The sequence below is a fragment of the Roseateles agri genome (genome assembly GCF_034043675.1).
Lineage (GTDB): Bacteria > Pseudomonadota > Gammaproteobacteria > Burkholderiales > Burkholderiaceae_C > KK5.
The window spans coordinates 511,502-553,188 of sequence record NZ_JAXCLA010000006.1; the positions used below are offsets into that span (position 1 = coordinate 511,502).

The 41,687-nt window shown below is 69.0% G+C and carries 39 protein-coding genes and 1 pseudogene (1 of these 40 cut by a window edge); 21 read left to right on the forward strand and 19 right to left on the reverse strand.

Annotation, left to right across the window (positions count from 1 at the left end; all coding sequences use genetic code 11):
* Positions 1-305: the 5' portion of a tetratricopeptide repeat protein gene (locus SNE35_RS20240; protein ID WP_320424814.1), read on the reverse strand. 886 nt of this gene lie to the left of the window's left edge; only the first 305 of its 1,191 coding nucleotides appear in the window; its start codon is at positions 303-305; its stop codon lies off the left edge, out of view.
* A 218-nt stretch (positions 306-523) separates the two neighbouring features.
* Here SNE35_RS20240 and SNE35_RS20245 point away from each other — a divergent pair, with 218 nt between their 5' ends.
* Positions 524-1,087, forward strand: coding sequence for a GGDEF domain-containing protein (locus SNE35_RS20245; RefSeq protein WP_320424815.1), 564 nt, complete (start codon positions 524-526; stop codon positions 1,085-1,087).
* Positions 1,088-1,109: 22 nt separating this feature from the next.
* On the opposite strand, the gene SNE35_RS20250 is transcribed toward SNE35_RS20245, so the two are convergent.
* Genes SNE35_RS20250 through SNE35_RS20290 form a run of 9 tightly spaced genes read right to left on the reverse strand, consistent with a single transcriptional unit; the run spans position 1,110 to position 10,211 of the window.
* Complete coding sequence (locus SNE35_RS20250) at positions 1,110-2,285, reverse strand: acyl-CoA dehydrogenase (protein WP_320424816.1); 1,176 nt, start codon at positions 2,283-2,285, stop codon at positions 1,110-1,112.
* A 9-nt stretch (positions 2,286-2,294) separates the two neighbouring features.
* Positions 2,295-2,708: a RidA family protein gene (locus tag SNE35_RS20255; protein WP_320424817.1), complete on the reverse strand. Its 414-nt coding sequence runs from the start codon at positions 2,706-2,708 to the stop codon at positions 2,295-2,297.
* Complete coding sequence (locus SNE35_RS20260; protein ID WP_320424818.1) at positions 2,695-3,117, reverse strand: acyl-CoA thioesterase; 423 nt, start codon at positions 3,115-3,117, stop codon at positions 2,695-2,697. Before SNE35_RS20260 ends, SNE35_RS20255 begins: the two co-directional genes overlap by 14 nt.
* Positions 3,114-4,742 carry an AMP-binding protein gene (locus SNE35_RS20265; protein WP_320424819.1) on the reverse strand — a complete coding sequence of 543 codons (1,629 nt, stop codon included), beginning with the start codon at positions 4,740-4,742 and terminating at the stop codon, positions 3,114-3,116. The genes SNE35_RS20260 and SNE35_RS20265 overlap by 4 nt, the downstream gene beginning before the upstream one ends.
* Entirely contained in the window at positions 4,739-5,869 is a 1,131-nt protein-coding gene (locus SNE35_RS20270; protein WP_320424820.1) for an acyl-CoA dehydrogenase family protein, read from the reverse strand. The genes SNE35_RS20265 and SNE35_RS20270 overlap by 4 nt, the downstream gene beginning before the upstream one ends.
* Position 5,870: 1 nt before the next feature.
* Positions 5,871-6,710 carry an enoyl-CoA hydratase family protein gene (locus SNE35_RS20275; protein ID WP_320424821.1) on the reverse strand — a complete coding sequence of 280 codons (840 nt, stop codon included), beginning with the start codon at positions 6,708-6,710 and terminating at the stop codon, positions 5,871-5,873.
* On the reverse strand, positions 6,710-7,183 hold the full coding sequence (locus SNE35_RS20280; protein WP_320424822.1) for a MarR family winged helix-turn-helix transcriptional regulator: 474 nt from the start codon (positions 7,181-7,183) through the stop codon (positions 6,710-6,712). The genes SNE35_RS20275 and SNE35_RS20280 overlap by 1 nt, the downstream gene beginning before the upstream one ends.
* Entirely contained in the window at positions 7,180-7,902 is a 723-nt protein-coding gene (locus SNE35_RS20285; RefSeq protein WP_320424823.1) for an SDR family NAD(P)-dependent oxidoreductase, read from the reverse strand. The genes SNE35_RS20280 and SNE35_RS20285 overlap by 4 nt, the downstream gene beginning before the upstream one ends.
* A complete protein-coding gene (locus SNE35_RS20290) occupies positions 7,899-10,211 on the reverse strand; it encodes a bifunctional salicylyl-CoA 5-hydroxylase/oxidoreductase (protein WP_320424824.1) in 2,313 nt (770 codons plus the stop codon). The genes SNE35_RS20285 and SNE35_RS20290 overlap by 4 nt, the downstream gene beginning before the upstream one ends.
* 163 nt (positions 10,212-10,374) lie before the next feature.
* On the opposite strand from SNE35_RS20290, the gene kynB reads away from it, so the two are divergent.
* The 3 genes from kynB to kynA are packed head-to-tail and all read left to right on the forward strand — an operon-like array spanning position 10,375 to position 13,120.
* Positions 10,375-10,998, forward strand: coding sequence for an arylformamidase (kynB, locus tag SNE35_RS20295; protein WP_320424825.1), 624 nt, complete (start codon positions 10,375-10,377; stop codon positions 10,996-10,998).
* A complete protein-coding gene (gene kynU / locus SNE35_RS20300; protein ID WP_320424826.1) occupies positions 10,998-12,284 on the forward strand; it encodes a kynureninase in 1,287 nt (428 codons plus the stop codon). Before kynB ends, kynU begins: the two co-directional genes overlap by 1 nt.
* Positions 12,281-13,120, forward strand: a complete 840-nt coding sequence (gene kynA / locus SNE35_RS20305) for a tryptophan 2,3-dioxygenase (protein WP_320424827.1) — start codon at positions 12,281-12,283, stop codon at positions 13,118-13,120. Before kynU ends, kynA begins: the two co-directional genes overlap by 4 nt.
* 4 nt (positions 13,121-13,124) lie before the next feature.
* Here the strand turns inward: kynA and SNE35_RS20310 are convergent, their stop codons facing one another.
* Together SNE35_RS20310 and SNE35_RS20315 are read right to left on the reverse strand one after the other, a co-directional pair.
* Positions 13,125-14,438, reverse strand: coding sequence for an MFS transporter (locus SNE35_RS20310; protein ID WP_320424828.1), 1,314 nt, complete (start codon positions 14,436-14,438; stop codon positions 13,125-13,127).
* Between the two features lie 10 nt (positions 14,439-14,448).
* Positions 14,449-15,651: a M20 aminoacylase family protein gene (locus tag SNE35_RS20315; RefSeq protein ID WP_320424829.1), complete on the reverse strand. Its 1,203-nt coding sequence runs from the start codon at positions 15,649-15,651 to the stop codon at positions 14,449-14,451.
* 107 nt (positions 15,652-15,758) lie between these two features.
* On the opposite strand from SNE35_RS20315, the gene SNE35_RS20320 reads away from it, so the two are divergent.
* Complete coding sequence (locus tag SNE35_RS20320) at positions 15,759-16,655, forward strand: LysR family transcriptional regulator (protein WP_320424865.1); 897 nt, start codon at positions 15,759-15,761, stop codon at positions 16,653-16,655.
* A 9-nt stretch (positions 16,656-16,664) separates the two neighbouring features.
* On the opposite strand, the gene SNE35_RS20325 is transcribed toward SNE35_RS20320, so the two are convergent.
* Positions 16,665-17,084 carry a hypothetical protein gene (locus SNE35_RS20325; RefSeq protein ID WP_320424830.1) on the reverse strand — a complete coding sequence of 140 codons (420 nt, stop codon included), beginning with the start codon at positions 17,082-17,084 and terminating at the stop codon, positions 16,665-16,667.
* Between the two features lie 134 nt (positions 17,085-17,218).
* Here SNE35_RS20325 and SNE35_RS20330 point away from each other — a divergent pair, with 134 nt between their 5' ends.
* Complete coding sequence (locus SNE35_RS20330; protein WP_320424831.1) at positions 17,219-18,052, forward strand: helix-turn-helix domain-containing protein; 834 nt, start codon at positions 17,219-17,221, stop codon at positions 18,050-18,052.
* On the opposite strand, the gene SNE35_RS20335 is transcribed toward SNE35_RS20330, so the two are convergent.
* Positions 18,036-19,382 carry an epoxide hydrolase family protein gene (locus tag SNE35_RS20335; RefSeq protein ID WP_320424832.1) on the reverse strand — a complete coding sequence of 449 codons (1,347 nt, stop codon included), beginning with the start codon at positions 19,380-19,382 and terminating at the stop codon, positions 18,036-18,038. The two genes, SNE35_RS20330 and SNE35_RS20335, sit on opposite strands and share 17 nt — an antisense overlap.
* 221 nt (positions 19,383-19,603) lie before the next feature.
* Here SNE35_RS20335 and SNE35_RS20340 point away from each other — a divergent pair, with 221 nt between their 5' ends.
* The 5 genes from SNE35_RS20340 to SNE35_RS20360 all read left to right on the forward strand — a co-directional run bounded on the left by SNE35_RS20340 (position 19,604) and on the right by SNE35_RS20360 (position 27,039).
* The gene (locus tag SNE35_RS20340) at positions 19,604-24,670 is read left to right on the forward strand and encodes a trifunctional serine/threonine-protein kinase/ATP-binding protein/sensor histidine kinase (RefSeq protein ID WP_320424833.1); all 5,067 of its coding nucleotides are present in this window, start codon (positions 19,604-19,606) and stop codon (positions 24,668-24,670) included.
* A 222-nt stretch (positions 24,671-24,892) separates the two neighbouring features.
* The gene (locus SNE35_RS20345; protein WP_320424834.1) at positions 24,893-25,567 is read left to right on the forward strand and encodes a DUF4148 domain-containing protein; all 675 of its coding nucleotides are present in this window, start codon (positions 24,893-24,895) and stop codon (positions 25,565-25,567) included.
* Positions 25,568-25,588: 21 nt separating this feature from the next.
* Complete coding sequence (locus SNE35_RS20350) at positions 25,589-26,008, forward strand: hypothetical protein (protein ID WP_320424835.1); 420 nt, start codon at positions 25,589-25,591, stop codon at positions 26,006-26,008.
* The gene (locus SNE35_RS20355) at positions 25,941-26,627 is read left to right on the forward strand and encodes a response regulator transcription factor (protein ID WP_320424836.1); all 687 of its coding nucleotides are present in this window, start codon (positions 25,941-25,943) and stop codon (positions 26,625-26,627) included. Before SNE35_RS20350 ends, SNE35_RS20355 begins: the two co-directional genes overlap by 68 nt.
* Positions 26,628-26,637: 10 nt before the next feature.
* Complete coding sequence (locus SNE35_RS20360; RefSeq protein ID WP_320424837.1) at positions 26,638-27,039, forward strand: response regulator transcription factor; 402 nt, start codon at positions 26,638-26,640, stop codon at positions 27,037-27,039.
* A 1-nt stretch (position 27,040) separates the two neighbouring features.
* On the opposite strand, the pseudogene SNE35_RS20370 reads toward SNE35_RS20360, so the two are convergent.
* The 5 genes and pseudogenes from SNE35_RS20370 to SNE35_RS20390 form a co-directional block, all read right to left on the reverse strand.
* Positions 27,041-28,536: pseudogene (locus SNE35_RS20370) on the reverse strand (sodium:solute symporter family protein).
* Entirely contained in the window at positions 28,533-28,730 is a 198-nt protein-coding gene (locus SNE35_RS20375) for a DUF3311 domain-containing protein (RefSeq protein WP_320424840.1), read from the reverse strand. Before SNE35_RS20375 ends, SNE35_RS20370 begins: the two are co-directional and overlap by 4 nt.
* A 3-nt stretch (positions 28,731-28,733) precedes the next feature.
* The gene (locus SNE35_RS20380; RefSeq protein WP_320424841.1) at positions 28,734-31,481 is read right to left on the reverse strand and encodes a molybdopterin-dependent oxidoreductase; all 2,748 of its coding nucleotides are present in this window, start codon (positions 31,479-31,481) and stop codon (positions 28,734-28,736) included.
* A gap of 8 nt (positions 31,482-31,489) precedes the next feature.
* Positions 31,490-32,323, reverse strand: coding sequence for an FAD binding domain-containing protein (locus SNE35_RS20385; RefSeq protein WP_320424842.1), 834 nt, complete (start codon positions 32,321-32,323; stop codon positions 31,490-31,492).
* A complete protein-coding gene (locus SNE35_RS20390; protein WP_320424843.1) occupies positions 32,320-32,982 on the reverse strand; it encodes a TetR/AcrR family transcriptional regulator in 663 nt (220 codons plus the stop codon). Before SNE35_RS20390 ends, SNE35_RS20385 begins: the two co-directional genes overlap by 4 nt.
* 160 nt (positions 32,983-33,142) lie before the next feature.
* Between SNE35_RS20390 and SNE35_RS20395 the strand changes: the two genes are divergently transcribed.
* From SNE35_RS20395 to SNE35_RS20440, 10 genes are read left to right on the forward strand one after another with little or no spacing between them, the layout of a single operon-like run.
* Entirely contained in the window at positions 33,143-33,940 is a 798-nt protein-coding gene (locus tag SNE35_RS20395; RefSeq protein ID WP_320424844.1) for an alpha/beta fold hydrolase, read from the forward strand.
* Positions 33,941-33,973: 33 nt separating this feature from the next.
* Complete coding sequence (locus SNE35_RS20400; protein ID WP_320424845.1) at positions 33,974-34,993, forward strand: alpha/beta fold hydrolase; 1,020 nt, start codon at positions 33,974-33,976, stop codon at positions 34,991-34,993.
* Between the two features lie 40 nt (positions 34,994-35,033).
* A complete protein-coding gene (locus tag SNE35_RS20405; protein WP_320424846.1) occupies positions 35,034-35,456 on the forward strand; it encodes an organic hydroperoxide resistance protein in 423 nt (140 codons plus the stop codon).
* A gap of 36 nt (positions 35,457-35,492) precedes the next feature.
* The gene (locus SNE35_RS20410; RefSeq protein ID WP_320424847.1) at positions 35,493-36,437 is read left to right on the forward strand and encodes an alpha/beta hydrolase; all 945 of its coding nucleotides are present in this window, start codon (positions 35,493-35,495) and stop codon (positions 36,435-36,437) included.
* Positions 36,424-37,863: an aldehyde dehydrogenase family protein gene (locus SNE35_RS20415; RefSeq protein WP_320424848.1), complete on the forward strand. Its 1,440-nt coding sequence runs from the start codon at positions 36,424-36,426 to the stop codon at positions 37,861-37,863. Before SNE35_RS20410 ends, SNE35_RS20415 begins: the two co-directional genes overlap by 14 nt.
* Positions 37,844-38,416: a cytochrome P460 family protein gene (locus SNE35_RS20420; RefSeq protein WP_431312769.1), complete on the forward strand. Its 573-nt coding sequence runs from the start codon at positions 37,844-37,846 to the stop codon at positions 38,414-38,416. The genes SNE35_RS20415 and SNE35_RS20420 overlap by 20 nt, the downstream gene beginning before the upstream one ends.
* Positions 38,417-38,450: 34 nt before the next feature.
* Complete coding sequence (locus tag SNE35_RS20425; RefSeq protein ID WP_320424849.1) at positions 38,451-39,272, forward strand: alpha/beta fold hydrolase; 822 nt, start codon at positions 38,451-38,453, stop codon at positions 39,270-39,272.
* A 3-nt stretch (positions 39,273-39,275) separates the two neighbouring features.
* Entirely contained in the window at positions 39,276-40,709 is a 1,434-nt protein-coding gene (locus SNE35_RS20430) for a catalase (RefSeq protein WP_320424850.1), read from the forward strand.
* A gap of 54 nt (positions 40,710-40,763) precedes the next feature.
* Entirely contained in the window at positions 40,764-41,051 is a 288-nt protein-coding gene (locus tag SNE35_RS20435) for a hypothetical protein (RefSeq protein ID WP_320424851.1), read from the forward strand.
* A 33-nt stretch (positions 41,052-41,084) separates the two neighbouring features.
* Entirely contained in the window at positions 41,085-41,459 is a 375-nt protein-coding gene (locus SNE35_RS20440; RefSeq protein ID WP_320424852.1) for a hypothetical protein, read from the forward strand.
* The last annotated feature ends 228 nt before the right edge of the window (positions 41,460-41,687 follow it).

The window sequence follows — 41,687 nt, forward strand, 5'->3', positions numbered from 1 at the left end:
GTCCGCGTTGTTGAGGAGTCGTATTCGATCTTCAGCTTCGATTTACGCTCCAGCGCATCAACAAGCGCCTCACGCCGGTCCTTGCGAAAGCTTTGGTGCGACATGTCCTTGTCGATGAACTCGCGCATGGCAGGGCTCACGGCGAACACATCGGAAACATCGATGCCCTGCGTGGCCGGCGCGAACCATTGGTCCTGGAACATCTGCGGCGGCACCGTGGATACCGTCGGGCTCGATGCACAGCCGCCCAGCGCGGCGCTGCAGATGATTCCGAGAGGCAGCAGCTTTCTCAGCAAAGCGTTCATGGCGACGACTCCGAGCTGGCGCGGGAAATAGGCGGGACCGCAAAGCCGATGCTAGTCCCGATCAGGCCGCCCTGTCGCTCGTCATCCCCCGCGAATCCATTGCTGCCCTGCAGCATGAAATTCAGGCCTATCCTGTCGCCGAGGGTTCAGGAGCATGCCGACGCTTCAAGCGCCTGCATACGATGGCCCGACCGTTCGCAGCCCGACAGGAGTACCCGATGAACATGCACCCTCCCGATCTGCCCGGCACGCTTGCGCGCCAAGCCGGCATGCAAGCGCTGGAACAGGCGGCACGCACGGCGGCCGACGCCAAGAAGGCGCTGGCCGTGCTGACCTTGGATGTCGATCACTTCAAGCCCTGGCACGACGAAGTCGGCGAGGCACAGTCAGCCGCCGCGCTGGCGCGCCTGGTCGAGGTGCTGAAGCAGGCCTTGCCGGCCGGCACGCCCGTCGTCCATCTCGGCAGCGACGAATTCTTCGTGATGCTCGCGGGTCATGAGCTCGCGAGCGCCCAGGCGCTGGCCGAGCAGGTTCGCGCCGCGATTGCGCAGGGGCTCGCCTCCTTCGACGCCAGCCCGCCACTGAGCGTCACGGTCGGCGTCGCGGCCAGCCCGGCGCAAGGCGCGTGGAGCGGCCAGGCACTGCTCGCCCTGGCCGACATGCGCATGACCTTCGCCAAGCGGCGCCTCGTGCCGCACCACAACCTCGTCTGGGCCGGCACCTTGCCGTCCGACTGGTACGCGCGGCTGGACATCGATCCCGCCCGCTGGCCCGCGCTGTAGCAGCGCGGCTGCTTCCGCCGCTTCAGAAAGCGGCAATTCCCGTCATTGCGCGGCCCAGGATCAGCGCATGGATGTCGTGCGTGCCCTCGTAGGTATTCACGACCTCCAGGTTCACCAGGTGCCGCGCGACGCCGAATTCGTCGCTGATGCCGTTGCCGCCCAGCATGTCGCGCGCCGTGCGGGCGATGTCCAGCGCCTTGCCGCATGAGTTGCGCTTCATGATCGAGGTGATCTCGACCGAGGCCGTGCCTTCGTCCTTCATGCGGCCCAGGCGCAGGCAGCCCTGCAGACCCAAGGTGATCTCGGTCTGCATGTCGGCCAGCTTCTTCTGCACCAGCTGATTCGCGGCCAGCGGTTTGCCGAACTGCTTGCGGTCCAGCGTGTACTGGCGCGCCGTGTGCCAGCAGTCTTCCGCCGCGCCGAGCGCGCCCCAGGCGATGCCGTAGCGGGCGCTGTTGAGGCAGGTGAACGGGCCCTTCAAGCCGCGCACCTCGGGAAAGGCGTTCTCCTCGGGGCAAAACACCTCGTCCAGCACGATCTCGCCGGTGATCGAAGCGCGCAGGCCCACCTTGCCGTGGATCGCCGGCGCCGACAGGCCCTTCCAGCCCTTCTCCAGCACGAAGCCGCGGATCGAGCCCTCGTCGTCCTTGGCCCAGACGACGAACACGTCGGCGATCGGCGAGTTGGTGATCCACATCTTGGCGCCGCTGATCGAGTAACCCCCGTCGACCTTGCGGGCCCGCGTGATCATCGAAGCCGGATCGGAGCCGTGGTTCGGTTCGGTCAAGCCGAAGCAGCCGATGGCCTCGCCGCTGGCCAGGCGCGGCAGGTACTTGCGCTTGGTGGCTTCATTGCCGAACTCGTTGATCGGCACCATCACCAGCGAGCTCTGCACGCTCATCATCGAGCGGTAGCCGGAGTCGACCCGCTCCACCTCGCGCGCCACCAGGCCGTAGCAGACGTAGTTGAGGCCGGCGCCGCCGTACTCTTCGGGAATGGTCGCGCCGAGCAGGCCCAGCGAGCCCATCTCGCGAAAGATCGCCGCGTCGGTCCTCTCATGGCGGAAGGCCTCGGTGACGCGCGGGCGCAGTTGCTCCTGGCAATAGGCGCGGGCAGCGTCGCGCACGGCGCGCTCGTCGTCGGTGAGCTGCTGGTCCAGCAGCAGCGGGTCGTCCCAGTGGAATTGCGGCTTGCTCATGATGAATCTCTAGTTGGGAATGATGGCGGTGACCTCGATCTCGACCTTGGCGCGGTCCTCGATCAGCCCGGCCACCTGGACCGCGGTCATCGCGATACCGTATTCGCGGCCCAGCACTTCACGGTACACCGCGCCGATCTCGCGGCCGCGGGCGACATATTCGCGCTTGTCGAGCAGATACCAGGTCATCCGCGCGACATGTTCGGGCCCCGCGTCGGCCTCGGCAAGCACGGCCTTGATGTTCGCCAGCGTCTGGCGCACCTGCTCGACCAGATCGTCGCTCTCGAATTCGCACTGCGCGTTCCAGCCGATCTGGCCGGCCACGAAAACTTGTCGACCGCTGGCCGCCACGCCGTTGGCATAGCCCCGCGGCGCGGCCCAGCCGGCGGGCTGCAGGATCTGCTTGTTCTCAGGATTCGTCATTGATGCATAACTCCAAGGCTGCGCGGAGGTCGTCGGGGAACGGCGTGGGCTGGTGCGTGTCCAGCGAAGTGCAGACCAGCACCTGGTCGAAGGCGGCACGCACACCGTCGTCGCCGTGAAATTCGGTGCGCAAGCCCAGCGAAGTCCGCCCCAGCTTCGTCACGATGAGTTGCTGGCGCAGCACGTCGCCCATCCGGCTGATCCGCCTGAAATCGCTGTGCAGCTGGATCGTCGGCATGCCGAAGCGGCGCTGCCCCAGGAACTCCGCGTAGTTCACCTTCAGTCCTTCGTTGAACCAGTCTTCCATCACGCCGTGCAGCATCTCGAAATAGCGCGGGTAATAGACGATGCCGGCCGGATCGCAATGACCGAAGCGGACCCGTTCCCGGCGCTCGAACGCAACTTTCACGTGGACGACTCCTGGCGCAGGCGAAAGCGTTGGAGCTTACCCGTCTCGGTACGCGGCAGCGCGGCGCGGAACTCGATCGCCCGCGGGTATTTGTAGGGCGCGATCGTCGCCTTCACGTAGTCCTGCAGCGCCTTGGCCATCTCGGACCCGGGCACGCGCCCCTCGCGCAGCACGACGAAGGCCTTGACGATCTGGCCGCGCTCCTCGTCGGCCACGCCGATCACGCCGCACTCCGCCACCGCCGGATGGGCCAGCAGCGCCGACTCCACCTCGGGCCCGGCGATGTTGTAGCCGCCGGAAATGATCATGTCGTCGGTGCGGGCCTGGTAGACGAAGTAGCCGTCCGCATCGAGCAGATAGGCGTCGCCGGTCAGGTTCCAGCCCTGGGCCACATAGTTCGCCTGGCGTTCGTCGTCGAGATAGCGGCAGCCTGTCGGACCCATGACGGCCAGCCGCCCGACCTGCCCCGCCGGCAAGACCTGGCCCTCATCCCCGAGGACGCAGGCGCGGTAACCGGGCACGGCCTTGCCGGTGGCGCCGGGCTTCGCGTTCGATTCGTCGTGCGAGATGAAGATGTGCAGCATCTCGGTGGAGCCGATGCCGTCGATCATCTCGATACCGGTCGCGTCCTTCCACAGCTTGCGCGTCGCCGCCGGCAAGGCCTCGCCGGCACTGACGCACTTGCGCAGGCTGCTCAGATCGTGCTGCGCCGCCTGGGCCGCCATCGCCCGGTAGGACGTGGGCGCGGTGAAACAGACGGTGGCGCGGTACTTGGCAATGGCCGGCAGCAGCACGTCCGGCGCCGCCTGCTCCAGCAACACCGTCGACGCCCCGACGCTCAGCGGGAACAACAGCAGCCCGCCGAGGCCGAAGGTGAAGGCCAGCGGCGGGCTGCCGATGAAGACGTCGTCCGCCACCGCGCGCAGGCAGTGCGGCGGCCAGCAGCGGCAGGCGGCCACCACGTCGCGGTGGTTGTGCATCGTGCCCTTGGGCTGGCCTGTCGTGCCGGAGGTGAAGGCGATGATGCAGCAGTCCTCGGCCGCGGTATCCACGTTCGTGAAGCTCGGCGACTTCGCCGCGGACAGCGCCTCCAGCCCGTCCGCCGCTGTGCTGCGGTAGTGGACGACGCTGCGCAGCGTGGGGCACTGCTCGCGCGCCTTCGCCAGTTCCTCGGCCAGCCGTTCGTCGCACAGCGCGTGGCTGATGCGCGCCTTCTGGATCACCTGCGTCAATTCCTTGGCGCGCAGCAGCGGCATCGTGCCGACCGCGATCGCACCGGCCTTGACGATGGCGAACCAGCAGGCCGCCATCTGCGGCGTGTTCGCGCCGCGCAGCAGCACGCGGTTACCGGGCACGACGCCGAGATCCTCGACCAGTACGTGGGCGATGCGATTGGCCTCGGCCTGCAGTTCGGCATAGCTCCAGCTCTCGCCCGAGGCACCGGCGACCACACAGGGCTTGCCGCCCTGCCCGGCCGCGATCCAGCGGTCGAGCAGTTCGTGCGCACAGTTCATCCGCTCCGGGAACTGCAGCTCCGGCAACTCGAAGATCAGCTCCGGCCACTGCTCGCGCGGCGGCAGATGGTCGTTGGCGAATGTGTCGATGTGGGCGGACTTGGAACTCATCTCAAGAGGTCTTTCCCGATGATCAGTTGCTGCACTTCGCTGGCACCTTCGTAGATGCGCAGCGCGCGGATCTCGCGATAGAGCGACTCGACCACTTCGCCCGATCGAACACCACGGCCGCCATGCATCTGCACGGCCGCGTCGATGACCTGCTGCGCGCCTTCGGTGGCCATCAGCTTGGCCATCGCCGCCTCGCGGGTCACGTTCCTGCCCTGGTCGCGCTGCCAGGCCGCGCGATAGACCAGCAGCGCCGCGCTGTCCACCGTGCAGGCCATGTCGGCCAGCTTCGCCTGCGTCAGCGGCAGGTCGGCCAGGGTGCCGCCGAACATCCGGCGTTCCTTGGCCTGCTTCAACCCTTCGTCCAGCGCACGACGGGCAAAGCCCAGCGCCGCGGCGGCGACCGAGGTACGGAAGATATCCAGCGTGCGCATGGCCAGCTTGAAGCCCTGGCCCGGCACACCCAGCATCTGGCTCGCCGGAACCCGGCAGTTGCTGAACCTCAGGCGCGCCAGCGGATGCGGCGCGATCACCTCGATCCGCTCGGCGATCTCGAAGCCCGGCGTGCCGGCATCGATGATGAAGGCGCTGATGCCGCGCGAGCCGGGCGCCTCGCCGGTGCGCGCGAAGACGATGTAGAAGTCCGCGATGCCACCGTTGGAGATCCAGGTCTTCTCGCCGTTCAGCACGTAGCTGTCACCTTCAGCGGTGGCGCTGCACCGCATCGCCGCCACATCGGAGCCCGCCTCGGGTTCAGACAACGCGAACGCCGCTAGCGCCTCGCCTCGCGCCACGCGGGGCAGATAGCGCTCACGCTGCTCCGGCGTCCCATCCAGCGAGATCGCGCCGGAGCCCAAGCCCTGCATCGCGAAGGCGAAATCCGCCAGCCCGTTGTGCCGCGCCAGCGTCTCGCGCAGCAGGCAGATCGCGCGGGTGTCGATCGCCCGGCCCTCGCCGCCGATCGCGTGGTTCAGCCAGCCCGCCTGGCCCAATTGGCGAACAAGCGAGATGCATTCGGCGTCGACATCGTCGGCATGGCCGAAGTGCAGGTGCTCAGCGCACCAAGCTTCGAGATGCGCTGCGAGCTCGCGATGCTTGTCGTCGAAGAAGGGCCAGTCGGTATGCATCATGTCAGTCGCCCTCGAACACCGGCTTCTGCTTCGCCACGAAGGCGTGATACGCCCGGTGGAAGTCCTGCGTCATCATGCAGATCGCCTGGGCCTGCGCTTCGGATTCGATCGCCTCGTCCACGCCCATCGCCCATTCCTGGTGGAGCATCTTCTTGGTCATCGCGTGGCCGAAGCTCGGGCCGTTGGCGAGGTCGGTGGCCAGGGCCACGCCCGTGTCCAACACCTGCTCGGGCTCGACGAGGCGGTTCAGGAAGCCCCACGAATACGCCTCTTCGCCGCCCAGCGAGCGGCCTGTGTAGAGCAGGTCCGACGCCCGCCCCTGGCCGACGATTCGCGGCAGGATCGCGCAGGCGCCCATGTCGCAGCCGGCCAGGCCCACGCGGGTGAACAGGAAGGCCGTCTTCGAGCGCGCGGTGCCCACGCGCAGGTCCGAGGCCATCGCGATGATCGCGCCGGCGCCGGCGCAGACGCCGTCGATGGCGGCGATCACGGGCTGCGGGCAGGCGCGCATGGCCTTGACCAGGTCACCGGTCATCCGCGTGAAAGCCAGCAGGTCCGGCATCGTCATCTTCGTCAGCGGGCCGATGATCTCGTGCACGTCGCCGCCGGAGCAGAAATTGCCGCCGGCGCCCTGCACGACGATGGCCTTCACATCGGGCACGTAGCAGAGCTTGCGGAACAGGTCGCGCAGTTCGGCGTAGGAGTCGAAGGTCAGCGGGTTCTTTCGCTCGGGGCGGTTCAAGGTGATGACGCCGACGGCGCCGCGCTGTTCCCAGCCGAAGTGCTGCGGCACATAACTGGAAAGATCGACGGTATTGCCCGCCACGAGATGTTGATCCATCACTGCGATTCCTTTGATGCGTGGTGATCCTTCAGCACGGCCAGCAGTTCGTAGACCTGCGTCTTCTGCTCCGCGCTCCAGCCGGCCAGCAGTTCGACGATCCATTGCTCGTGCGTGCTGGCCATCTTCTTGAACTGGCGCCGGCCCGCGGCGGTGAGCTTGACGGCGAACGAGCGGCGGTCGCTCGGGTGCGCCTCGCGTGCCACCAGGCCCTCGGCCTCCAACTGGTCGGTGATGCCGGTGACGTTGCCGCCTGTGACCATCAAGCGCTGCGACAGCTCGCGCATCGTCAGCCCGTCTGGGTGGCGCTCCAGCTGGGCCAACAGGTCGAAGCGCGGCAGCGTCGTGTCGAACTCCGTGCGCAGCCGGCTGCGGATCTGGTTCTCCACACGGGTCGTGCAGGCCAGCAGGCGCAGCCAGAGCTTTAAGGCCTGGTGGTGGTCGTCGACGACGCGGGTTTCGAAATCGGTCATGCTGTCTCTCCACCGCAGACGGCGATCGCCTGGCCGTTGACGGACGCGCTGCCTGCCAGCCACAGCACCGTCGCCGCCACTTCGTCCGGCTGCACCAGCCGCCCCTGCGGATTGCTTTTCGCGAACTCCGCCTTCGCCTCTTCGGCGCTGCGGCCGCTCTTCTCGACCAGGGTACGCACCGAGCGCTCGATGATCTCCGTCTCGGTGTAGCCGGGGCAGACGGCGTTGACCGTCACGCCCTTCTTCGCATACTCCAGCGCCATCGCCCGCGTGAGACCCAGCACGCCGTGCTTGGCCGCGCAGTAGGCGGCCACGTAGGCATAGCCCTTCAGCGCTGCGGTGCTGGCCACGTTGACGATGCGGCCGAAGCCGCGCTGCGCCATGCCGTCCACCACCTCGCGCGAGCAGAGGAAGGTGCCGGTCAGGTTGACGTTCAGCATGCGCTGCCAGGCATCGAGCGAGGTGGCGGCGAACTTGCCGGTCTCGACCTGGCCGGCGTTGTTGACGAGGATATCGACCGGTCCGATGGCGGCGAAGGCCGCGCGGACAGCCGCTTCGTCGGCCACATCCGCGACCTGGTACGGCAGGCCCTGCGCGCGCAGTCGCTCGGCGCTGCGGCCAATGATCGTCACCTGTGCGCCGGCCTCGGCAAATGCTTGGGCGACAGCGGCACCGATGCCACTCCCCCCGCCGGTGATGACAACGTTCTTGCCTTTCATACGCCCAGCGCCTTGTTCGCCTGCTCTTGCGCAGCCACACCTTGCGCGCGTTGCCGCTCGAACTCGCGCTCCAGTTGCTGCTTGCCGCTGAGGTACTGCCGCGGCCACTCGACACCGGTGAAGCCGATGCGCGCGGCCTCGGTCAAGGTCCAGGCCGGATTGGCCAGGTGCGGGCGGGCGACGGCGCAAAGGTCCGCCCGGCCTGCCGCGATGATGCTGTTCACATGGTCGGCCTCGGAGATCGCGCCGACGGCGATCGTCGCGATGCCGACGCGGTTGCGGATGTTCTCGGAGAACGGCGTCTGCCACATGCGGCCGTAGGTCGGCTTCTCGGCCTTGCTGACCTGGCCCGAGGACACGTCGATTAGGTCCGCGCCCGCCGCCTTGAAGGCTCGGGCGATCGCCACGCTGTCCTCCGGCGTGATGCCACCAGCCACCCAGTCGTGCGCGGAGATGCGCACCGACAGCGGACCGGGCCACACCGCGCGCATCGCCGCGAACACCTCCAGCGGGTAGCGCAGCCGGTTCTCCAAGCTGCCGCCGTATTCGTCGCTGCGCTGGTTGGTCAGCGGGGAGATGAAGCTCGAAAGCAAGTAACCATGTGCGCAGTGCAGTTCCAGCCAGTCGAAGCCGGCCTGCGCGGCACGCCGCGTGGCGGCGACGAAGTCCGCCTTCACGCGGTCCATGTCGGCGCGGTCCATCGCGCGGGACCAGTCGCTGACCGCTTCCAGGTACTGCTGCGGCGAGGCCGAGATCAGCGGCCAGCCGCCCTCGGCCAGCGGCTGGTCGATGCCCTCCCAGGCCACGCGCGTCGAGCCCTTGGCGCCGGCGTGACCCAGCTGCATCGCGATCTTGGCCGTGGTGTTCACATGGACGTAATCGACGATGCGCTTCCACGCCGCGCCCTGCTTGTCGTTCCACAGGCCGGGGCAGCCGGGGGTGATGCGCGCATCGGGCGAGGTGCAGGTCATCTCGGCGAAGACCAGGCCCGCGCCGCCCATCGCCCGCGCGCCGAGGTGGACGAGGTGATGCTCGGCCGGCACCCCATCCACGCACGAGTACTGCGCCATCGGCGAGACGACGACGCGGTTCTTCAGCGTGAGGCCGCGCAAAGTGAACGGCGTGAACATCGGCGGCACGGCGGGGCCGTCGGCCAGCCAGCGCTCGAAGCCTTCGACGTAGGCCTGGTCGCGCAGCCGCAGGTTCTCGTGCGAGATCCGCTGCGAGCGGGTCAGCAGCGAGTAGGCGAACTGCTCGGGATCGAGCCGCGCATGGCGCTCGACGTTCTCGAACCATTCGGTCGAATTGCGGGCGGCGTTCTGGATGCGCAGCACGTCGATCGAGCGGCTGGCCACATAACGCTGCAGCGCAGCGGACAAGTCCACCGGCGATTCAGCAATGTCCCGGGCCAGCGCGATCGAGTCCTCCAGCGCCAGCTTGGTGCCGGAGCCGATCGAGAAATGCGCCGTGTGCGCGGCGTCGCCCATCAGCACGATGGGCGTGCCGTCGCCCTCGCGGCGATGCACCCAGTTCTTGCAGACGACACGCGGAAAGCGGATCCACTGCGCCGAGCCGCGCAGGTGCGAGGCGTTGGACACCAGCGAGTGCTCGTCCAGCACCTTCGCGAACAGCCGCTCGCAGAAGGCGATGCCCTCCTCCTTGCTCATGTCCGCGATGCCAGCCGCCTGCCAGACCGATTCCGGCGCCTCGACGATGAAGGTCGAGGTGTGCTCGTCGAATCGGTAGGCATGGGCCTGGAACCAGCCCCACTCGGTCTGCTGGAAATCGAAGGTGAAGGCCTCAAACAGCCGGCTCGTGCCGAGCCAGACGAAGCGGCAGTTGCGCAGGTCGACGTCGGGCTGGTAGCTGGCGGCGTACTTCTGGCGGACGCGGCTGTTCAGGCCGTCGGCGGCGATGATCAGGTCGGCATCGATCCCGGCGTCGTCCTGCACGTCGGCCTCGTAGACCAGCTTCACGCCCAGCTGCTCGCAGCGCGCCTGCAGGATGTTCAGCAGCTTCTTGCGGCCGATGCCGCAGAAGCCGTGGCCGCCCGAGCGCACCGTGCGGCCGTTGATGTGGACCTCGATGTCGTCCCAATGGTTGAACGATTGCAGGATCTCGTCCGCCGTCTGCGGATCGGCCTCGCGCAGCGCACCGAGCGTCTGGTCGGAGAACACCACACCCCAGCCGAAGGTGTCGCCGGCGCGGTTGCGCTCCAGCACCGTCACCTCGTGACGCGGGTCCTGCTTCTTCATCAGCAGCGCGAAATACAGGCCGGCCGGTCCGCCGCCGATGCAGGTGATGCGCATGGCTCAAAACTCCTCGTTGCGGCGTACTTTAGGAATTGATTGTTTAGATGTCAACTAAATAGAATCGGTGCCAGAATTCGTCCTGCACGTTGGAAATAACCGACACCGCGCGATTCCGAACGACTCTAGAGTCCGGCCGCTGTCAAACGAGGTGCCTCATCACATGAAACGGCTCTGGGACATATCCCCCACCGTCTCCCCGGCCTCGCCGATCTTTCCCGGCGACGAGCCCTATTCCCTGCGCTGGACCGCGCAGCTCGGCCCCGGCTGCCCGGTCAACCTGAGCGCGCTGACGATGTCGCCGCACGTCGGCGCGCACGCCGATGCGCCGCTGCACTACGCGAACGACGCGGCCAGCGCGGCCGAGGTGGACCTGGACGCCTACATCGGCCCCTGCCGCGTGATCCATGCGATAGCCTGCGGACCGCTGATCCGCATCGAACACCTGATGCATGCGGCTAACGCGTTACCTGAGCGGGTGCTGGTGCGCTGCAACGAGCGGGCCGACGAGACCTGGAACCCCGCCTTCACCGCCTACGCGCCCGAGACGGTGGAGTGGCTGGCGGCGCAAGGCGTCAAGCTGATCGGCCTGGACACGCCTTCCGTCGACCCCGCCGACAGCAAGACGCTGGACAGCCACCAGCGCCTGCTGCGCCTGAACCTGCGCGTGCTGGAGAACCTGGTGCTCGACGAGGTGCCCGAGGGCGACTACGAACTGATCGCGCTGCCGCTGAAGCTGGCCGGCGCCTGCGCATCGCCGGTGCGCGCCATCCTGAGGAAAGCATGATGAAGACAAGACAAGATTTCGAAGCCCTGGACACGGCCGACAAACTGCGCGCCCTGAAGAAGCAGTTCGTCCTGCCGCCCGGCGTGATCTACCTGGATGGCAACTCGCTCGGCGCGATGCCGGCAGCCACAGCCGAGCGCACGCGCCAAGTCGTCGAGGACGAATGGGGCGTGGGCCTGATCCGCAGTTGGAACGATGCGAACTGGATCGACCTGCCCGCCCGCATCGGCGACAAGATCGCGCGCCTCGTCGGCGCCGGCAAGGGCGAGGTGATCGTTGCCGATTCGACTTCGCTGAACCTCTACAAGGTGATGTCGGCGGCGCTGGAGCAGGTCAAGGCCCAATCGCCTGATTCACAGCGGCGCCTGATCGTCTCCGAGCGCGAGAACTTCCCGACCGACCTCTACATCGCGCAGAGCCTTGCCCAGCAGCACGGCTTCACGCTGAAGCTGATCGACTCTTCTGACGAGCTGCCGGCCGTGCTCGACGAGCAGCTCGCCGTGCTGATGCTGACGCAGGTGAACTACCGCAGCGGCCGCGTGCTGGACATGCAGGCCATCACCGCGCAGGCCCACGCGGCCGGCGTGCTGGTGGTCTGGGACCTGAGCCATTCCGCCGGCGCCATCCCGGTGGACCTGCTCGCGGCCAATGCGGACTTCGCTGTCGGCTGCGGCTACAAGTACCTGAACGGCGGCCCCGGCGCGCCGGCCTTCGTCTGGGTCAACCCGCGCCACGCGGACAAGTGCTCGCAGCCGCTGTCCGGCTGGCTCGGCCACAGCGCACCCTTCGCCTTCACCACCGACTACCAGCCCGCGCCGGGCATCAAGCGCTACATCTGCGGCACGCCGTCGGTCATCTCGATGGCCGCGCTGGAATGCGGGGTCGACACCTTGCTGGCCGCCGAGCCGCTGGGCGGCATGGCCGCACTGCGGCAGAAGTCGCTGGACCTGACGAACGCCTTCATCACGCTGGTGGACGAGCGGCTGGCGGCCGAATTCGGCGTGCGGGTCGCTTCGCCGCGCGACCCGGCGCTGCGCGGCAGCCAGGTGTCGCTGGCGCTTGCCGAAGAGATGGACGGCGACGCCTACGCCGCGGTGCAGGCGCTGATCGCGCGCGGCGTGATCGGTGACTACCGCGCCGGCAAGCCCAACCTCTTGCGCTTCGGCTTCACGCCGCTGTACCTGGGCTTTGCCGAGGTGTGGGACGCAGTGGAGCACCTGGTGCAGGTGCTGCGCGGCAAGGAGTACCTGCAGCCGCGCTTCCAGAAGCAGGGAGCGGTGACGTGAGCGGGGGCGAGAACATCGTTCGCGACGAGAAGGCGCAGCTCGACTTCTCAAAGGACATGAGCTACGGCGACTACCTGCACCTCGACGAGATCCTGAACGCCCAGCATCCGCTCTCGCCCGAGCACAACGAGATGCTGTTCATCGTCCAGCACCAGACATCGGAGCTGTGGATGAAGCTGATGCTGCACGAGTTGCAGGCGGCCATCGCCCACGTGGCGCAGGACAAGCTGCCCGAGGCCTTCAAGATGCTGGCCCGCGTGTCGCGGATCATGGAACAGCTTGTGCACGCCTGGGACGTGCTGGCGACGATGACGCCGCCCGAGTACACGGCCATCCGTCCCTACCTGGCCAACAGCAGCGGCTTCCAGAGCGCGCAGTACCGCCGCATCGAGTTCCTGCTCGGCAACAAGAACGCCGCGATGCTGAAGCCCCATGCGCATCGGCCGGATCTTCTCGCGCAGGTCGACGAGGCCTACCGCGCACCGAGCCTCTACGACGAAGCGCTGAAGCTGGTGCAGCGCCGCGGCATCGCCGTGCCGGCAAGCCACCTGCAGCGCGACTGGACCCAGCCCTACGCCGCCGACGACGGCGTCAAGGCCGCCTGGCTGGAGGTCTACCGCGATCCACCCAAGCACTGGGACCTGTACCAAATGGCCGAGGAACTCGTCGACCTGGAAGACGCCTTCCGCCTCTGGCGCTTCCGCCACGTCACCACGGTGGAGCGCGTGATCGGCTTCAAGCGCGGCACCGGCGGCACCGGTGGCGTGAGCTACCTGCGCAAGATGCTGGACGTGGTGCTGTTCCCGGAGCTGTGGGCGGTGCGCACCGAGCTTTGATCCGTCAGTTTTCGAGTGCGCGGCTGCGACTCTCCGGCAACGCCAGCATCGCCAGCGCGGTGACCACGCTGGTGGCGGCCACGTACCAGGCCGGCGCGGCCGGGTTGCCGGTGGCGGCGATCAGCCAGGTGATGATGAACTGCGTCGTGCCGCCGAACAGCGCCACGCCGATCGCGTAGGCGATGGACATGCCCGTCGCGCGGATGCCGCGCGGCAGCAGCTCGGGAATCGCCACCAGCGAGGCCGCGCCGGTGAGGGCCGACAACGCGGCCAGCACGCTCGTCACCGCCAGCAAGGTGGCCGGCGTGGGGTTCGCCACCAGCAGGCCGAAGGCCGGCACCGTCAACACGGCCAGCGCGATGCGCGGCAGCAGCATCGTCGGCTTGCGGCCGAAACGGTCGCAGGCCCAGCCGCCGACGAGGCTGAACACCAGGGTCATCAGGCCCACCATCACGGTGGCGCCCATCGCGACCAGCGGCGGGAATTTCAGCGTGGTGATCGCGTAGGTCGTCATGTAGCTGCCGACATAGGTCGACACGGTGCCGCCCAGCACGACGAGCACCGCCAGCGCGATCAGGCGCCGGTGCTTGATCAGGCCCACGCTGCCGCTGTTACTGGGCACGACCGGCGCGTCGTGCAGCGTCTCCGGCATCGCGCGGCGCAGGTAGAAGGCCAGCGGCAGCAGCAGGAGCCCCGCCGCGAAGGGCAGGCGCCAGCCCCAGGCCTGGAGATCCGCCGGGCTCAGCGTGCCGATCACCACGACGCCCAGCGAGCCGGCGACCAAGGTCGCCACGCCCTGGCTGGCGAGCTGCCAGCTGGCGAACAGGCCGCGGCGGTTCGACGGGGCCGCCTCGATCAGGAAGGCGCTCGACGGCCCGACCTCGCCGCCCAGCGCGAGCCCCTGCACCAGCCGGCAGATGACGACGATCACCGGCGCTGCGATGCCGATCGATTCATATGAAGGCGTCAGCGCCAGCCCCAGCGTGCCGACGGTGATCAGGGCTATCGTCAGCAGCATCGCCGGCTTGCGGCCGACGCGATCGGCAAAGGCGCCGATCAGCACGCCACCCAGCGGCCGCGACACGAAGCCGACGCCGAACACCGCCACCGACAGCAGCAACGAGCCCAGCGGCGTCGAGGCCGGGAAGAAGGTCTTGCCGATGTAGACGGCGAAGAAGGCGTAGGTGACGAAGTCGTAGAACTCCAGCGCATTGCCGGCGACCGTGGCCGCGACGATCTTGCGCGGGATCGATCGCTGCTGCGGCACGGGCGGCACGAAAGCAGGCTGCGAAACAAACGTGGCTTGGGCAAGGTCCATGTCGTCCTCCTCAATCGGCCAGGAATCGTTCCGCCAGCAGCGTCCAGTAGGCCGCGCCGATGGCGATGTTGTCGTCGTTGAAATCGTAGCCCGGGTTGTGGACCATGCAAGCGCCCGCGCTGTCGCCATCGCCATTGCCCACCAGCAGGTAGCTGCCCGGCACGCGCTCCAGCATGAAGGCGAAGTCCTCGCTGCCGCTCTCGGCCGCGCGGTCCGTGATCACCTTGTCCGCGCCCAGCAGCTCCAGGCCGACCTTGCGCGCGAAGTCCGTCTCCGCCTTCGTGTTGACCAACACCGGATAGCCGGCGCGCCAGGCCACCTCGGCCTGCACGCCATAACTCTCCGCCTGAGCGGCCACCAGCACGCGGATCCGCTGCTGCAGCAGCGCTCGTACATCGCGGTCCAGCGAGCGCACGCTCAGCTCCAGCGTGGCGCTGGCCGGGATCACGTTGTTGGCCTTGCCGGCGTGGATCGCGCCGACGGTGACGACCGCCATCTGCTGCGGATCGACATTGCGCGAGACGACGGTCTGCAGCGCCATCACGATGCTCGCCGCGGCGACGATGCTGTCCGCCGCGCGGTGCGGCATCGCGCCGTGGCCGCCGGTGCCCTGCAGCGTGATCGTCGCGTAGTCGCTAGAGGCCATCGCCGCGCCCTCGCGGAAGGACAGGTGCCCCTGCGGGATGCCCGGCATGTTGTGCATCGCGAAGATGGCGTCGCAGGGATGCTGCTCGAACAGGCCCTCCTCGATCATCCGCAGTGCGCCGGCGCCGCCCTCCTCGGCCGGCTGGAAGATCAGCTGCAGCGTCCCGCTGAAGCGGCCCTGCGTGGCCAGGCGCTTGGCCGCCGCCAGCAGCATCGCCGTGTGGCCGTCGTGGCCGCAGGCATGCATCAGGCCGGGCTTGCGGCTGGCCCAGGGCAGGCCGGTGGCCTCGTCGACCGGCAGCGCATCCATGTCGGCGCGCAGGCCCAGGCGCTTGCCGCCCGTGCCCCGCACCAGGGTGCCGACGACCCCGGTGCCGCCCAGGCCGCGCCGGACGGCATAGCCCCAGGACTCCAGCTTGGCCGCGACCAGCGCCGCCGTGCGGTGCTCCTCGAAGGCCAGCTCAGGCTCGGCGTGGATCTCACGCCGCAGCCGGATGAACTCGCCCACCTGCGCGTCCAGCGCATGGGCCAGGTAGGGACTCGATTCGATCGCTTCGTCGGTATCCATCGGCGCAGGCTCCGGTCGGTGATGCCGGCTTGAATGTAGGAGCGGTCCGCCGAAACATCCAATGCATTGTTGAGCGCTGCTGGATGAGCTGGATGCATACTTTCGCGATGACGCTCGTCCAGCTCCGCCACATGATCTCGCTCGCACAGACCGGCTCGTTCAGCCGCTCGGCCGAGGCGCTGTTCCTGACCCAGCCGGCGCTGTCGCGCAGCATCAAGGCGCTGGAGGACGAGCTGGGCCAGCCGCTGTTCGACCGCGTGGGGCGCCGCGCGACGCCCACCGCCTATGGCCGCGAGGTGCTGCAGCGCGCGCGCAACCTCGTCTTCGAGGCCGACGAGCTGGCTGCCAGCGGCAGCCACCAGAGCGCCGGCCGGGCCGGCTCGATCCGCATCGGCATGGGCTCCGGCCCCGGTGCGATGCTGATGACGCCGCTGCTGCAGCTGATGGCGACGAAGCACCCCGCGATCCGCTGCGAGATCTCGCGCGCCCGCACCGAGCTGCTGGTGCGCGCGCTGCGCGACCGGGAGCTGGACGCACTGGTCGTCGACGCGCGCTCGCTGCTGCCCGCGCCGGACCTCAGCGTGACCAGCACCAGCGAGATGCGCGGCACGATCATGTGCCGGCCCGGCCATCCGCTGACGCGTCGCCGCGCAAGCAACAGCGCGCTGCGCTTCGACGCGCTGCTGAAGTACCCGATCGCCTCCACCCCGCTTAGCGACGAGGTCGCGCGCACGCTGGTCGAGCGCTACGGCCCGCAGGCGCATCCGGCGCAATGCGTGACCCTGCGCTGCGAGGAGGTGCCGAGCCTCGTCGAGGTGGTGCGCCACAGCGACGCGATCCTGATCGCGATCCGCGCGGCGGCGCCGGACCTCGTCGAGTTGCCGATGAAACCGGCGCTGGACGCGACCGCGCGCTTTGGCATCGTCACCTTGGCCGGCCGGGCCGAGGCGCCGGCGATGGGCATCGTCCGCACGCTGGTCGAGGCCCTGATGACGGACGGCTGAGGCAGCGCTTCAGGCAGTCACCGCACGGCCGCTGCGCGTGCGCCGCAGGCCGGTCCACTGCAGCTCCGCCAGCACGACGACACAGGCCGCCTGCGCCAGCACCCAGGCCACGCCCCAGGCGCTCACCGGGAACGCGCCGCAGGCCAGCAGCGCGATGCAGCCGAGTGCCCAGCCGAGGTTGCCGAAGACGACGAGGCCGATCAGCCCACGCGGCGGCGTCGCGCGGCTGGCCATCCAGGCCGCCAGCGCCGCATAGCCCAGCAGGAAGACGCCGGTGCCGCCGAGCAGCGCGGCCGGCAGGCCGGTCAGCCGTGCCAGCGATTCGGTGAACAGCAGCTGCAGCGCGCCGCTCGCAGCGCAGGAGGCGGCATCGGCCCACATCACGCGGGACAGGAAGCGCGGGGAAGCGAAGAAGGTGGTCGTGGACATGATCGGGGTCTCCGGTTCGTTCCGCCGCAGGCCCGTCCCGCAGCGTTGGAGACGATCATTCCGCCCGGCCTGCGGCGAGTCGATGACCTGCCAGGTCATGGCGGCGCGGCGCGCAGCGCTCAGAATGACCGTCCATGAATGACACCTCCGTCACACCTGGCGCACGCGATCCGTTCGGCACCCACCTGCGCCACTGGCGCTCGCAGCGCCGCATGAGCCAGCTGGACCTCGCCCAGCATGCGGACATCTCGACGCGCCACCTCAGCTACGTGGAAACCGGCCGCGCCTCGCCGAGCCGCGAGATGGTGCTGCGCCTGGCGCAGCGGCTGGACGTGCCGCTGCGCGAGCGCAATGCGCTGCTGGTCGCGGCCGGCTTCGCGCCGATGTATTCGCAGCGCAGCCTCGACGACCCGGTGCTCGCCGCGGCGAGACAGGCGGTAGACCTCGTACTGAAGGGCCACGAGCCCCACCCCGCGCTGGCCGTGGACCGCCACTGGAACCTCATCGCCCACAACGCGCTCGTCCCGCTGCTGATGGCCGGTGCGGCACCCGCGCTGCTGCAGCCACCGATCAACGTGCTGCGCCTGAGCCTGCATCCCGAGGGTCTGGCGCCACGCATCGCCAACCTGGCGCAGTGGCGCACCCACCTGCTGGAACGCCTGCAGCAGCAGATCGCGGCGACCGGCGATGCCGCGCTGCAATCGCTGCACGACGAGCTGCTCGGCTACGGTGCGCCCAATGCGCAGCATCACGACACGCCGGCGCCGCACGCGGTCGCCGTGCCCTTCCAGCTGAAGACCGCCGACGGCGTGCTGAGCTTCATCAGCACGACGACGATCTTCGGCACGCCGGTGGACATCACGCTGCAGGAGCTGGCGATCGAGTCCTTCTTTCCGGCGGATGAAGGCACGGCGCGGCGGCTGGCGGCGATGGCAGCCGCACTACCTGCCGTCAACGAAGCGGCCTGAACGCGGCCCGCAGCTCGTCTGCAAAGAGATCGGGCTGTTCCCAGGCCGCGAAGTGGCCGCCCTTGCTCACTTCGTTGAAGTAGTAGAGCGTCGGATAGGCCTTCTGCGTCCAGGTCTTCGGGGCACGATAGATCTCGCCCGGGAAGACGGTGACGGCCACCGGCACCGTGATCTGGGCCGTCTTCTGGTGCGCGGCGCTGAAGTTGTTGTTGTTGTTCTCCCAGTAGAAGCGTGAGGAGGACGCGCCGGTGTCGGTCAGCCAGTACAGCGTGATGTCGTCCAGGATCTCGTCCTTGCTCAGCACGCGTTCCGGATTGCCGGCGCTGTCGGTCCATTCCGCGATCTTCTCGTACATGAACGCAGCGAGTTCCACCGGCGAATCGCACAGCCCGTAGCCGATCGTCTGCGGCCGCGTCACCATCAGGGCACCGTAGGCCGCATTGCGCGCGAAGAAGTGGCTCAACGTGTCGTAGGCCTTGCGCTCATCGGCCGTCAGATTCGCAGGCGCGGGCGTGCCTCCGAAGATGCCGCTGACCAGTTCGGTGGGGATCGTCGGCGGCATGTTCACGTGGATGCCGCGCAGGCCCTTCGGATTCAACACGCCCAGGGCGTCGGAGATGACCGAGCCATGGTCGCCGCCCTGCGAGACGTAATGGTCGTAGCCCAGGCGATGCATCAGCGTGTCCCAGGCGCGCGCGACTCGATCGGGGCCCCAGCCGAGCTTGTCGGGCCGGCCCGAGAAGCCGTAGCCCGGGATCGCCGGGATCACGACATCGAAGGCATCCTCCGCCCGGCCGCCGTGAGCCACCGGATCCGTCAGCGGGCCGATGGTCTTCAGGAACTCCAGCGGCGAGCCCGGCCATCCGTGCGTCAGGATCAGCGGCATCGCGTTGGGGTTCTTCGAGCGGACGTGGATGAACTGGATGTCGACACCGTCGATGGTGGTGACGAACTGCGGCAGGGCGTTGAGCCTGGCCTCCGTCTTGCGCCAGTCGTAGCTCGTGCCCCAATAGCTCATCAGCTCCTGCAGCTTCGCCTGTTGCACGCCCTGCGAGGTGTCGGGGACGGTCTCCTTGTCCGGCCAGCGCGTGGCCCGGATTCGTCGGCGCATCTCCTGCAGATCTTTCTCGGACACCTCGATCCGGAACGGCCGGATGGCGTCGGTGCCAGCCGCAGGGTCGGCCACCGTGGCGCCGTTCGGCCCGGTCCATCTGGCGACGTCCTTGTTGGCCGCGTGTGCCCCCACGACGAAAGTGGCAGAGGCCGCGATCGCGAGGCATTGGAGCGCCCGTCGGAACAGGGGCGCGGAGGAAGGTGGGAACTTGGGCATGTGTCGACTCGTTTCTTCGTCTGAATGGAATGGCGGGGCCCGGAGACCGGGGCCGCTGCATGACACCAGAGCCGCGGCGGCTTGCCCATACAACTTCCAGTTGCACATCTCCTACCAAGGTTTGCCCCCGAAGCGCCCTGTCGCTTGCGCGACGCGGTGACGGCCGTTATCATTTCATTCATGTAGTATTCCCTACATGAAATATGCCAGACCAAGCCGTCATGTTCCGCTCCGAATCTCGTCCACTGGGCGCCCGCCTGCAACGGACTCTCAATGAAAACGGGGAGTCCGTCCTGCTTGCCGGACGCAGCCCGGAGGCACCGCCCAGGCTTGCTGCGCTGCGGCGCGAGTTCGAATTCCGCTCGGCACTGGACGAGACCTGGGCCGTCCTGCCCGTGGCTTTCCTGCCCTATGGCGACGGGGCCGTGCTGGTCCTGAAGGACCCGGGCGGCGCCTTGCTGGATGGCCGCGCCGGCCAGCCCTTCGAGCTGCGGCAGTTCCTCTCGGACGCCCTTCTCGTGGCCACGGCGGTGTCGAAAATGCACGCGGCCCGGGTCCTGCACCGATCGCTGACACTCGATCGCATCCTGGTCGACCCCGACACGCGCACGGCGCGCCTGACCGGCTTCTGCTGCGCGGCATCCGCGACCGGGTCGGCGCACGAAGCGGGCGAGGAGCCCGACTGGGATCCCCGCGCCGTCGACTACATGGCGCCCGAACTCAGCGGGCGCGCCAATACCCGTGTCGATCCGCGCACCGACCTCTACGCGCTGGGCTGCATCTTCTACGAGCTGCTGACCGGCAGGCCACCGTTCGCCGGCAGGGACACCTCCGGCCGACTGCATGCCCACGCCACGAGCCGACCGGCGCCGCCGAACGAGTTGCAGCCCGAAGTGCCGCGGCAGCTGTCGCTGATCGTGCTCCGCCTGATGGCGAAGGAGCCGGGCCAGCGCTATGCCAGCGCCGATGCGCTGTGTGCCGACCTGCGGGCCTGCGAGGAACTGCTGCAGCAGCACGGCACGATCCCCGAATTCCCGCTGGAAGCCGGCGCCCGGCCCAGGGACGCCGCCGGCTTCATCGGCCGGGAACCTGAGCTGCAGCGCCTGATCGACGCCTTCGGCGCCGTGGCGGCCGGCCAGGGCCTGCGGATCGGTCTCGTGTCCGGGCCGCCCGGCCTGGGCAAGTCGGCACTGCTGCGCGAGGCGGCCGCCCGGATGGCGAAGCAGAGCAGGCCCTTGGTCTCGTCGGCCAAGGGCGCCATGGCGCGCACCGGCGCGCCCTTCGAGACCATGGCCCAGGCGCTCGAGGCGCTGCTGAAGATCGTGCTCGGCAGCGCGGACCGCGAGTTCGCCACCTGGCGTGAGCAGCTCGCGCAAGCGGCCGGCACGGTGGCCGACAAGCTGGTGCGCCTGCTGCCCAGCCTCGGCGCGATCCTGCAGCTAGAACCTGCGGCGCTGGCCGATGCGTCGGGGCTTGTGGAAGGTTCGCTGGGCCTGGAGCGCGAGATCGTGCTGGGCGCGATGGCGAGGCTGAGCGCCTGCTTCGCGCGCGACGACCACCCCCTGGTCCTGATACTCGACGACCTGCAGTGGGCCGATGTGGAGACGCTGCAGGTGCTCGAACGCCTGTCGCAGGACCATGCCGATGCGCCGATGCTGGTGCTGGGATCGCTGCGCTCGACCGAGGCCGGGGCCGGGGCCACCGCGCTGCCGCCGCTGGGGACACGCCTCGATGCATCGAAGACGACCCATATCGCGCTGACGCCGTTGAGCCGGCAGGAGGTTCGCGAACTGATCGGCGAGATGTTTCCGAAGACCGCCTCAGCGCCCGACGAGCTGGCCGGCCTGATCGAGGCCTGGACGGGACGCAACCCCTTCTTCCTGAAACGGCTGCTGAGCCGGCTGGTCGGTGAGCAACTGATCCGCTACGAACCCGCGACCTCATGCTGGACATGGGACCCGCAGCAGATCATGCGGCATCCGGTCCGGCTCACCGTGAAGGAGTTGCTGGTCCACGACCTGAAGGAGCTTCCCGAAGGCACGCAGACGGCATTGCGGATCGTGGCCGCTGCCGGCGATCGCTGCGCGCTGTGGCTCATCGCCGCCATCGCAGGAGCGGACGAGCTTGCGCCCGCCGTCGCCGCGGGGTTGGTTCGCCTCGACGACGACGAGGTGGTCTTCACGCACGACAACGTGCGGGACGTCGCCTACGAATCGCTGTCCGGTCTTCAGCAGGCGGAGCTGCACCTTCGCCTCGCGCGGCTGCTGATCGCGCGCGGCGGAGCACAGACCAGAACCTACGTCATCGCAACACAGGCCCGGCTGGCGGAGCCCGCGGTCACGGAGGCCGAGGAACGACGCACCTTCGCGCGGCTCAACCTGGCCGCGGGTCGTCAGGCCAAGGCAGCGGCAGCCCATCATTCGGCGCTGACCTTCTTCCGTTCGGCGCTCGGCTACTTCGAGAGCGTGCCCGATGCTGATGGCGCGCGGGAAGCGACGCTGCTGTGCGGCGAGGCCGAGTTCATGACCGGTGCGCTGGACGCGGCCGAAGTGCGCCTGACCGCCCTGCAGAGCGAAGCCAGCGACCCGCTGTTCGGCGCTGCCGTCGCGCGCCTTCGCGCGGCGCTCTACACAACGCGCGGCGACTTCGGCCAGGCACTGGACATCGGTATCCGCTTCCTCGCCAAGGCCGGCATCGAGATCCCCCGGCACCCAAGCGCGGCCGAGGTGGACGCCGAGCATGCGCGCCTGCGCCAATGGCTGGACCGGCATGGCGTGCAGGCCATGTACGACATCCCGACCGACACCGATCCGCTGCGCCGCTCGATCACCGACATCTTCTCCGAGCTGCTGCCGCCCGCCATGTATACGGACCAGAACCTGGTCGACGTGATGCTGATGCGGCTGACCAATCTCGCGATCGAGCACGGCCACTCGGACGCCTCGCCCAACGGCTATGTCTGCCTGAACCAGATCTTCGGCGTTCGCTACGGCGATTACGCCAGCTCGAAGGCCTTCGGCGAGCTGGCCCTGCATCTGGTGAACGAGCGCGGCCTCGGCAAGTACCGCGCGCGCGTGTTCCACACCTACGGCACCTTCGTCGTCCCCTGGGCCGCGCCGGCGCGGTCCGCACGCGCTCACCTGGAGCGCGCCTTCGAGATCGCGACGCAGGTCGGCGACCATACCTTCGCGCTGTACTGCGGAAGGAACCAGGCGACCGGCATGCTGTTCGCCGGCGAGTTCCTGGGGGACATCCGCCGGACGGTCGACAGCGCGCTGGTGCGCGCCCGTGACGCCGGCTTCCAGCTGGTCGTCCACGCGCTGCTGGCGCAGAAGATGCTGATCGGCGAGTTGCAGGACGGCGGCGAGCTGCTGGAGGCCATGCCCGAACCCCAGGAGGACGCGCCCGCCACGCTCGTGGACCTGGCCTACTGGGTCTACCGGCTCCAGCTCGATCTGCTGTTCGGGCGGCTGCCGGGCGCACTCGAAGCGCGCCGCCGTGCCGTGGCCTGCCAGATGGCGGGCCGCTCCTTCGCCGAGTTCGCCGAGCTGCCCTACTACGGCAGCCTGGCCCTGCTCGCACAGGCGCACCTCAGCCGCGAAGACGAGGATGTCATCGCGGCGAACCTCGCCCTGCTGAGCGCATGGGACGCTGCCTGCACCGAGAACTTCGGCGCCCGGCTGGCCCTGGTCCGCGCGGAACAGGCACGCACGCAGGGGCAGGCCTCCGAGGCGCAGCAGCTGTACGCCAGCGCCGTGACGCAGGCCCGCCAGCAAGGCTTCAAGCCGGTCGAAGCCCTGGCCGCGGAACTGGCCGCGGGCTTCTATGCCGGGCTGGGGCGGGACATCGAACAGCGGGCCTATCTGCGGCATGCCCTCGGCGCCTGGCAGCGCCTGGGCGCCGCCGCGAAGGTGCGGCAGCTGCAGCAGGCCCACGCGGACATCCTCGCGCTCGACCAACCCGCGCCGGCGAGCCCCCTGCTCCATCAGCTCGACGTGCATGCCGTGCTGCGGATCTCGAACTCGCTGGCCAGCGACATCGTCCTGAACCGCGTCGTCGAGACCGCCATGCGCACCGCGCTGGAGAGCAGCGGCGCGGACTTCGGCGCGCTGGCCGTGCTGCAGCAAGGCGTCTGGCAGGTCCTCGCCATCGCCAGCGCGGGGCATGGCGGCATCGAGGTGATGCACGGGCCGACCCCGTTGTCCGACGAGTTGCTGCCGGTCTCCACCCTGCTCACCGTCGCCAGGACGGAGGCGCCGGTACAGATCGGGGATGCGCGCGACGAGCCCGCGCTGGCGCAGGATCTCTACGTGAAGCGCGCCCGGCCGCGCTCCATGCTGGGCGTGCCGATGATGCGCTATGCCCGATTCATCGGCGTGCTCTACGTCGAGAACAAGCTGGCACCGAACGTCTTCACGGCCGCCAAGGCGACCTTGCTGGAGGTCATCGCGACCCAGGCCTCGTTTGCGCTGGAGAACACGCGGCTCTACCAGGAACTGTCGGACCAGCACATGCTGCAGATGCAGACCGACGAGCGGCTGCGCACGGCCCTGGCCGAACTGGCGCGGTCGAGCCGGCTGCAGGCGATGGGCGAGCTGGTGGCGTCCATCGTGCACGAGATCGGTCAGCCGCTCACGGCGATCGATACCTCCGCGAGCGCGGCAGGCCGCTGGCTCGATCGGGAGGTGCCCGACATCGGCGAGGCCCAGGCCATGATCTCGCACGTGAGCCTCAGCGCGAAGCGGGCGAAGAGCATCATCCAGAGCCTGCGCTCGATGGCCCGAAAGGCCGACCCGCAGTTCGCCGACGTCGATCTCCGCGAGGCGCTGGCCGAATGCGTCAGCCTGGTCGCCGGCCCGCTCGCAGAGCTGGGCGTCTCGCTGCGCTGCGAAGGGCCGGCCCCTACGCGCCGGGTGCGCGCGGACCGGGTCCAGCTGCAGCAGGTCGTCATCAACCTGCTGATGAACGGCGCCGAGGCGATGGCCGGGCAGGCACCCGACGCACGGCAACTGCAGCTGTCCTGTTCGGAGGCCGCGACGGGCGCCGTGGCCATCGCGGTCGAGGACCGCGGCACCGGCCTTTCCGACGAGGCGGCCAAGCGACTGTTCGAGCCCTTCTTCACCACGAAGTCGAGCGGCATGGGCATGGGCCTGGCCATCTGCAAATCGATCGTCGACGCGCACGGCGGCACGCTGGCGTTCAGCGTGCGGTCCGAAGGCGGGACCCGGGCGGTGCTGGAGCTTCCCGCGGCCGAACCCACGGTCACCGGCATCCGGCCGGATGTATGAATGCAACTGCGGCAGCGATGGCAAGCGCCCATGCTGCGGTTGGCCGCGGCGCAAACCAGCGTATGAGCGCGGCCCTCACTTCGTCTGATTGGGCGCGGGCGGCGCCTCTGGTCCCATCAACTCCATCGCGGACACCGCTGGCACGAAGCCGATGCGCCGCGATCCGCGTACCGGCGGCGAATCCGTCCCGCCGGGCACCTCAGACCCAAGGAGTTGATGACCATGAACAAGCTGCAACCGTTCCAAGCCTTCCGCCTGCTGCCGAACATTCTTCTGACCGCCACGATGAGCTCGGCCCTGATGGGCGCCCTCGTCTCCGTCGCCTGGGCGGACCCGGCACCCGCCGGCGGCGCCCAGGCCCTGACCCGCGCCGAAGTGAGTGCGGACCTGCAGGCCTACGAGAAATCCGGCCTGGCCGACATCGAACGCGACGACTCCCAGTTCCGGCTGGGCACCAACGAATGGTCCGCCGCGCGTGCGCGCTACCTGGCCCTGCGCCACATCCCGAGCAACCCGGCGGCGGACCAGCCGCTGACGCGCCAGCAGGTGCGGGCCGACCTGGCGCTGTACCAGGAGTCCGGCCTCGCGGTGGAAGAACTGCTGGCCGGCGATGCGTCCGAGGAAACACCGGCCCTGCTGGCCGCACGCGCGCGCTACGACGCGCTCAGCATGCCGGGCGCCATGGCGGCGCGCGCCCTGAGCCGCGCCGAAGTGGAGGCCGACCTGCAGATCTACAAGGAGTCCGGCCTGGCCGATCTCGAGCGCGCCGATGGCCAATCCGCCGACATCCCCGGCGCACTGGCCGCCGCACGCGCCCGCTACCAGGCCCTGCGCGCGAACGGCCGCTACCAGCAGGTGGTCCAGCAGCTCCGCAAGGGCGACGGACAGCCGGGCTGAGGCCACGAGAAAACACCAGGCATGAGCTACATCCACGCATTCCTGGATGGAGCGCTGGCGGCCAGCGCAGCGTTCGCGCTGGCCCTGGCCGTCAGCATCGTGCCTGGCGGCGGGATCGCCGCGGCACTTCGCTTCGCCGCGACCCCGTTCAAGCTGCCGTGGCGTCTGCTGGCAGCGCTGCTGCTGGTCGGCGGCTTCTGCATGCGGGATGTCTTCCCGCCGGGCGACGCCGCGGGCAGCGCGTGGCGCACGACCCTGACGACACGGCTTGTCGTGTCGTCGCTGCGTTTCGACTTATCCATTGGTATAGGTGCTGCGCCGGCGCGAAGCCCTTCTGCTACCGTAACGATCAAGCGTTCCCCAGTCCATCGATATGCCGTCGCTCTCCCCCTCCTCCGGCCAGTCCGGCCTGTCCGGCCGAACGCCGCCGAGCCCGTCTGAAGCCCTCACCGTCTACGTCGTCGATGACGAGGAGCTGATCCGCACATCGCTGCAGGGGCTGCTGAGATCGATGCAGCTCGACGTGCGCACCTTCGGCTCGGCCGAGGAATTCCTGGCCGCCCCGAAGGTGGCCGGACCCGCTTGCCTGGTCCTGGATGTGCGCTTGCGCGGAGAGAGCGGGCTGGCCTTCCAGCAGTCGCTGGCCCATCGGGGCCTGGCACACCTGCCGGTCATCATCATGACCGGGCACGGCGATGTCGCGATGACCGTGCAGGCGATGAAGGCAGGCGCGCGGGACTTCCTGGAGAAGCCGTTCAGGCAACAGGAGATGATCGACGCCGTCATCGGCGCGCTCGAGGCCGACACGCGGCGCCTGGCCGCCGAACGCTCGCTGGATGAATTGCGCTCGTGCTGGGCCGACCTGACGCCGCGCGAGCGCGAGGTGCTGGGCCATGTGGCGGCCGGGCGCATGAACAAGCAGATCGCCGGCGACATGGGCATCGCTGAGATCACGGCCAAGATCCACCGTGGCCAGGGCATGCGGAAGATGCGTTCCCGCTCGGTGGCCGATCTGGTGCTGAAGATGCAGGCGCTGGATGTGATCCGGCGCGCCGCCTGAGGCATGACCCGTGACCGCCGTGAAGTCCGCCCCCACCGCCTGCGCCCTCGTCTCCATCGTCGATGACGACCCCTTCGTGCTGACGGCGGCGAGCAGCCTGGTTCGGTCCTTCGGATGGCATGCGAAGGCCTTCGCGTCGGCTCAGGACTTCCTCGCGGCCGACGTGGCCGGCAGCACCGACTGCCTGATCTGCGACATCGGCCTGGACGACCTGGACGGAATCGCCCTGCTGGCGCGCATGCAGGGCGAGGGGCTGAGCGTGCCCACGGTCTTCATCACGGCACTCGCATCGCACGGCGTGCGCGAGCGCGCGATGCGCCAGGGTGCCCTGTGCGTGATCGAGAAACCTATCGACGCCGGCGAACTGGAAAGCTGGGTGCAGCGGGCCCTCGCGGAGGCCCGTGCGCAATGACTCAGGACGCGAGCGGCGCAATCGGCGTCATGGCGGGAGCCAGCGATCCCGGCCGGGTGCGATGGCGGGTCAGGTAGCTCACGGCCACCATCGCGGCGCAGTTCAGCGCCAGGCCGATGATGCCGACGTTGACGTCATGCAGCCAGCCCGGGGCACCGGGCAACAAGGTGCGGGTGCTGGCACCGAAGAGGACCGTGGACGCCACGAAGCCGCTGCCCGCGGCGATGCCTGCCATGGCACCGAAGCGATTCGCACGGGGCCAGCCGAGCAAGGCGGCCAGCAGCGATGGTGCGAGCTGGGTCACGAAGCTGAAGCCCACCAGCAGCAGCGAAACGATGCTGGGGCTGCCGCCCAAGGTCAGGACCACGGCTAGCAAGGTGAGCAGCGGCGACGAAAAGCGTGCCACCTTGGCCAGATGGGCCTCCGAGCAGCCGGGCCGCAGCGGCCGATACAGGTTGCGGGCGAGCAGGGTCGAGGCGGAGATCAGCATGATCGAGCCGGGCACCAGCGCCGTCGCATGCCGGCCGCTCCGATCGCGCCGACGAACCATGGGTCGAAGGTCTGGATGGACAGCTTCAGCAGCGCGAGGTCGACCTGGTTGCCGGCAAGACCCGGCACCTGCAGCACCGCGGCGTAGCCCGCGAACATCGCGAACAGCATCACCAGCGCATACAGCGGCATCACCATCGCGTTCTTGCGGAAGCTCCGCTCGGACTTGGCGGTGAAGACGGCGCTGAAGGCGTGCGGCCACAGGTACATGCCCAGGCTCGACACCAGGATGGTCGAGACGTACCAGACGGCGTTCCGCCCCGTCTCGGGCAACGAGAGGAAGCCCGGGCGGGCCGCCTCGAGCTGTTCGAACATCGCCGTGATCCCGCCGTAGTAGTGCACGGGCAGGTAGATGCCGAGGAAGACGCACACGGCCAGCACCAGCGCGTCCTTGACGACCGCCGTGAGCGCCGAGCCGTGCATGCCCGAGACCATGACATAGGTCGACATCACCGCGGCACCGATCCAGATCGCGGTCGAAGGCGGCAGCGCGCCGTAGGACGTCAGCTGGACGATGATGCCCAGCCCCTTCAGCTGCACGATCAGGTAGGGCAGCAGGGCCACCAGCGCCACGACGGACACGACCAGCCCCAGCGCGGGGCTGCCGTAGGCCTTCGCGAAGACCTCCGCCTGCGTCAGCGCGCCATGGGCCCGCGCAAAACGCCAGATCGGCGGCAGCAGCCAGTAGGACGCCACGAAGGCCAGGCAGGTGTAGCTGATGATGTAGAGCGCCGGCCCGCCCTCTCCGTAGGCGAAGCCGCTGGCGCCGAGGAAGGTGAAGGTCGTGTACAGCTCGCCGGCCATCAGCACGAACACCAGCAGCGCGGAGAACCCGCCGCCGCCGACGCTCCACTGCGCGAGGTCCATCTTGACGCCGCGCCTGGCGCGGAATCCGAGGAATACGGCCAGGGCCATCGGCAGCAGGATGACGATGGAGGCAATGTTCATGGGTCGTCGGGCCGATTGTCCGGATCCAGGCGGTACACGCAGGCCATCACGATGGCGCTGAGCGCGACGCCGGCCATCGTCCAGGCCAGGAAGAAAGGCAGGCCGAACACGAAGGGCCGGACACGGTTGGCGACCAGGACGCCGCCCAGCGTGAAGACGAAGGGCACGAGGGCCAGCCAGCGGTCCACGCGCATGGATCAGGCGGGCGTTCCGCGAGCGGCCAGCGCGCGCAGGACGGCTTGCGGGTCCGCCGGTGCCTCCCACAGGCGTGCGCCGATGGCGTCGTGGACGGCGTTCAGGATGGCGGCCGCCGTGGGGACGAGCGCGGGCTCGCCGATGCCCTTGGCGCCGTAGGGCCCCAGAGCCGTCGGGCTCTCGATGAAGATGGTCTCGACCTCAGGCATGTCGTGCACCGTGGGGATCAGGTAGTCGTGCAGATTGTTGTGGAGGCCGGGATGGTACTTCTCCATCAGGGCCATGCCGACGCCCTGCGCGACGGCGCCCTCGATCTGGCCTTCGAGCAGGGTCGGGTTCACCATCCGGCCCACGTCGTGGGCCGCGACGACCCGGCGCACGCGCACGCGCCCGGTCTCGCAGTCCACCTCCACCTCGGCGACCTGCGCGCCGAAGGCATAGGCGGCATAGGGCACGCCCTGCCCGGCCGCATCCAGCGAGGTCGTCGGCGGGTCGAAGGACTCCTCCGCTGCGATCACATAACCCCGCGGATCGACTGACAGTGCAGCCAGATCGAGCCGCACGCCGCCGGCAGTGACGCCGCCTTCGCCGAAGACCACCGGCGCGTCGGCATCGACCTCGGCCAGGCGCCGGATCCGCCCGAGCAGCGCCTGGCCCGCCTGGAAGGCCGCGCGGCCGGTGACGAAAGTCTGGCGCGAGGCCGAGGTGCGACCGCAGTCGGGCGTCAAGTGCGTGTCGGGGCCGATGATCTGCAGCCGGGCGAGCGGCACGCCCAGCGCGTCGGCGGCGATCTGCGGAATGACCGTGTTCGAGCCCTGGCCCGCATCGACGGCACCCTGGTGCAGCACCAGGCCGCCGTCGGGGCGCAGGCCGATGCGTACCGTCGACGGATTCGTCAGGGCCGTGTTGCCGATGCCGTAGAAGAAGGCCGCCAGGCCCACGCCGTGGCGCACCAGGCCCGGTGCAGTGCCGTTGCGCTGCTGGGCGCGCGCGTTCGCTGCCTGCCAGGCCGGGCGCAGCGCCTCCAGGCAGTCGAACATGCCGACGCTGTCGTGCAGCACCTGCCCGGTGGGGATGCTGTCGCCGAGCTTCAACGCGTTGAGGAGGCGGAACTCCAGCGCATCGATGCCCGCCTGGCGCGCCAGCGCATCGATGAGCTGCTCCTGCAGCATCATCGTCTGCGGCACGCCGAAGCCCCGGAACGCGCCGGCCGGCGTGATGTGGGTGTGGACGGCGCGGGCATGGGCCGCGTAGTGCGGAACGCGGTACGGGCCGCCCGCATGGACCGGCACGCGGTTCGCCACCGCGGTGCCCCAGGAGGCGTAGGCGCCGGTGTTGTAGTCGCCTTCGAATACCACGGCGCAGATGCGGCCCGCCGCATCGGCCGCCATCGTCGAGACCATGCGGGCCGGGTGGCGCTTGGTCGACGTGGCCATCGATTCCTCGCGCGTCAGCACCATGGCGACGGGCCGGTCCAGATGCCAGGCGGCGATCGCAAGCAGGGGCTGGACGGTCATGTCCAGCTTGCCGCCGAAGCCGCCGCCGACGGCGGTCGGGACGACGCGCACCTGCTCCTTCGGGAGCGCGAGCATGCGCGCCAGATCGGCACGATGCGGATGCGGCGACTGCGTCGTCGAATGCACCTCGACCGTATCGCCAACGCGCCGCGCCCAGCCGGCCTCCGGTTCGATGTAGGCATGCTCGACGAAGCTGGACTGGAACGAGCCGCTGACGACATGGGCGGCGTTCGCGATGGCCGATGCCGTATCTCCACGCACGACCCGTCCCTCGATCAGCAGATTGCCGGGCCGGGCTTCATGCAGCAGCGGGCTGCCCGGTGCGGTGGCGTCGTCGATCTCGAACACCGCCGGCAGCGCCTCCCAGGTCACGGGGAAGTCCGCCATGTCCAGCGCCATCAGTACGTCGCGCTCGCCGGCGATCAGCGCCACCGCCTCCAGATGATGCCGGGCCTCCTGCACCGCCAGCGCCGGCTGGTCGGCATAGGGCGTGGCCACGCCGTGGACGTTGTCGCCCGGCACGTCGGCATGGGTGAACACCCGTCGCAGGCCGGGATGCTCTTGCACGTACCGGTCCAGATCGCCGAACGTGAAGCGCGCGCGGGGATGCGGGCAGCGCACGGCGCGCAGGTAGAGGCTGTCCGGCGGGAAGCCGTCGGCACCGAAGTGCTGGCTGCCGTCGACCTTGCATCGGCCATCCAGCCGGGTGATGGGCCGGCCGACCTCGGGCTTGCCGGCCGCGGGCAGGCAAGCGCGGCGCGGCGCGGCACCGGTGCCGACCTCGGTGACGGCATCGACGATCTTGCGATAGCCGGTGCAGCGGCACAGCACGCCCTCGATCGCTTCGCAGGCGCTGGGCCGATCGACGACGCGGCCCGCGTCGATCGCCGCGGCCGAGGCCATCAGCATGCCGGGAATGCAGAAGCCGCACTGCACGGCCTGATGCGCGAGGAAGGCGTCCTGCAGCCGGCTGCCGCAGGGACTGCCCGTCGCGAGGCCTTCGATGGTCAGCACGCGGCGGCCGGTCAGTTGCGCGGTGGGCAGGATGCAGGCGTAGTGCGGTGCGCCGTCCACCAGGATGGTGCAGCTGCCGCAGTCGCCCTGGCCGCATCCGAGCTTGGTGCCGGTCAGGCCCAGGTCCTCACGCAGGAACTCGATCGCCCGAGCGGACAGGTCTGCGGGCGCGTCGTGGCGCTGCCCGTTCACCTCGATCCATCCGTCGTCGTTTCCCATCCGCTCCCTCATTCCCCGCTCTCCAAGCATCGTGCCAGCGCGCGTTCAAGGGCCACACGCGCCAGTTGAAGGCGCTGGGCCGCGCCACCGCGGCAGTCGTCGATCGGTGCCAGCTCCGCCAAGGTCGCAGCCTGCACGGCACGCAGCAGATCCTCCGCGCGCAGCCCCTCCATGTCCTCTTCCAGCGAGCGCAGCCGGGCCGGCACCTCGGACGCGCCGCCCACGGCGATGAACGCCTGGGCCAGCACGCCCTGCGGCTGCCAGCGCAGGCGGACCGCCGTCGAAACCACAGCAAGCGCCGTGCCGTCGCGGTTCGTGAGCTTGACGAAGGCCGAGGGCTGCGCGACCTGGGACGCATCGAACAGCACCGCGCTGAGGATCTCGTCGGGCCTCAGCGCCGTCGATCTGCGCCCGAGCAGGAACTGCTCCAGGGGCAGCCGACGAACACCGCTGACGCTGGCCAGTTCGACGCAGGCACCGAGCGACAGCAGCGCCGGCACGCCATCGGCGACCGGCGAGGCGTGGCACAGGTTGCCGCCGATCGTGCCCTGCAGGCGGATCTGCAGCGAGCCGATGCTGTGCGCCGCTTCACGCAGCGATGCGGGCAGCAGTTCGGACCGGTCGATGCAGTCCCAGGAGGTCGCCGCGCCGATGCGCAGTTCCTCGCCCTGCTGGGAGATGCCGCGCAGCGCATCGATCAGGCTGATGTCCAGCCAGTCGGTCTGCGTCGGCGGCGCGCCCGTCTCGGCATAGCAGTCGGTGGCGCCGCAGACGATGCGCAGCGGCCGGCTCGCCAGCTGCTGCAGCGCGGCGTCGAGTTGATGGGCCCGGAAGTAGTTCATGCCTTGACGACGCGCAGCACGCTGTCGATGACGAAGGCCTCCCACTGCGCGACGGCTTCAGGGGTGTCCAGCGGCTCGCCCAGGAAGGCCGACATGGTGTAGCGGTTGGAGGTGTGGAAGTAGGCGGTGGAGACGATCAGCAGGTAGATGTCGCGGGGCCGCAGATCGCTGCGGAACAGGCCCTGGCTCGCGCCGTTCGCGAGGATTCGGGCGATCAGGTTGACCGCATGCGAGGAGAACTCGGGCGCTCGCGGCGACTTGGACACGTGCTTGCCCTTGTGCAGGTTCTCGGTGTTGAGCAAGGTGACGAAATCCGGGTGGCGCCGGTAGTAGTCCAGCCTGAAGCGGATCGCGGTCTTTAGCGCTTCCACCGGATCGTTGGCGTCCGGCGCGAACTTGGCCTCGGCCTCGTCCATGCGCTGGTAGATGCCCTCCAGCACCGCGATGAACAGGCCTTCCTTGTTGCCGAAGTAGTAATAGATCATCCGGTCGTAGGACTTCGCCAGCCGGGAAATCTTCTCGACGCTGCCACCGTCGTAGCCATAGCGCGCGAAGACCTTGGTCGCCGCACGAAGGATGCCGTCCCGCGTGGACTGCGCGGCGGCTTCGCGGACGCCGGTGCCGCGTACGGCTCTGCTCTGCTGCTTGGTCTGGGTCATGTCGATGCGGGCCTCTGCATGTAGCAAACGCTACATGAACAGCCAAATCATACCAATCCGGCGGCTCAAACCTTGGTATGAGGCACGGAGCCGAGCGTTCAATTTCCCCGGCTCGACGACGCTGGTCTGATGAAAGGCATCCACAACAGAGAGGCCTTTCATGACCTACCGCTTCATCCGCGTCATCGCGATTTCCCTGCTCGCCGCGGCAGCCACCGTTCCCTCCTTCGCCAAGGAGCCGGCCAAGACCGACAAGCCCACCATCGTGCTGGTGCACGGCGCCTTCGCCGATTCGTCGAGCTGGAACGGCGTCATCGCCGAACTGCGCGACAAGGGCTATCCGGTCGTCGCAATCGCCAACCCGCTGCGCAGCCTGTCCGGCGATGCGCGCTACACGGCCAGCGTCCTGGACCACATCCAGGGCCCGGTCGTCCTGGTCGGCCATTCGTACGGCGGCTCGGTCATCAGCAACGCGGCCGTGGGCCGCGACGGGATCAAGGCGCTGGTCTTCGTGTCGGCCTTTGCGCCCGACGCCGGCGAGTCCGTGGCGGCGCTCGCCGGCCGGTTCCCGGGCAGCACCCTGGGCGACGCCCTGGCTGCGCCGGTCCCCGCGCCCGAGGGCGGTGTGGACCTGTACATCGACCAGGACAAGTTCCGCGCCCAGTTCGCCGCCGACGTGAACGCCAAGGCCGCGCGCCTGATGGCCGTGGGCCAGCGTCCCATCGCCGAGGGCGCGCTCAAGGAGCCCAGCAACGGCTCCGCCTGGAAGGTCATCCCCTCCTACTTCATCTACGGCTCGGACGACAAGAACATCCCGCCGGCCGCCATGGCCTGGATGGCCGAGCGGGCGCACGCGAAGGCGGCCGTCGTCGTCGCCCATGCCTCGCATGTGCCGATGGTCAGCCATGCCCACGAAGTGGCCACGCTGATCGAGACCGCTTCGAGCGCCAGCCGCTGATCGCCGTCATCTCCACACCTGAGGCACACCACCATGAGCATCGAAACCAATCGCCGTTCCTTCCTCTCGCTGGCCGCGGCCGGCGGCGCAGGCATCGCCCTGTCCGGCCTCGCCGGCCGCGCGAGCGCCGCGGCCTCAAGCCCGGCCTCGGCCGAGTCCTTCGGCCCCGTGCGCCAGATCCGCGCCGGCCTGCTGGACGTGGGCTATGTGGACCTCGGTCCGCGCGACGGCCCGCCCGTCATGCTGTTCCACGGCTGGCCCTACGACATCCACAGCTACGAGCAGGTGGCGCCGCGGCTGGCCGCGCAGGGCTTCCGGGTCATCGTGCCCCATCTGCGCGGCTATGGCAGCACGCGCTTCCTCTCGGAATCGACGCTGCGCTCCGGCCAGCAGACGGCGCTGGCCGCCGACACGATCGCCCTGATGGACGCGCTGGGCATCCGCAAGGCCATCATGGCCGGCTGCGACTGGGGCGCGCGCAATGCCTGCGTGGTCTCCGCGCTGTGGCCGGAACGCTGCCAGGCCCTGGTGTCGGTCAGCGGCTTCCTGGTGCTCAACCCCGCGACCGTGCTGACGCCGCTGCAGCCGGCCGACGAGTTCAGCTGGTGGTACCAGTACTACTTCGCCACCGAGCGCGGCCGCATCGGCTACGAGAAGAACCTCAAGGCCTTCGCCCGCTTCATCTGGCGCCAGGCATCGCCGAACTGGCATTTCGACGACGCCACCTTCGAGCGCAGCGTGCAGAGCCTGGTGAACCCCGACCAGGTGGCCATCGTCATCCACAACTACCGCTGGCGCGTCGGCGCGGCGGAGGGCGATCCGCAGTACGACGCGCTGGAGGCCCGGCTGGCCAAGGTGCAGTCGGTCGCGTTGCCGTCCATCACGCTGGAGGGCGACGCCAACGGAGCGCCGCACCCGGCGCCCGCAGCCTACGCGTCGCGCTTCACCGGCCGCTACGAGCACCGCAATCTGAGCGGCGGCATCGGGCACAACCTGCCGCAGGAAGCGCCGGAAGCCTTCGCGCAGGCCATCGCCGACGTCAGCCGCTGGTGATCTCAGCAAGACCTGACCCCAACACATCCAAGGAATTCCCATGATCCGCATCATCGACAAGGTTCTCTACACCGCTTCGACCGCCACCACCGGCGGCCGCGAAGGCTCCGGCCTCTCCACCGACGGCGCCCTCAACGTGCGCCTGAGTACGCCCGGCTCCAACGGCACCGGGACGAATCCCGAGCAGCTGTTCGCCGTGGGCTATTCGGCCTGCTTCCTGGGCGCGATGCGCCGCGTGAAGACGACGGACGGCGCGCGGGTGCCCGACGACGCCTCCATCGAGGCCGATGTCTCGCTGGGCCTGACGGCCGACGGCGGTTTCGCGCTGAGCGCGAAGCTGCACGTCGTTCTCCCGGGCCTGAGCGAGCAGCAGAAATGGGCGCTGGTGGACGGCGCGCACCAGCTCTGCCCCTACTCGCTGGCGACGCGCGGCAATATCGAAGTCGCCTTCACCGTCGCCTGAGGTCAAACGGCCATGCCGGCTCAGGAGTCCATCGACATGAAGCAAATCAAAGTGAGCATCGAGAGCGCCGGGCTCCGGCTGGCCGGCATGCTCCGCGTGCCCGAGGGCCCGCAGGGGAAGCCGCTCCCGGCCATCGTGGTGGGTCATCCCGCCGCGGGCGTCAAGGAGCAGACCGCGGCGCTCTACGCCAGCCGCCTGACCGAGGCCGGCTTCGTCACACTGACCTTCGACACCGCCACCCAGGGCGAGAGCGAGGGGCAACCGCGCGGCGTGGAAGACCCGGCGCGCCGCGTCCGGGAGTTCAAGGATGCGGTTTCCTTCCTGCTCACGCAGAGCATCGCCAGCGTGGCCTCCGTCGGCGTGCTGGGCATCTGCGCCTCGGGCGGCTACTGCATGCCGGCCGCGGCCACGGATCCTCGCATCCGCGCCGTGGCGGCCGTGAGCCCGGTCGACATCGGCACGCAGTTCCGCGTCGGGGCAGACGGGCAGCAGGATCCGGCCATCCTGCAGGCCCTGCTGTCTCAGGCCGCGGTGGCCCGCACGGCCGCGGCCTTCGGCCTGGCGCAGGGCACGCTGCCGCTCTTTCCGCCGGACGAGGAGACCGCCCTCCAGGGCGGCGCTCACCTGCATGAAGGCTGGGCCTACTACAGCACCACCCGCGGCCAGCATCCGAATGCCGCGCGGGCCTTTGCCTGGCAGAGCGTCGACGCCATCGCCTGGTTCGATGCGTTCAGGTTCGTTGACCTGATCGCGCCGCGGCCGCTGCTGATGATCGTCGGCGACAAGGCCGTCACCCGCTGGATGGCCGAGGAGGCCATCGCCCGGGCGCTGCCGCCGAAGGAGCTGTTCGTCATCGACGGCGCCTCGCATGTGGCGCTCTACGACGAGCCCGCCGCGCTGGCGCCCGCCGCGGCCCGGCTGATCGACTTCTTCCGCCTCGCGCTCGGCACCGACCAGGGAGACGCCCATGCACAGCATTGATCAGGCCTACATCGATGGCCGCTTCGTCAGCCCGCACGGGCAGGAGCAGATGGAACTGGTGAACCCGACGACGGGTGACGTCATCGGCCACGTCGTGCTCGCCGACGAGACGGATGCGCGGCAGGCCGTGCTCGCGGCCAAGGCCGCTGCGCCGGCATTCGCCGCCACCGGCAAGACCGAGCGCCTGGAGCTGCTCGGGCGCCTGCATGCCAGCGTGATGGCACGCTCCGAGGAGTTGCGGGACGCCACGATCGAGGAGTACGGCGGGCCGGTGTCCCGCTCCGTCTGGGTGTCGCGCTTCGCGGCGCAGACCTTCCTCGATGCGGCCACCACACTGCGCGACTACGAGTTCGAGCGCAGCGCGGGCCGCTCCCGGCTGCTGATGGAGCCGGTGGGCATCTCCACCTTGATCACGCCCTGGAACAGCGCCGCGGGCAGCATCTGCGGCAAGCTGGCCATGGCCCTCGCCGCGGGTTGCACGGCGATCGTCAAGCCCAGCGAGCTGAGCGCGCTGCAGAGTCACATCGTCGCCCAGGCGATCCACGACGCGGGCCTGCCGCCGGGCGTGGTCAACCTGATCCACGGCCGGGGCTCGCTGCTCGGGCCAGTGCTTTGCACGCATCCCGACGTGGCCAAGATCTCCTTCACCGGCTCCACCGCGACCGGCAAGGCCATCGCGGCCATGGCCAACGACAGCGTCAAGCGGGTGAGCCTGGGGCTGGGCGGCAAGTCGCCGACGATCCTGCTGGACGATGCCGACCTCGACACGGCCGTCCCCGGTGCGATCGTCGCCGCCTTCCAGAACAGCGGCCAGGCCTGCATTGCCGGCACGCGCCTGCTGGTGCCGCAGGCCTTGCTGGCGGACGTGCTGGCCCGCGTGAAATCGGCCGTCGAGCAGATGGTGGTCGGCGATCCGGCCGACCCGCGCACGCAGATCGGGCCGATGCTCGGCGCGGCCCAGTTCGAGCGCGTGCAGCGCTACATCCGCCGCGGGATCGAAGAGGGGGCGACGCTGCTCGTCGGCGGCCCCGGCAGGCCCGAAGGCCTGGGCCGCGGCTTCTTCGTGAAGCCCACCGTCTTCGCCGATGTCAGCAACGACATGGAAATCGCCCGCGAGGAGATCTTCGGCCCGGTGCTCTGCATCCTCGCGTACCGCAGCGAAGACGAGGCCGTGGAGATCGCCAACGACACGCCCTACGGCCTGCACGGCTATGTCTTCTCGTCCGACCCGGCACGGGCCGATGCGATTGCGCGCCGGATGCAGGTCGGCCGCGTGGCCATCAACGGCATGCAGCACGACCCGCTCGCCCCCTTCGGTGGCTACAAGCAGTCCGGCGTCGGCCGCGAGTACGGCGTGCAGGGGCTGGAGTCCTTCCTCGAAACCAAGATCATCATGGAGCCTGGCAATGAACGATCTGCATCGTGAGGCCGTGCGCCTGGGCCTGGTGTCGGTACTCGTCGCGGCCGTCGCCGCGGTGATGGCCGGTCCACTGAAGGCCGACGGCGCGGAGCCGCAGAAGCCCGCCGAAGCCGCCCCCGCTTCGCCCATCTACGGCGTGACGGTGCCCAAGGGCTACCGGCAATGGCAGTTCGTGGCGCCGGCGCTGGAAGCCGGCGAGCTGAACGAACTGCGAGCCGTGCTGGGCAATGCCACGGCGATCGCCGCCTACGAGAAGGGCGCGAAGAGCGAAAACAGCGAAAAGGGCACGCGGCCGTTCCCGGACGGCACGGTGCTCGTCAAGCTGGCCTGGAAGCACGTGCCATCGCCCGAGTTCGCGACCGCGCTGGTGCCGGGCTCGCCGACGACCGTGCAGGTCATGGTCAAGGACTCGCGGCGCTATGCCGCCACCGGCGGCTGGGGCTTCGGCCGCTTCATCGACGGCAAGCCCGCCGACCTCGCCCAGCACCAGACCTGCTTCGCCTGCCACGCCGCGCTGGTGAAGGACCGCGACTACGTGTTCACCCGCCTCGCGCCGTAAACAAGACCCCGATTCAACAAGGACCCATTCATTCATGAGCACGATCACCACTTCCGACGGCACCACCCTCTTCTACAAGGACTGGGGCCGCGGCCAACCCATCGTCTTCTCGCACGGCTGGCCGCTGAGCAGCGATGCCTGGGAAGACCAGATGATGTTCCTCGGCCACCGGGGCTATCGCGTCATCGCCCACGACCGCCGCGGCCACGGCCGTTCGGACCAGAGCTGGCAGGGCAACGACATGGACACCTATGCCGACGACCTGGCCGCGCTGCTGTCGGCGCTGGACCTGCGCGACGTCGTGCTGGTCGGCCATTCGACCGGCGGCGGCGAGGTGGCGCGCTACCTCGGCCGCCACGGCAGCGGCCGCGTCGCCAAGGCGGTGCTGGTCGGCGCCGTGCCGCCCACGATGATGAAGTCGGCGGCCTATCCGCAAGGCCTGCCCAAGGAAGTGTTCGACGGCATCCGCAATGGCGTGGAAGGCGACCGCTCGCAGTTCTACAAGGACCTGACCGTACCCTTCTTCGGCGCCAACCGCCCCGGCTCGAAGGTCACCCAGGGCATGCGTGATGCCTTCTGGCGGCAAGGGATGCAGGGCTCGCTGAAGAGCCAGTACGACTGCATCCGGCAGTTCTCGGAGACGGACTTCACCGCGGACCTGAAGGCGATGGACATCCCCACGCTATTCATCCACGGTGACGACGATCAGATCGTGCCGATCCAGCACGCGGCCGAACTGGCCGTCAAGCTGGTCCCCCAGGGCCGGCTCAGCATCTACGAGGGCGGGCCGCACGGCCTGGCCGCCACGCACAAGCAGCGGCTCAACGCCGATCTGCTGGCCTTCATCGAGGGCTGAGCCATGACGCGATACATGACCCACGCCAACGGCGCACCGGTGGCGGACGACCTCAACATCCAGACGGCCGGCCCCCGCGGCCCGGCGCTGCTGCAGGACATCTGGCTGCTCGAGAAGCTGGCCCACTTCGACCGGGAGGTGATCCCCGAACGCCGCATGCACGCCAAGGGCTCTGGCGCCTACGGCACCTTCACGGTCACGCAGGACATCACGCGCTTCACCGCGGCCCGGCTGTTCTCGCGGATCGGCCAGCAGACGCAGACCTTCGTCCGCTTCTCGACCGTGGCCGGCGAGCGCGGCGCGGCGGACGCGGAGCGCGACATCCGCGGCTTCGCCGTCAGGTTCTACACCGAGGAAGGCAACTGGGACCTGGTTGGCAACAACACGCCGGTCTTCTTCATGCGGGATCCGCTGCGCTTCCCCGACCTGAACCACGCGGTGAAGCGGGATCCGCGCACGAACATGCGCAGTGCCCAGAACAACTGGGATCTCTGGACCCTGCTGCCGGAGGCCCTGCACCAGGTCACCATCGTCATGAGCGACCGCGGCATCCCCGACGGCTACCGCCACATGCATGGCTTCGGCAGCCACACCTTCAGCTTCGTCAACGAGGCCGGCGAGCGCCACTGGGTGAAGTTCCACCTGCGCAGCTGCCAGGGCATCCGCAACCTCAGCGATGCGCAGGCCGAGACCCTGATCGGACGGGACCGCGAGAGCGCGCAGCGGGATCTGTACGAGGCCATCGAGCGTGGCGATTTCCCGCGCTGGACGCTGCATGTGCAGCTGATGTCGGAAGCGCAGGCGAAGGCCAGCCCGTTCAACCCCTTCGACCTCACCAAGGTCTGGCCCCATGCGGACTACCCGCTGCAGGAGGTCGGCATCCTGGAGCTCAACCGGAACCCGGCCAACTACTTTGCCGAGGTGGAACAGGCCGGCTTCTCGCCCGCCCACGTCGTGCCCGGCATCGGCTTCTCGCCCGACCGGATGCTGCAGGCCCGGCTCTTCAGCTACGGCGACGCGCTGCGCTACCGGCTCGGCGTCAACTTCCAGCAGATCCCAGTCAACGCGCCGCGTTGCCCCGTCCACATCTTCCACCGGGACGGCGCGATGCGTGTCGACGGCAACCAGGGCAGCACGCCAGGCTATGCGCCAAACAGCGCCGGCCACTGGCAGGCACGGCAGCGTCCCGATGCGCCGCCGCTGGCGCTGACTGGATCGGCGGGCCATTGGGATCACCGCGACGACGAGGACTACTACAGCCAGCCCGGCCAGTTGTTCCGCCTGATGAGCGCGGAGCAGCAGCAGCGCCTGTTCGAGAACACCGCGCGCAGCCTTCGCGGCGTCAGCGACGAAGTCCAGCAACGACACGTCGAGAACTGCCGGCGCGCCGATCCGGACTACGGCGCCGGCGTCGCCCTGGCTTTGCTCGCCGAATAGCGCCCACCGGCCCTAGACCCGGCCGACCGGGATTCCCACTACCAGGAGGTGTCCATGCTCAGCTTCTTCGATGGCCTGCGCGGCGCGGCCGACCCGCGCGCCTGCGAATCGACCGTCCGCTACGTCTTCGGCCTGATCTGGCCGCGCGCCTGCATCGACTGCGCATGCGACGCGGACGGCTTCGTGGTCGGTGTCCGCGAGGACGAGCTGCGGCACACGGTCCGGGTGCCCTTCGAGCTACTCGGCTTCAACGAGGGGCTCGCGCTGGTCCGGGCGGTGTACCGCTCGGGAATCCCGGGAACGCTGCGCCGCGCGAACGCGGCACAGGCCGTCTCCCTTTGACTGCCCTCTCTCTATCTACAAGGAACTTCGATCATGAAGAACGTTCGATCCGCCTGCGTCATCGCGGCGCTGCTCTCCGTCTCGCTGTCGCCGCGTGCCGCGGAATCGCCGGGCTATCAGCAATATCGTCGCTCGGTACTGGGTGACCTCAGCACTACCTCACTCGTCATGCGGTCGATGCCATCTCGTCCGACCTTAGTGCCCGGGCCATATGCGCAATACCTGATCGTCAACGGAGCGAACGTGGGTGAAGCTGTGACTAAGGCCGCCCTGCTCGGCGAGGCGGCCTATCTCGAGTGGTCGGTGCCGGAGCAGCATCTCGTGCCTCGAGATGCCATGGCTGCCCACGAGAAGTCTCTGGGCGGGACCGACTACGCCACACGGGAACTCGATTCAATGGCGGAGTAGCAGCAACCGTTGCTGCCCTTGGGCTCGCGCGGATCATGGTCTGCTTCACAGCGCGTGCGGCCTGTAGCAGGCGCTGCACTGCACGGCCGAAATCGGCCAATGGACTAAACCGCTCTCGCGGTAGCTGCTCCGGCGGCATTGGTCCGAACTCGATCCGCCATTCCTGCCACCGTTGATCGGCGAGGCAATCCGCCTCGCTCTTCAACAGGAGCAGGATCATGAAGCCAT

Coding starts and splice junctions, on each gene's coding strand:
- SNE35_RS20245 (WP_320424815.1), top strand. CDS start 524: ATGAACATGCACCCTCCCGATCTGCCCGGCACGCTTGCGCGCCAAGCC.
- SNE35_RS20250 (WP_320424816.1), bottom strand. CDS start 2,285: ATGAGCAAGCCGCAATTCCACTGGGACGACCCGCTGCTGCTGGACCAG.
- SNE35_RS20255 (WP_320424817.1), bottom strand. CDS start 2,708: ATGACGAATCCTGAGAACAAGCAGATCCTGCAGCCCGCCGGCTGGGCC.
- SNE35_RS20265 (WP_320424819.1), bottom strand. CDS start 4,742: ATGAGTTCCAAGTCCGCCCACATCGACACATTCGCCAACGACCATCTG.
- SNE35_RS20270 (WP_320424820.1), bottom strand. CDS start 5,869: ATGATGCATACCGACTGGCCCTTCTTCGACGACAAGCATCGCGAGCTC.
- SNE35_RS20275 (WP_320424821.1), bottom strand. CDS start 6,710: ATGGATCAACATCTCGTGGCGGGCAATACCGTCGATCTTTCCAGTTAT.
- SNE35_RS20280 (WP_320424822.1), bottom strand. CDS start 7,183: ATGACCGATTTCGAAACCCGCGTCGTCGACGACCACCACCAGGCCTTA.
- SNE35_RS20285 (WP_320424823.1), bottom strand. CDS start 7,902: ATGAAAGGCAAGAACGTTGTCATCACCGGCGGGGGGAGTGGCATCGGT.
- SNE35_RS20290 (WP_320424824.1), bottom strand. CDS start 10,211: ATGCGCATCACCTGCATCGGCGGCGGACCGGCCGGCCTGTATTTCGCG.
- kynB (WP_320424825.1), top strand. CDS start 10,375: ATGAAACGGCTCTGGGACATATCCCCCACCGTCTCCCCGGCCTCGCCG.
- kynU (WP_320424826.1), top strand. CDS start 10,998: ATGAAGACAAGACAAGATTTCGAAGCCCTGGACACGGCCGACAAACTG.
- SNE35_RS20310 (WP_320424828.1), bottom strand. CDS start 14,438: ATGGACCTTGCCCAAGCCACGTTTGTTTCGCAGCCTGCTTTCGTGCCG.
- SNE35_RS20315 (WP_320424829.1), bottom strand. CDS start 15,651: ATGGATACCGACGAAGCGATCGAATCGAGTCCCTACCTGGCCCATGCG.
- SNE35_RS20320 (WP_320424865.1), top strand. CDS start 15,759: ATGACGCTCGTCCAGCTCCGCCACATGATCTCGCTCGCACAGACCGGC.
- SNE35_RS20325 (WP_320424830.1), bottom strand. CDS start 17,084: ATGTCCACGACCACCTTCTTCGCTTCCCCGCGCTTCCTGTCCCGCGTG.
- SNE35_RS20330 (WP_320424831.1), top strand. CDS start 17,219: ATGAATGACACCTCCGTCACACCTGGCGCACGCGATCCGTTCGGCACC.
- SNE35_RS20335 (WP_320424832.1), bottom strand. CDS start 19,382: ATGCCCAAGTTCCCACCTTCCTCCGCGCCCCTGTTCCGACGGGCGCTC.
- SNE35_RS20340 (WP_320424833.1), top strand. CDS start 19,604: ATGTTCCGCTCCGAATCTCGTCCACTGGGCGCCCGCCTGCAACGGACT.
- SNE35_RS20345 (WP_320424834.1), top strand. CDS start 24,893: ATGAACAAGCTGCAACCGTTCCAAGCCTTCCGCCTGCTGCCGAACATT.
- SNE35_RS20350 (WP_320424835.1), top strand. CDS start 25,589: ATGAGCTACATCCACGCATTCCTGGATGGAGCGCTGGCGGCCAGCGCA.
- SNE35_RS20355 (WP_320424836.1), top strand. CDS start 25,941: ATGCCGTCGCTCTCCCCCTCCTCCGGCCAGTCCGGCCTGTCCGGCCGA.
- SNE35_RS20375 (WP_320424840.1), bottom strand. CDS start 28,730: ATGCGCGTGGACCGCTGGCTGGCCCTCGTGCCCTTCGTCTTCACGCTG.
- SNE35_RS20380 (WP_320424841.1), bottom strand. CDS start 31,481: ATGGGAAACGACGACGGATGGATCGAGGTGAACGGGCAGCGCCACGAC.
- SNE35_RS20385 (WP_320424842.1), bottom strand. CDS start 32,323: ATGAACTACTTCCGGGCCCATCAACTCGACGCCGCGCTGCAGCAGCTG.
- SNE35_RS20390 (WP_320424843.1), bottom strand. CDS start 32,982: ATGACCCAGACCAAGCAGCAGAGCAGAGCCGTACGCGGCACCGGCGTC.
- SNE35_RS20395 (WP_320424844.1), top strand. CDS start 33,143: ATGACCTACCGCTTCATCCGCGTCATCGCGATTTCCCTGCTCGCCGCG.
- SNE35_RS20400 (WP_320424845.1), top strand. CDS start 33,974: ATGAGCATCGAAACCAATCGCCGTTCCTTCCTCTCGCTGGCCGCGGCC.
- SNE35_RS20405 (WP_320424846.1), top strand. CDS start 35,034: ATGATCCGCATCATCGACAAGGTTCTCTACACCGCTTCGACCGCCACC.
- SNE35_RS20410 (WP_320424847.1), top strand. CDS start 35,493: ATGAAGCAAATCAAAGTGAGCATCGAGAGCGCCGGGCTCCGGCTGGCC.
- SNE35_RS20415 (WP_320424848.1), top strand. CDS start 36,424: ATGCACAGCATTGATCAGGCCTACATCGATGGCCGCTTCGTCAGCCCG.
- SNE35_RS20420 (WP_431312769.1), top strand. CDS start 37,844: ATGAACGATCTGCATCGTGAGGCCGTGCGCCTGGGCCTGGTGTCGGTA.
- SNE35_RS20425 (WP_320424849.1), top strand. CDS start 38,451: ATGAGCACGATCACCACTTCCGACGGCACCACCCTCTTCTACAAGGAC.
- SNE35_RS20430 (WP_320424850.1), top strand. CDS start 39,276: ATGACGCGATACATGACCCACGCCAACGGCGCACCGGTGGCGGACGAC.
- SNE35_RS20435 (WP_320424851.1), top strand. CDS start 40,764: ATGCTCAGCTTCTTCGATGGCCTGCGCGGCGCGGCCGACCCGCGCGCC.
- SNE35_RS20440 (WP_320424852.1), top strand. CDS start 41,085: ATGAAGAACGTTCGATCCGCCTGCGTCATCGCGGCGCTGCTCTCCGTC.